The organism is Nocardia ninae NBRC 108245, from assembly GCF_007990755.1.
Classification (GTDB): Bacteria; Actinomycetota; Actinomycetes; order Mycobacteriales; family Mycobacteriaceae; genus Nocardia; species Nocardia ninae.
In genome coordinates this window covers 57170-113613 of record NZ_BJXA01000015.1, presented here as the reverse complement: position 1 = coordinate 113613, position 56444 = coordinate 57170, and the positions used below count along the sequence as shown (strand labels likewise).

The 56444-nt window shown below is 65.3% G+C and carries 59 protein-coding genes (2 of these 59 running past the window's edge); 33 read left to right on the top strand and 26 right to left on the bottom strand.

Going from position 1 to position 56444, the window contains the following annotated elements:
* The 3 genes from NN4_RS14265 to NN4_RS14255 all read right to left on the bottom strand — a co-directional run.
* On the bottom strand, positions 1–436 hold the start of the coding sequence (locus NN4_RS14265; protein ID WP_186818415.1) for a flavin-containing monooxygenase. 1022 nt of this gene lie to the left of the window's left edge; the window shows 436 of its 1458 coding nt (coding positions 1–436); its start codon is at positions 434–436; its stop codon lies off the left edge, out of view.
* A gap of 98 nt (positions 437–534) precedes the next feature.
* Positions 535–1569 carry an AraC family transcriptional regulator gene (locus NN4_RS14260; RefSeq protein WP_147130613.1) on the bottom strand — a complete coding sequence of 345 codons (1035 nt, stop codon included), beginning with the start codon at positions 1567–1569 and terminating at the stop codon, positions 535–537.
* 190 nt (positions 1570–1759) lie between these two features.
* Entirely contained in the window at positions 1760–2134 is a 375-nt protein-coding gene (locus NN4_RS14255) for a DUF1801 domain-containing protein (protein WP_147130610.1), read from the bottom strand.
* A gap of 114 nt (positions 2135–2248) precedes the next feature.
* Between NN4_RS14255 and NN4_RS14250 the strand changes: the two genes are divergently transcribed.
* From NN4_RS14250 to NN4_RS14230, 5 genes are all read left to right on the top strand, one after another.
* Positions 2249–2680: a nitroreductase family deazaflavin-dependent oxidoreductase gene (locus NN4_RS14250; protein WP_147130608.1), complete on the top strand. Its 432-nt coding sequence runs from the start codon at positions 2249–2251 to the stop codon at positions 2678–2680.
* 43 nt (positions 2681–2723) lie between these two features.
* On the top strand, positions 2724–3155 hold the full coding sequence (locus tag NN4_RS14245) for a VOC family protein (protein ID WP_147130605.1): 432 nt from the start codon (positions 2724–2726) through the stop codon (positions 3153–3155).
* A 127-nt stretch (positions 3156–3282) separates the two neighbouring features.
* Entirely contained in the window at positions 3283–3489 is a 207-nt protein-coding gene (locus NN4_RS14240; protein WP_147130604.1) for a hypothetical protein, read from the top strand.
* A 598-nt stretch (positions 3490–4087) separates the two neighbouring features.
* Positions 4088–4840 carry a HEAT repeat domain-containing protein gene (locus NN4_RS14235; protein ID WP_147130602.1) on the top strand — a complete coding sequence of 251 codons (753 nt, stop codon included), beginning with the start codon at positions 4088–4090 and terminating at the stop codon, positions 4838–4840.
* Positions 4841–5029: 189 nt separating this feature from the next.
* Positions 5030–5431 (top strand): hypothetical protein, encoded by a 402-nt coding sequence (locus tag NN4_RS14230; protein ID WP_147130600.1) that lies wholly within the window; start codon positions 5030–5032, stop codon positions 5429–5431.
* A 346-nt stretch (positions 5432–5777) separates the two neighbouring features.
* Here NN4_RS14230 and NN4_RS14225 read toward each other — a convergent pair whose 3' ends face one another.
* A complete protein-coding gene (locus NN4_RS14225; RefSeq protein WP_147130598.1) occupies positions 5778–6206 on the bottom strand; it encodes a VOC family protein in 429 nt (142 codons plus the stop codon).
* 96 nt (positions 6207–6302) lie between these two features.
* A complete protein-coding gene (locus NN4_RS14220) occupies positions 6303–6710 on the bottom strand; it encodes a DUF5958 family protein (protein WP_147130596.1) in 408 nt (135 codons plus the stop codon).
* Positions 6711–6875: 165 nt separating this feature from the next.
* Here NN4_RS14220 and NN4_RS14215 point away from each other — a divergent pair, with 165 nt between their 5' ends.
* Positions 6876–7430 (top strand): dihydrofolate reductase family protein, encoded by a 555-nt coding sequence (locus NN4_RS14215; RefSeq protein WP_147130594.1) that lies wholly within the window; start codon positions 6876–6878, stop codon positions 7428–7430.
* 480 nt (positions 7431–7910) lie between these two features.
* Here the strand turns inward: NN4_RS14215 and NN4_RS14210 are convergent, their stop codons facing one another.
* Positions 7911–9419, bottom strand: coding sequence for a glycine-rich domain-containing protein (locus NN4_RS14210; RefSeq protein WP_147130591.1), 1509 nt, complete (start codon positions 9417–9419; stop codon positions 7911–7913).
* Between the two features lie 733 nt (positions 9420–10152).
* On the opposite strand from NN4_RS14210, the gene NN4_RS14205 reads away from it, so the two are divergent.
* On the top strand, positions 10153–12507 hold the full coding sequence (locus tag NN4_RS14205; protein WP_147130588.1) for an MMPL family transporter: 2355 nt from the start codon (positions 10153–10155) through the stop codon (positions 12505–12507).
* A 227-nt stretch (positions 12508–12734) separates the two neighbouring features.
* Here the strand turns inward: NN4_RS14205 and NN4_RS14200 are convergent, their stop codons facing one another.
* The 4 genes from NN4_RS14200 to NN4_RS14185 all read right to left on the bottom strand — a co-directional run bounded on the left by NN4_RS14200 (position 12735) and on the right by NN4_RS14185 (position 15908).
* The gene (locus NN4_RS14200; RefSeq protein WP_147130586.1) at positions 12735–13322 is read right to left on the bottom strand and encodes a hypothetical protein; all 588 of its coding nucleotides are present in this window, start codon (positions 13320–13322) and stop codon (positions 12735–12737) included.
* Positions 13319–13987, bottom strand: coding sequence for a glycine-rich domain-containing protein (locus tag NN4_RS47130; protein ID WP_443093875.1), 669 nt, complete (start codon positions 13985–13987; stop codon positions 13319–13321). The genes NN4_RS14200 and NN4_RS47130 overlap by 4 nt, the downstream gene beginning before the upstream one ends.
* Positions 13988–14546: 559 nt before the next feature.
* Positions 14547–15203 (bottom strand): nucleotidyltransferase domain-containing protein, encoded by a 657-nt coding sequence (locus tag NN4_RS14190; protein ID WP_222595056.1) that lies wholly within the window; start codon positions 15201–15203, stop codon positions 14547–14549.
* A gap of 60 nt (positions 15204–15263) precedes the next feature.
* Positions 15264–15908 carry a uracil-DNA glycosylase gene (locus NN4_RS14185; protein WP_371865652.1) on the bottom strand — a complete coding sequence of 215 codons (645 nt, stop codon included), beginning with the start codon at positions 15906–15908 and terminating at the stop codon, positions 15264–15266.
* Between the two features lie 331 nt (positions 15909–16239).
* On the opposite strand from NN4_RS14185, the gene NN4_RS14180 reads away from it, so the two are divergent.
* The 4 genes from NN4_RS14180 (at position 16240) to NN4_RS14160 (ending at position 20770) form a co-directional block, all read left to right on the top strand.
* Positions 16240–17445 carry a cytochrome P450 gene (locus tag NN4_RS14180; protein ID WP_147130580.1) on the top strand — a complete coding sequence of 402 codons (1206 nt, stop codon included), beginning with the start codon at positions 16240–16242 and terminating at the stop codon, positions 17443–17445.
* Positions 17446–17560: 115 nt separating this feature from the next.
* The gene (locus NN4_RS14170) at positions 17561–17920 is read left to right on the top strand and encodes a DUF1048 domain-containing protein (protein WP_147130578.1); all 360 of its coding nucleotides are present in this window, start codon (positions 17561–17563) and stop codon (positions 17918–17920) included.
* 442 nt (positions 17921–18362) lie between these two features.
* Positions 18363–19484 carry an FAD-dependent oxidoreductase gene (locus tag NN4_RS14165; RefSeq protein ID WP_147130577.1) on the top strand — a complete coding sequence of 374 codons (1122 nt, stop codon included), beginning with the start codon at positions 18363–18365 and terminating at the stop codon, positions 19482–19484.
* 425 nt (positions 19485–19909) lie between these two features.
* Positions 19910–20770, top strand: coding sequence for a haloalkane dehalogenase (locus tag NN4_RS14160; RefSeq protein ID WP_147130575.1), 861 nt, complete (start codon positions 19910–19912; stop codon positions 20768–20770).
* A gap of 218 nt (positions 20771–20988) precedes the next feature.
* On the opposite strand, the gene NN4_RS14155 is transcribed toward NN4_RS14160, so the two are convergent.
* Positions 20989–21411, bottom strand: coding sequence for a VOC family protein (locus tag NN4_RS14155; RefSeq protein ID WP_147130573.1), 423 nt, complete (start codon positions 21409–21411; stop codon positions 20989–20991).
* A 681-nt stretch (positions 21412–22092) separates the two neighbouring features.
* Positions 22093–22485, bottom strand: a complete 393-nt coding sequence (locus NN4_RS14145) for a hypothetical protein (protein ID WP_147130569.1) — start codon at positions 22483–22485, stop codon at positions 22093–22095.
* Positions 22486–22551: 66 nt separating this feature from the next.
* Between NN4_RS14145 and NN4_RS14140 the strand changes: the two genes are divergently transcribed.
* The 4 genes from NN4_RS14140 to NN4_RS14125 all read left to right on the top strand — a co-directional run bounded on the left by NN4_RS14140 (position 22552) and on the right by NN4_RS14125 (position 24986).
* Positions 22552–23079: a helix-turn-helix domain-containing protein gene (locus NN4_RS14140; protein ID WP_147130568.1), complete on the top strand. Its 528-nt coding sequence runs from the start codon at positions 22552–22554 to the stop codon at positions 23077–23079.
* 303 nt (positions 23080–23382) lie between these two features.
* Positions 23383–23535, top strand: a complete 153-nt coding sequence (locus tag NN4_RS14135; RefSeq protein ID WP_222595055.1) for a hypothetical protein — start codon at positions 23383–23385, stop codon at positions 23533–23535.
* 399 nt (positions 23536–23934) lie between these two features.
* Entirely contained in the window at positions 23935–24231 is a 297-nt protein-coding gene (locus NN4_RS14130) for a DUF6412 domain-containing protein (RefSeq protein ID WP_147130566.1), read from the top strand.
* A 287-nt stretch (positions 24232–24518) separates the two neighbouring features.
* A complete protein-coding gene (locus NN4_RS14125) occupies positions 24519–24986 on the top strand; it encodes a hypothetical protein (RefSeq protein ID WP_147130564.1) in 468 nt (155 codons plus the stop codon).
* Between the two features lie 312 nt (positions 24987–25298).
* Here the strand turns inward: NN4_RS14125 and NN4_RS14120 are convergent, their stop codons facing one another.
* Entirely contained in the window at positions 25299–26282 is a 984-nt protein-coding gene (locus NN4_RS14120) for a hypothetical protein (protein WP_147130562.1), read from the bottom strand.
* Between the two features lie 46 nt (positions 26283–26328).
* Positions 26329–26700 carry a hypothetical protein gene (locus NN4_RS14115; RefSeq protein ID WP_147130559.1) on the bottom strand — a complete coding sequence of 124 codons (372 nt, stop codon included), beginning with the start codon at positions 26698–26700 and terminating at the stop codon, positions 26329–26331.
* Positions 26701–27663: 963 nt separating this feature from the next.
* Between NN4_RS14115 and NN4_RS14110 the strand changes: the two genes are divergently transcribed.
* The 8 genes from NN4_RS14110 (at position 27664) to NN4_RS14075 (ending at position 37100) form a co-directional block, all read left to right on the top strand.
* Positions 27664–28230, top strand: a complete 567-nt coding sequence (locus NN4_RS14110; protein WP_147130557.1) for a DUF6790 family protein — start codon at positions 27664–27666, stop codon at positions 28228–28230.
* A gap of 2 nt (positions 28231–28232) precedes the next feature.
* Positions 28233–29411 (top strand): FAD-dependent monooxygenase, encoded by a 1179-nt coding sequence (locus tag NN4_RS14105; protein ID WP_147130554.1) that lies wholly within the window; start codon positions 28233–28235, stop codon positions 29409–29411.
* Positions 29412–29540: 129 nt separating this feature from the next.
* Positions 29541–30146, top strand: coding sequence for a PadR family transcriptional regulator (locus NN4_RS14100; protein ID WP_147130552.1), 606 nt, complete (start codon positions 29541–29543; stop codon positions 30144–30146).
* Positions 30146–31942 carry a sulfatase gene (locus NN4_RS14095; protein WP_147130550.1) on the top strand — a complete coding sequence of 599 codons (1797 nt, stop codon included), beginning with the start codon at positions 30146–30148 and terminating at the stop codon, positions 31940–31942. Before NN4_RS14100 ends, NN4_RS14095 begins: the two co-directional genes overlap by 1 nt.
* Positions 31943–31950: 8 nt before the next feature.
* Positions 31951–33267: an MFS transporter gene (locus NN4_RS14090; RefSeq protein ID WP_186818414.1), complete on the top strand. Its 1317-nt coding sequence runs from the start codon at positions 31951–31953 to the stop codon at positions 33265–33267.
* Positions 33264–34199, top strand: coding sequence for a formylglycine-generating enzyme family protein (locus NN4_RS14085; protein ID WP_147130546.1), 936 nt, complete (start codon positions 33264–33266; stop codon positions 34197–34199). Before NN4_RS14090 ends, NN4_RS14085 begins: the two co-directional genes overlap by 4 nt.
* 16 nt (positions 34200–34215) lie before the next feature.
* Positions 34216–35568: a carotenoid oxygenase family protein gene (locus NN4_RS14080; protein WP_147130543.1), complete on the top strand. Its 1353-nt coding sequence runs from the start codon at positions 34216–34218 to the stop codon at positions 35566–35568.
* Between the two features lie 110 nt (positions 35569–35678).
* On the top strand, positions 35679–37100 hold the full coding sequence (locus tag NN4_RS14075) for an MFS transporter (RefSeq protein ID WP_147130541.1): 1422 nt from the start codon (positions 35679–35681) through the stop codon (positions 37098–37100).
* A gap of 202 nt (positions 37101–37302) precedes the next feature.
* Here the strand turns inward: NN4_RS14075 and NN4_RS14070 are convergent, their stop codons facing one another.
* Positions 37303–38673, bottom strand: coding sequence for a DoxX family protein (locus NN4_RS14070; protein WP_246180872.1), 1371 nt, complete (start codon positions 38671–38673; stop codon positions 37303–37305).
* 44 nt (positions 38674–38717) lie between these two features.
* Positions 38718–39935: a serine hydrolase domain-containing protein gene (locus NN4_RS14065; protein ID WP_147130539.1), complete on the bottom strand. Its 1218-nt coding sequence runs from the start codon at positions 39933–39935 to the stop codon at positions 38718–38720.
* 378 nt (positions 39936–40313) lie between these two features.
* Between NN4_RS14065 and NN4_RS14060 the strand changes: the two genes are divergently transcribed.
* The gene (locus tag NN4_RS14060) at positions 40314–41462 is read left to right on the top strand and encodes a sensor histidine kinase (RefSeq protein WP_147130704.1); all 1149 of its coding nucleotides are present in this window, start codon (positions 40314–40316) and stop codon (positions 41460–41462) included.
* Entirely contained in the window at positions 41453–42118 is a 666-nt protein-coding gene (locus NN4_RS14055) for a response regulator transcription factor (protein WP_147130537.1), read from the top strand. Before NN4_RS14060 ends, NN4_RS14055 begins: the two co-directional genes overlap by 10 nt.
* Positions 42119–42631: 513 nt before the next feature.
* Here the strand turns inward: NN4_RS14055 and NN4_RS14050 are convergent.
* On the bottom strand, positions 42632–43198 hold the full coding sequence (locus NN4_RS14050) for a hypothetical protein (protein ID WP_147130535.1): 567 nt from the start codon (positions 43196–43198) through the stop codon (positions 42632–42634).
* Between the two features lie 290 nt (positions 43199–43488).
* On the opposite strand from NN4_RS14050, the gene NN4_RS14045 reads away from it, so the two are divergent.
* Positions 43489–43965 carry a hypothetical protein gene (locus NN4_RS14045; RefSeq protein WP_147130533.1) on the top strand — a complete coding sequence of 159 codons (477 nt, stop codon included), beginning with the start codon at positions 43489–43491 and terminating at the stop codon, positions 43963–43965.
* A gap of 217 nt (positions 43966–44182) precedes the next feature.
* On the opposite strand, the gene NN4_RS14040 is transcribed toward NN4_RS14045, so the two are convergent.
* From NN4_RS14040 to NN4_RS14030, 3 genes are all read right to left on the bottom strand, one after another.
* Positions 44183–44899, bottom strand: a complete 717-nt coding sequence (locus NN4_RS14040) for a hypothetical protein (RefSeq protein WP_147130531.1) — start codon at positions 44897–44899, stop codon at positions 44183–44185.
* Between the two features lie 341 nt (positions 44900–45240).
* Positions 45241–45630 carry a hypothetical protein gene (locus tag NN4_RS14035; protein WP_147130529.1) on the bottom strand — a complete coding sequence of 130 codons (390 nt, stop codon included), beginning with the start codon at positions 45628–45630 and terminating at the stop codon, positions 45241–45243.
* Between the two features lie 286 nt (positions 45631–45916).
* Entirely contained in the window at positions 45917–46489 is a 573-nt protein-coding gene (locus NN4_RS14030) for a TetR/AcrR family transcriptional regulator (protein WP_147130527.1), read from the bottom strand.
* Between the two features lie 107 nt (positions 46490–46596).
* Between NN4_RS14030 and NN4_RS14025 the strand changes: the two genes are divergently transcribed.
* Positions 46597–47373 carry an SDR family oxidoreductase gene (locus NN4_RS14025; RefSeq protein ID WP_147130525.1) on the top strand — a complete coding sequence of 259 codons (777 nt, stop codon included), beginning with the start codon at positions 46597–46599 and terminating at the stop codon, positions 47371–47373.
* Entirely contained in the window at positions 47366–47785 is a 420-nt protein-coding gene (locus NN4_RS14020; RefSeq protein ID WP_147130522.1) for a GlcG/HbpS family heme-binding protein, read from the top strand. The genes NN4_RS14025 and NN4_RS14020 overlap by 8 nt, the downstream gene beginning before the upstream one ends.
* A gap of 271 nt (positions 47786–48056) precedes the next feature.
* Here NN4_RS14020 and NN4_RS14015 read toward each other — a convergent pair whose 3' ends face one another.
* Together NN4_RS14015 and NN4_RS14010 are read right to left on the bottom strand one after the other, a co-directional pair.
* Positions 48057–48995, bottom strand: a complete 939-nt coding sequence (locus NN4_RS14015; RefSeq protein ID WP_147130520.1) for an SDR family NAD(P)-dependent oxidoreductase — start codon at positions 48993–48995, stop codon at positions 48057–48059.
* 121 nt (positions 48996–49116) lie between these two features.
* Positions 49117–49812 carry an LmeA family phospholipid-binding protein gene (locus tag NN4_RS14010; protein ID WP_147130518.1) on the bottom strand — a complete coding sequence of 232 codons (696 nt, stop codon included), beginning with the start codon at positions 49810–49812 and terminating at the stop codon, positions 49117–49119.
* Positions 49813–49846: 34 nt separating this feature from the next.
* Here NN4_RS14010 and NN4_RS44955 point away from each other — a divergent pair, with 34 nt between their 5' ends.
* Entirely contained in the window at positions 49847–50017 is a 171-nt protein-coding gene (locus NN4_RS44955) for a hypothetical protein (protein ID WP_186818413.1), read from the top strand.
* Between the two features lie 132 nt (positions 50018–50149).
* On the opposite strand, the gene NN4_RS14005 is transcribed toward NN4_RS44955, so the two are convergent.
* A complete protein-coding gene (locus tag NN4_RS14005) occupies positions 50150–51070 on the bottom strand; it encodes an esterase/lipase family protein (RefSeq protein WP_186818412.1) in 921 nt (306 codons plus the stop codon).
* Between the two features lie 351 nt (positions 51071–51421).
* Between NN4_RS14005 and NN4_RS14000 the strand changes: the two genes are divergently transcribed.
* Entirely contained in the window at positions 51422–52024 is a 603-nt protein-coding gene (locus NN4_RS14000; RefSeq protein WP_186818411.1) for a L,D-transpeptidase family protein, read from the top strand.
* A 30-nt stretch (positions 52025–52054) separates the two neighbouring features.
* Here the strand turns inward: NN4_RS14000 and NN4_RS13995 are convergent, their stop codons facing one another.
* Positions 52055–52882 carry an LLM class F420-dependent oxidoreductase gene (locus tag NN4_RS13995; RefSeq protein ID WP_147130511.1) on the bottom strand — a complete coding sequence of 276 codons (828 nt, stop codon included), beginning with the start codon at positions 52880–52882 and terminating at the stop codon, positions 52055–52057.
* 240 nt (positions 52883–53122) lie between these two features.
* Between NN4_RS13995 and NN4_RS13990 the strand changes: the two genes are divergently transcribed.
* Positions 53123–53848: a LuxR C-terminal-related transcriptional regulator gene (locus NN4_RS13990; protein WP_147130509.1), complete on the top strand. Its 726-nt coding sequence runs from the start codon at positions 53123–53125 to the stop codon at positions 53846–53848.
* Between the two features lie 148 nt (positions 53849–53996).
* Entirely contained in the window at positions 53997–54908 is a 912-nt protein-coding gene (gene bla / locus NN4_RS13985; protein ID WP_147130507.1) for a class A beta-lactamase, read from the top strand.
* A 12-nt stretch (positions 54909–54920) separates the two neighbouring features.
* Here bla and NN4_RS13980 read toward each other — a convergent pair whose 3' ends face one another.
* Together NN4_RS13980 and NN4_RS13975 are read right to left on the bottom strand one after the other, a co-directional pair.
* On the bottom strand, positions 54921–55472 hold the full coding sequence (locus NN4_RS13980; protein ID WP_147130505.1) for a dihydrofolate reductase family protein: 552 nt from the start codon (positions 55470–55472) through the stop codon (positions 54921–54923).
* 48 nt (positions 55473–55520) lie between these two features.
* Complete coding sequence (locus NN4_RS13975) at positions 55521–56090, bottom strand: CGNR zinc finger domain-containing protein (protein ID WP_147130503.1); 570 nt, start codon at positions 56088–56090, stop codon at positions 55521–55523.
* Positions 56091–56193: 103 nt separating this feature from the next.
* Between NN4_RS13975 and NN4_RS13970 the strand changes: the two genes are divergently transcribed.
* Positions 56194–56444, top strand: the 5' portion of a protein-coding gene (locus NN4_RS13970) for an epoxide hydrolase family protein (protein WP_147130501.1). It continues 922 nt past the right edge of the window; 251 of the gene's 1173 nt are visible here — the first part of the coding sequence; its start codon is at positions 56194–56196; its stop codon lies off the right edge, out of view.

Below are 56444 nucleotides of genomic sequence, written 5' to 3'. Positions count from 1 at the left end.
GCAGCTCCGGAATCTTCGGCCTGGACAGTTGGCCGGTGGCGCAGATCAGCGCGTCGAATTCCTGACTGTCGCCGTCGGCGAAGGTCAGCCGCCAGCGCCCGTCCACGAAGGTCGCCGCCGTAACCTCGGTATCGAAGCTGATCTTGGGCGTGACCCCGTACTTGTCCGCGCAGCGCTGCAAGTATCGGTGAATCTCGGGCTGCGAGCCATAGCGCGCCGACCATTCGGTCTCGAGCTCATAGGAGAAGCAGTAGGCCGGGGACGGCACGTCGCACGCCGCGCCTGGGTAGGTGTTGGCGCGCCACACCCCACCCGCCGAGTCGCCCCGCTCGAAGACGCGGTAGCTGTGAATTCCGTTGCGGCCCAGTTCGATAGCGGCGGCAAGCCCGCCGAAGCCCGCGCCGATAATGGCTACCGTCGGTGTTGATCCGGTCATGTTCGCAACGATAGGAACGTCACCGTGCGCGCCCCAGGTCCGAGGCGGACAAGGTTGTTGTCCGTTTCGGACATTCGGCCATGCGGCGTTCGATCCGGTCAGCCAGGCAGGCGCCGGGCGCGACCCGGCGTCTCTCCAGTCCATCTGCGGTAAGCCCGGGAGAATCCGGCGGCGTCGTGAAAGCCCAGCCGGGCGGCGACGGCCGCCACGGGGAGCCCGGTACCCAGCAGTTCTGCCGCGAGCGCCGCGCGCACCTCGTCGGCGAGTTCCCGAAACGAGGTGCCCTCAGCCGCCAGGTTGCGCCGCAGCGTCCGCGGGTCGACGTGCAACCGGGCAGCGATCAGGTCCATCCCCGGCGCGGAGTCGAGGTCGGCGAGCAGCAGCGCCCGCACCCGAGCGGCCAACGCACCACGCCCGCGCCGCAGGTCGAGCAGCCGCAGGCATTCGCGCTCCAACTCGCTGGTGACCAGTGGGTCCGCGTTCGGCAGCGGCAGGTCGAGCACATCGCGGTCCAGCACGATGCGATGGCGCCGACAGCCCGACCGCAGCTCGATGTCGCCGATCCGCGACCGCACCGCGTCGGCTCGCGCGCCGGTCAACCCGGTTTCGACCCGCACACCGACGCTCGGTCCCAGCGCGATCGGAACCAGATGCGCGATCTTGACCAGCTCGCGTTCGACGAAGAACGCGCGGACATCCACGGGAATGTCCGCGTCGTCGCAGACCACCGCGACCTCGCGGTCTGCCTCCACCAGCCGTACCCGCACGAACGCGAAGGACAGTTCGACATAGCGGATGCCGAGCAGGATGGCGTCACGCAGCGTCGGGCTCGACATCATCGCGTACCCCCAGACGCCGAGGCTGCCGATGGTGTGCCTGCTGCCTGCCTCCGCACCCAGGCCGGGCCGGTCGCCCAGCTCCCGAATGAGGTTGCGTGCCACGGACAATTCCTGCGCGGCCTGCACCACTGTCGTCGGGTCGGTGAGATCTTCGGATCGAAGCCCGCTGCCGATCAGGCAGGTGGTCACCGACATCCCGTGCGCCACCCCGACCTCGACGAGCACGCGCACCGCTGCCGACCCACGTGGGTGATCCCAGGTGGGTGCCGCTTTACCGATATCGCCTGCCATCATGACCTGAGCGGACGATACCGGGCGCACCGGCTGTCACGGGACGGCGGGCACGATCACCCGGCCGCGAAGCGCCTGGTATCGGCGCTGTGGCGGTTGCGCGAAGACTGATCACCCGAATCATGCAAGGCAACAACGTCTCCGGCGTTTCATTCACGCTATGCGGTTCGAGCGGATCTCGGTCGCTGCCGACCTACTCGATCAGGTCGGTCTGGTGGGTGACAGCGCTGCGGATCAGGGCATCGACCGCTTCGGGAGACTCGAGGGCCCGCTCCACCGGGAGCTCACGCACATAGCGCGCCGACCCGTTCAGCAGCCCGGCGGGGTCGTCCAGTAGCGCGCCCTTGTGAAAGACGAGTCGTACTCCCTTTTTGGCGGCCGCGATCCCGCACAACCAGTCGTGCCAGCTGTTTTCGATGGTGAACGTGATGCGGCCCCACTTCACAGCCTGCTGAAGGCGGGGGTCCGCAGCACTGACCAGTGCTACAAGCTCCTCAGCTCGACCCCGCTGATTTTCGTCGAGTCCGGCGAGCCATGTCTGGATGTCTGATGCGTGCTCATCGGTCATGGCGGTATCTCCTTTCCGATAGCGCCATGGTCTCGTAGGGGTACGACAGGAGCGCGCATCCGCGTAGTATGTCGGCGCGGGAATAAGGCGGACGCAAGTAATGTTGGCCTGGTCATGGCCAACGAATCCGCAGAACTCAGCCCCACCGATTGGGTGCAGGACCAGACGAAGCAGATCCTCGAGACCGGGACCACCGAGGGCATCGATGTGCTCGGGTCGCCAGTGGTGTTGCTGACCTTGCGCGGCGCGAAGACCGGCAAACTGCGCTACACCCCGGTGATGCGCGTCGAGCACGACGGCAAGTACGCGGTGGTGGCGTCCAAGGGCGGCGCCCCCGAGCACCCCACCTGGTACTACAACATCAAGGCGTACCCGGAGTTCCCGTTGCAGGACGGCACCGTGACGAAGGACTACGTCGCGCGTGAGGTCGAGGGCGCTGAGCGAGCCGAGTGGTGGGAGCGAGCGGTAGCGGCCTACCCGCCCTACGCCGAGTACCAGGAGAAGACCGACCGGCTGATCCCGGTGTTCGTGCTCGAACCGAAGTAGCCGGTACGGCCCTGATCCGCGTCGCGCCGAATAAGGTTGTCGCATGACCGCTCTCGACTCTCCGATTCCGAGATTTCATTTGGCGATGCCGGTCGACGACCTCGACGCCGCGCGCCATTTCTACGGCGCGGTGCTCGGCCTGCCCCAGGGGCGCAGCGCAGAGACCTGGGTGGACTGGAATCTGCACGGCCACCAATTCGTCACCCACCTCGCACCGGACCGCCCGCAGCGGATCCACAACCCGGTCGACGGCCATGACGTACCGGTCCCTCACTTCGGCGTGATCCTGCCGATCCCGCAGTTCCATCAGCTCGCCGAGCGTCTTCGAGCCGCAGGCACCCAGTTCGTGATCGAGCCATACGTGCGGTTCGAGGGACAGCCCGGCGAGCAGTGGACGATGTTCCTGCTCGACCCCGCGGGTAATGCCTTGGAGTTCAAGGCCTTCGCCGACGACTCCCAGGTCTTCGCCACCTGACCGAGCGCCCCGGGTGTCGTCGACCAACAGTGGCCGTGGTCGAGCGCGCCCGCGCGTGCGGGAAGATAGGCACGTGAATGCTCCTGCGCCCGGGCCCATTTTCGATGTGATCGCAGTGTTGAACGGCATGGTAGATCTGCGGTCCTATCCACGCAGGCACCTCGTGCTGAGCTCCCCACAGACCGGCGGCTTCGTGTTCGGCTCGGCCGACTACCAGCGCGCGATCTTCGAACCGGTCGTCCACCTGGTCAACGGCATCGAACTGCTCGAATCGCAGGGCTGGGAGTTGGTGAGTGTGGTCGAACGGAACATCGAAACGTTTACTACACAATAGCGTTCATGCGCCGCACCTGAATTGAGCGACGCTTTCGCGAGCTGTGCTGGTCTGGTGATCGAATGGTTCGCTCGGAAGGCGAGCCGCCGGTCGGCGTCCGCAGCGATGCGGGTGAGCTCATCGTCCGAGGCCGCGAGGACACTCCGGCCAGAGTAACGCCGCAACCGAGCGGGCCACGCTTTCCGCGAAGCCCGCCCGGCACCGTTGCGGCGAACCCTAGCGGCGCGAACCCGGGCGACCGGCCTGCGGCCAACTCTGTTGCAGCACAGTCCTGCGCGGGCCGGCACTCGAATTGCGCCGCCGCTCTTTCTGGCCACGCGGATCCATTGCTCGTGCCGCCGCGCCGAGTAACAGCAGTACGAGGAGCGCGGCGCCTACGATGGTTGCCCAGAACAGCATCTGATCTCCGAATTCCTAAGCCTTGGGACGAAGCGGCGCTGCTGCCATCCGCATTCCGATAGTCAACTGGCACAGATGTTTTCATGCGACACCAAACTCCGCGAGTCGACGGCGAACAACGGGTGAACATTTGGTTGTGCCACAACGAGACCCGCCCGCCACTGGAGGTCCTCACAGCCACCGATCTATGGTTTGCGTTGTGGCCCTGCTAGTGCACCTGACACCGGAGAAGAACGCTCGGCGAATCCGCCGGACGGGCATCACCGCGCCCGGCTTCGAGCGCGGCGTCTTCTGCATGCCGGTGCTTGCCTCGTATGTGCTGTCGCATCAATGGTTACGCGAGCTACGGCGCGGCGGTCAGCGCCTGTTCATCGCAGTACATTTCCGGATACCCGACGACGAACCGGTCCTCGTCGGTCACTACTCCGACGCCGGCACGGAAATGACCGCCGCCGAAGCTGTTTCGCTGATCATGCGCGCCGAGGACGCCCGCGGCTACCAGGTCGTCGTACCCCGCTCCATCGCCCCCACCGAACTCCACCGGGTTCGGCACGTACGCCAGGTGACGGGATGGCGCTACCATCCGAACGCGCACGGCCGCCGCCCCTGCGTCTGCCCTGCCTGCCTGGGCCGCGGTGAATTCAAGTCCGCCGACCTGCGCCGCCGGTTCGCCACCGAAGGCCCGGAACCAACGAAACCTCAACTGCTGGAACAACTACGAAACGCGGACAACGAAGACGACCTGATCCTCGCCCTCTACGGTCTGGGCAGTCGCAGCCGCGGCGACGTCACCGACATCGCTCACCTCATCGACCACGCCAATTCCGAAGTCCGCTACGCCCTCGCGTACGCACTACACAACTATCGCGGCACCGAGGCCCGCCGCTTACTGGCCCGCTTGACCACCGACCCCGACCCCGAAGTACGCGAAGAGGCAACGAGGCGTAGGTAGTGCGAACGCATCGCGCGTCGGCAGCGGTACCTCGACGCGCGATGCGCTGGTTATATCCAGCCTCCGCAGTGCCGGTCGCCTGTATAGTTCGCCTCAACTCCAATCGGGGGAATCCATTGCTAGAGAGAGTAATTCAACGTGCATAGCTCCAACAGGGCAGCCGCCACCACCATGGCGACGCTCAGCATATTGGCCTCAGCCATCGCATTCACCGCGCCGCAGGCGGGAGCAACCGTCACGAGCGTCCGCGTCGAGACCGGACAGAGTTTCGGCAGCTCGGCAGATGCCCGCGGCACCGGCTGCTCCTACCCGGTCACCGTGATCACAGACCCCGGCAAGGAGGTGGTCCTGCTCGACCAGATCGGCGACGACCCGAAAACCGCGGACTACAAGCAATTCCAGCCGTATGAATTGATTGCGGATGCGTCGGGAGTGGCGCGCGCCACGTGGACCCCCGACCGGAAGGGCCCGCACAAAATCGTGGTCCTCGAACTCTTGGACGGTGACGACTTCGATGTCTACCTCCCCCGCACGGCAATGAACGTCGGAACCGGCATCAATCTCGGCCCTGCCTGCGCCGTCCTGCCCTGAGTGCTCGCCGCAGACCGGCGTGTCGCCCTCAGCTCCATGCTCGGCGACATCCAGTCTGCGGCGCCACGTGCCCTGCGTAGTGATGAACGACCCGCGCGGTCACGACGCCATCTCGCCTGGCCGCGAAGGCACTCGGCCGCCGAGTTGACTGCCTGGGCACAGCCCACTCCGTGAGGTTCCTGGCCATCGAGTTGGTCGAGTCCAGGCCGAAGCTCACCGAAAGGTGTTGGCCCAGATGGGTCTACGGCCCGATCGGCAAGATCCGCGTCGGCTACCCGCTCGCCATCTCGGAGCGCTGGCTGCGCCCGACTAAAGCACAGGCTGACACTCGCCCTGCTCGGGAGATTCAGTAAGTCGGCCAGTTACCCGGAGTCATGAGTTCGAGTAGGTGCTCGTCGGGATCCCGGAAGTAGATGCTGCGTCCGCCACGGGCCCAGTTGGTCCGGCCTTCGATCGGGATGTCGTGCGCGTTCAGGTGAGTTTCCCACTCGCTCAGTTGGTCCTCGGAGACCGCGAAGCACACATGGAGCCGGCCGCTGCCGTCGTGGGGTGGGATCTCGCCGTTCGGCAGAGCCGGTTCGGGCAGCACTTTCGGTTCGAGCGATCCGCCGCGGCGGAACAGCAGCAGCACATTGTCGCCCCCGATATCGAACGCGCACAACGGATCCGCGTCGAGAATCGGCTTCAGTTGCAGCACATCGGTATAGAACTTGCGGGCACGACCGAGGTCGTCGACATACAACGCGGACTCGATGATCCGGTCAAGTTTCGGCACAGTTCGCTTCCCTCCTCGAATACGATGTCCGAACCATCGTGCAACCTCGAGCCCACTCGAGGTCCAGCGTTGCGTGCATCACAAACACACGGAGCTTCAGGCTGTTATCCCCCGGCCCGACGGCAACTGGTGCCAAGCATGGCTGCACCCGTCGGCGCAGTAGCGTGCACGCCTGCGCTCGTCTGCGACACCCAACAGCGCGATCAGCAGGCGAAAGGCTTTGACCCGCTCGCCTTCTGGCAGGCCGATGATCTTTGTCAGCTGCACGTTCAGGTGCCCGCGCTGGATCAGCACCGCTGGGGTGTGGGTCGGTCGTATACCTGACCGGCGAATACTCTCCGCCCCGTCATCAATGGTGGCGCGCGCCTGAAGGCAGTACTCGGCAGCACGGCGCAGAACGACGAACTGTTGGTCAGCCCCGAGGCTTTCGAACCACTCCACGCCATCCGGCATAGGCCGCAACGCCTGCGCGAGCTCGTTCAGAACGATCTCGCTCTCGTGCATCTCGCCCCCACTCCCCCGACCGATCCGTCCTGCCACCCGCCACGGCCGGCGAAGCCGTGCTCGAAGTGTGACAGAACGGCGCCTACCAAGACATGTTTCTGCCACGAGTGCGGCGCTGCGCCAGACGCGATTGTGGGCGCTTCTGATCGGTGCTAGAACGGTGTCATGCGCCGACTGCTGCTCACCGAGAACATCACTGCCGATGGGCGGATCGAGATGCTCGATGAGTGGTTCGACCCATCTCCCGAGGGGGGCATCGAGGACTGGTTGGACGCGACGAAGCTCTTGGGCGCGTCCTCCGACGCGGTGTTGCTGGGTCGGCAGACCTTCGAGGACTTTCGCGGCCACTGGCCTCAACACACCGACGAGCCGGCCGGTGCGTACCTGGACCAAGTGCAGAAATACATCGTCTCTTCGTCGATGACGGATCCGCAGTGGCGCAACTCGACGATCCTCTCCGGTGACCCGGTCGAAGAGGTGCGTCGGCTTAAGGAGTCCGACGGCGGCGACATCACGTTGTGCGGCAGCCTGACCTTGGCGCACGCGGTGCTGGCAGCCGGGCTCGTCGACGAGATCCGGCTGCTCGTCTTCCCCGCCGTCCAGGGCCGCGGAAAGGGTCTGGTCGCTGAGGGCACCTCGTTCTCCGGTCTCGAGCTGCTCGAGTCACGGGCGTTGCGTTCCGGCGTGGCTCTGCTCCGATACGCCGTGACCAACGGCTGAGCTGCCCGGGGACCGGGAAAACCGGTTCCGTATCCGGATCGGCTGACTCGATGCTGCAGGACCGCAGCGAAGTACGGGTCGTGGGACCAGTTTCGTCGCGGGCGTGGTCGGCGAGCAGCGCCCCCTTCGTGTCAGAGGCGCCTGAACCCGCACCGACGGACGTCGGTTCATGGGTGGCTGAACCCTCATCACCGCGGCGACCGCGCCCGGTTCAATGGCCGGTCTGCGATCCGCGGTCTCGTCGGATCAGTGGCCGCGATGCGCGGAACAATTTGTGTCTCTAGATCATTCAGTCGGCGGATCTGTTGTGGTGGTTGCGGGGGTGTTCGCCGTTGCCCAGCGGTGTCGACAAGAAGAACTGACCACCACACCGGTGTATCCGGTGTGGTGGTCTGGTCAGGGAGGTGGGTGTTATCGGGTGCGGGTTCGAGTCGGCGGGCACGGTGTGAGCTGACCGCCGTTAGTGGGAGTTGTTCGCTGTCAGGATGCGACGATCATGATGCAACCGGGCTTTCCGGACTCGCTGTGCGAACCAGATTTGCCGTAGATGTCACTGGTGGTGCCGCCCTTGCCGCCGCTACCGCCGGTGCCACCCGTGCCGTTGGTGCCACAGGCGGTGGTCACGGCGTCTGGTGCGGCGATTGTTCCACCGGTGCCCGCGGTGAGAGCGTCGCTGGCGGTACCTGCGGCGCTCGAGTAGACCGTGGGGGTGGCTGTCAGGCCGTCGCCGGTCGCGGTGCAGGTCGGTGAGGTGCCCGGGCCGCCGCCGACGGACTCCTGGGTTGCGGTGCCACCCGTTCCGGGGGTGCCGCCCCCTTGCCCGTCAGGACTTCCGCTGGTCCCGTCCCGACCGGGGGCAATGCTTCTGCCGGTATAGCCGCCGCCGCCTCCTCCGCCGCCGGGGCTCAGCACGCTCACCTCGCCGGGACCGTAGACGGCGGTGGCCTCCTGGCCTCCAAATCCGCCTTCACCGCTACCACTGTTGGAAGAGGCGCCCCCGGCGCCGCCTTGGGGAACGGTCAGGTCGAGTACGGTCCCAGCGTGCAGACCGGTGATGGTGCAGGTGATCGCGGCTCCGGCACCGCCGCCGGCACCGCCCTGACCGTTCGCACCGTCACTCCCGTCCAGTCCGCGACTGGCGGCACCTCCGATTCCGCCCCCGCCGCCGCCGGCTCCGGCACCGATAGTCGTGATGGCGAGCGAGGTCTTTCCTGCGGGCACCGTGTACTGGGTGGGCCCGGGGGTCGCGCAAGCGGTCGTGTCACCGGTGACCTCGCAGGCCGCACCCGGGGTGATCACGACGCAGCCGTCCTGACCGGCTCTGGGATCTTTGTCAGGAAAGAGGGAATGCAGAAGGTACGGGTCAGCGCTTGCGCCGCCGAACCCGGCCAGGGGCGGGCACTGAGGGGCGAAGCCGTCCGGTGTGATCGTCCCGCCGGTGCTCTCGGTGTCGGGGGAAGCACTGTGCCCGGCCGTGCTGGTGGCGACGGCACCGAGGGTGGCCGTCAACCCGGAACCAGTCGCGGTGCAGGTGGGCGAGGTGCCCGGGCTACCGCCGGTGCCGGTTTCACCGGCAGTGCCATCCTGGTCAGCGGAGTCGTCGTCGGTGTAACTCCTTCCGCCGCCGCCTCCGGAGGCGGTGACGTCCACGCCGTCGGCGGTGGATCTCACCGAAGCGGACCCGCCACCGGAGGTCGAGGGCTCCGCGCTCTGCTTGCCTCCGGCCGGGACCGTCACATCCAGCACGGTTCCGGCCCGCAGACCACTGACGCTGCAGGTGAACGCCGCCCCGGCTCCGCCACCGAACCCATCGCTGCTTTCGGCCCCACCGGCGCCGATGACGGTGATCAGGATTTCGTTCACACCTCGAGGAACCGTGTAACCGAAATTGCCGGGGGTCTCACACACGGCCGACGTGCCTTCGGTCGGACAGTCCGCCGCGGCGGCGGCCGTGCCCGGCACACCCAACGGCAGCAACGCACCGCCCATAGCCAACACCCCCAGCCACGCCCACCCCACCCGACCGGAACTGCCTCGGTTTTCACCGAGCATCGCTGTCGACTTCCCTGTTCTGGTCACCACTGGTCTGTCTTCCTCCTGCCTGTTAATTTCACGGCCATACGCAGACATCGAGTTCTGCACTCGGCACTCGTCTCGCCCTCGCTGGTGCCGAGTAGCGCCTCGCGGATCACGTCGGTGCCAAACATTCGTCACCGCGACGGTTCCGGATGGCAAAACCACTCCACTAACGCGCCGCCCGCGCCTCGGGACCTTCATTTCGGCTGGCGTAGCAACGATGAGACGACGGCTCGCGCTGTGCCAACATCCGCAACTGCCGCAAACAGCGCGGTGTGAAGCGGCAAGAGCGGGGCTGCGGAAGATCGACGGCCAGAGATGATCTCAGCGTCGGCAACGCGCCAATATGTCGACTCCACGCACTGGACGCCGCGGTGGCATGCCAGGCACTTCCAGTCCGTTTTGGCCTCGCCGGAACGATGCCTGTGGGGCCGATGACCCTGATTCTTTCCTGAGAATGCGCGCGGTGTGGGAACTCGGCGATTGTGAGAGCCGTTGGCGGGGAGGCACATCGGGTGGGTTCAATGGTGGGAAGGATGCTGGCCACATGCGGGTAGGCACGGTCGGGCAGGTGCGTTTCGGCAGTATCACAGTGGGAGAACGCATCGAACGATTAACCGTCGCGTGCACTGTGGCGGTGGGGTGAGTGTTTGCGTGGTGGGGTGGCCTGGTTTCGCGGATCCGGTTCGTGGTCATCGGGGTGGTGGCCGCGGGCATGCTCGGTTTGGCCGGTTACGGGGCTGGGCTCGCGGATCATCTGAGTTCGGGCGGGATGTTCGACCCGACCTCGGAGTCCTCGGCAGCCGCGCGGCTGGCTGATACGGCGTTCGGGCGCAACCACGAAGGTGATGTCCTCGTCCTTTACACCGCCCCCGAGGGGAAGACGGTCGACGACCCCGAGTTCTCGGCCAGGGTCGTCGAAAGCCTCAACAATCTGCCGCGGCGATTCCCGGAGCAGATTTCGGGGATCACCGCCGCCTACTGGCGCACCGAAACGGGAAAATTCAGTGGCCCCCAAGTCGCGACCGACGATCGCAGACATGCCTTCGCGGCCATCGCCTTGCACGGCGATGACGACACGACGATGGTCCGTAACTTCCGGACTGTGAAGGGTGCCTTCGACATCGCCGGCGTTGATGTGCAGGTGGGCGGGTTACAGCCGGTGGCCGGTGCCCTCAACGACACCATTGCCGACGATATCCACCGGATGGAGTTGCTGGCCTTTCCCGTAGTCGGGCTGCTGTTGTTCTTCATCTTCGGCGGTCTTGTCGCTGCGTCACTGCCGTTGGTCGTGGGCGGGCTGACGGTCTTCGGTGCCTTCGGCATCGTCAAGTTCCTCACCGAGTTCACCGAGGTCAACTCTTTTGTCTCCGCGGTGGTTTCGATGATCGGGTTCGGCCTTGCCATCGACTACGGACTGTTCATCGTCAGCCGGTTCCGCGAAGAACTCGCCGAAGGCTATGACACTGCTACTGCCGTGCGGCGCACGGTCATGACCGCGGGCCGCACCGTCGTCTTCTCCGCGACGATGATCGTCGCCAGCGTCGGCGGGATGCTGCTGTTCCCGCAAGGGTTTCTGAAATCCTTCGCCTACGGCGCGATCGCCACGGTATCGATGGCGGCGCTGACCGCCATCACGATCCTGCCCGCGATGCTTGCGGTTCTCGGTCCACGCGTGGACATGCTGGGTATCAAGCGGTTTCGCAGGACCAGACCCGCCGAGGAGGTCGAGAACGGGTTCTGGGGCCGCAGCACCCGATGGGTCATGCGCCACCCGGTCAAAATATTGGTCCCACTGGTGCTGGGGCTCGTGCTGCTGATCCTGCCCGTCGGCAACCTGGCATTCGGCGGACTCAGCGAGAAGTACCTGCCCCCGAACAACCCGACACGTCTGGCCCAACAGGAATTCGACCAGCTCTTCCCGCTCCGCAAATCCGACCCCCTCGAATTGGTCTTCGTCTCCAACGACTCCAAGGCGGTCGGCGCACTGTGGAAACAAGCCAACACAGCACCGGGACTGGCCGCCCCCTTCGGTGTGCCGTCCCGCTCGACCACACAACCCGAGGTCTTCCGCACCACCGCCGCGCTCACCGACTCCAGCAACGCCGGGCCCTCCATCGATTACCTGCGTGACCTCCCACAGCCCGACTCCGTGCGTATGCTCGTCGGCGGTATGCCCGCCCTGCAGAAAGACAGCGTCGACACCCTGCGCTCGCGGATACCGTGGATGGTCACCCTGGTCGTGCTCGTCACGACAGTGCTGATGTTTCTGACTTTCGGGTCACTGGTACTGCCGATCAAGGCCGCCTTGATGAGCGCGCTCGGCCTCGGCTCCACCCTCGGAATCCTGACCTGGATCTTCATCGACGGCCACGGCGCAACGCTGCTGAACTTCACCCCGCAACCGATCACCTCGCCGGTACTGGTGGTCATCATGGCCATCATCTACGGTCTGTCCACCGACTACGAGGTCTTCCTGCTCTCACGCATGGTCGAAGCCCGCGCGCAAGGAGCCTCGACCACCGAGGCAGTGCGCATCGGCACCGCCCACACCGGGCGCATCATCACCGCCGCCGCGTTGATCCTGCTAGTGGTCGTCGGCGCGTTCGCGTTCTCGGATCTGGTGATGATGCAGTACATCGCTGTCGGCATGATCGCGGCCCTGGTCATCGACGCCACGGTGCTGCGCATGCTGCTGGTGCCAGCGACCATGAAACTGCTCGGCGACGACTGCTGGTGGGCACCACCATGGATGAAACGCATTCAGCAGAGAGTGGGTTTGGGCGAACCTGTCCTCGATGACGCGCACCCGCGTAACGCCAACCCCGTAGATCTGATCCGCACCACACCGGTCACCGATCCGGTCACCACACAGCTACCCGCGGTGTTCGGTCCCGACCCCGCACCGTCACCACAGCGGATATCACGACTCCGGCAACCCCGCCCGCCCCGAGCCCTCTCCACCGACCCTGAACCGCCCACCACGCCGATCCATCGATAGAAACCACACCACGCAAATGCCGCGACCCGCGCGTGGGCCAACCGTCCAGATCGGTCGGCGGACAAGGCTTCCAACGCGCGGTATCGGCTCTCCTCCCGTGTCAAGGCGCTGTTTGCAGGTCGACGGTATTGTTGTTTGTGGTGAGTCCGGATGGTTTGTCCGAAGTGCCGGCGTGCGGGGTTGAGCCGGTGGCGCTGGAGTCGAGAGTCGCCCACAGCTGGCATGACCTAGTTTTCCGATGGACGACCGGTGCCCTCTGGACAGTCGTGAAGGCGCTTCAACAGATTCTTCCTTGTCTCCACATCAGTAGCGTCCTCATTTCCGGAGCATTGGTTCGTCGAAATGCTGTCCCCATTTTCGCCAGTACCGAAGATCAGATAGACGCGGCCCGGCCGGAATATGTCGCCGCACATGGCCGTGTTTTCCCACGTTTCCACCGTGGTCACATCGGCGGTTGCGTTATCGAATGACTTGAGCGTCTGCAAAACGCTGACAGGGTACGCAACACGATCGGCCGCTTTGCCGGGTCGTGGTGCGCCTGTTATCTCGGCGAGAAAGACATACTCCGAGTTCTGGTGGGCAGTGCACAGTGAAATTTGTGCGCACTTGCATGCCGCCTTCACCAATGGGCACAGCTCCTGCGGCGCGGCGTGCACCGGCGCATTGAGCACAGCGCCTCCGAGGGCTATGGCGCAGGCTGCCGCCACACTGCCGACAATCCTGAGACATCTCATTGATCGGCTCTCCTGTCGACAAGATAAAGCATGGACGTTGAACAGCCCGCCGACGCGCTCGCGGTTGTCATACCTGGTCAAGGCTTGAACTCCAGGACCACGCAAGCCTTGTTACCGTGGCCGCCCTTTGTGCCATTCCCGGAGACCGAACGCCTGGAATCGGTTGCGCGCGTGGGTTTGCTGCCGCCGGTCCCGCCAGGACCACCGGCGCCTCCACAGGTTGCTCCCGTTCCCCCGACTGAGCTTCCCCCTCTCGCGGAATTTGGTACTCCGGCACTTCCTGTAATGACTGTCGGGGAGTCACCGGTACAGAACGACGCCTCCTTGGGGCCGCCGATTCCGGGGACTCCGTTTTCACCCGCCGCTTGGTCGGTACCGGCAGTTCCGCCGTCGCCGCCGAATCCGCCCTCGGCCGCGGCCACCTCTTCCCCTCCGACAGCGACAGCCGAGCGTTCCCCGTCACCACCCGCGCCACCTCGGGTAGCCGTTCCACTGGCGCTACCCTTGCCGGCCTTCCCTTCGGGGCCACCCTTGCCCACAGTCATCGTCACGACCTGCCCCGCAGTGACAGCCACCGTGCATTTAGCCCCGGACCCCGCACCGCCACCGCCACCACCCCCGCCGGGGTTGGAATTCCATCCACCGCCGCCACCCCCGCCGCCACCGCCGCCTCCTACGACGACATCCATATGCGTCATGCCTTCTGGCACTACACAGGTGGTCGTGCCCGAGGGAGCGCTGAACATTTCCGATTCACAGGGCTTGTCAGCGGCAAACGCCGACGGTGAGAACCAGACGGGTACCGCAGCCACGGCAACCAGCACCGTCATCGGCCTGACGACCCTGACCATGACATGTGACCAACATGAATCAGCGGGCCAAGCACCAGCAGTGAGAATAACCAACCTCCTATAGTCGAGAATCGATGTGGAGAGCTCACACACATTTGGGACGAAATAACGGAAATGGACGCCAACGAGAGAAGGCCGAACACTGCTATAGCGCTACCGGTCCCAACGATGTATTCGTAGCTGTGAACGTTCTGGATGATGTCGATTCCCAGCTGCCGCCCAGATTGCGTCCGCACATGCCGCGGAGCGCGCGGCTGGCCAACGCACGATAGTGCCGATTGCAGGCATCAGTTGCGGATTCGCACGGGGCTGGATGTCTCCGGTCGCTGTGCTCTGGCGGACGGTTGGCGTCAGGCGGTGGAAGGGGTTTGGTTTGGGGAGCGTCCAGACCCTGACGTCGACACCCTTGGTGAGGTGGCTCCTCAGAGTTGTGCGGATCCGAACAGGGGCGTTGTCATGGCATGCAGGCGCTGAGTAGGTTGTCGAGGATTCCCGCGGGGTCGTGTAGCGGGCGGGCACCGTCGGTGATGACGCGGAGTGTGCCGGGTTCGACGGGGTCGGTGACCGCCCAGTCGGGCGTTCCGACGTTGATCTCGACTTCCAAACCAGCGGCCGTGGCGAAGCGTTGTTCGTTAATGGGCCCCCATGAACGGGTTCTGATCAAGGTGCCGAGTTCAAGTTCGCCAGCCCAGGCAGTGTCGGTATATCGGGACTCGGCTGTGGTGAGTACGACAACGTCGATGTCGGAGTCGGGTCGGGCGGCGTTGCGAGCGCACGACCCTACGAGAAGCAGGCCCACGACATCGTCGCGGCCAGCGGCCCACCGGGTGACACGGTCGATGAACTCGTTGATGGCGGCGATCCGTTCAGGCGAGATCGCTGTCGGCTCGGTGTCGGGCTGGTCGTTGTGGTGCATGTGCACTCCCGGGTGGCTCGGCAGCTGATCAACGAATTCATCAAGCCGCGCCGGATCGGATACCGGCCTCGGCCGACGAACGCACTCTATGCCGCATACCGCGCTGAGCGAAGAGGCCACAGAGGTGTTGCGTTGACCTCCTGAGCCCACACCGAAGTGCGTGCGTGATGCGATCTCCCGGCAGGCATTCGTCAAAGCCGAGCTTTACGGCGCGGAGTCGTTCCGCATCGCGTTTGGACCGAGCACTGAGTCCCTTCAGCGACGGACGGTATCGCTGGACGACTTCAGCATGAGGGCCAGTTGCGCAATTGCGCTCTCGAAACGTTCCCGAGCCGGGGGCGAGGCAAGGCCACGGCGTGAGCAATGTGGCACCCCTCGCGGAAATATGTACAGGCTCCTTCGTACTGCGGCTCGTTTCCATCCATCCTCGGCTGCCCGCCCCAGACAAAGCACGATCTCGAGTTCGGGCAGGAGATCGACCATCTCTCGTGTCCAACGCGCTCCACGGCTGCGCTCGGCGGCGGTCGATCCGCCGTTGTCCCGGCTGATCGGGAAGGGGCAGACATTCCAGTGAACGACCTGTGACCAGTCAATCCCGTTGGCGGCGTACGCTTCTCGGCAGTTCTTAGCCGTCCAGTCGTCGTTGTCCAGGCTGAGCAATCCAGAACCGCCGTCCCGGGCGGCCTGGGCCTTTGTCGAAGGGTTGTCCAACAGCACGAGAACACGAGCGTGGACGCCGCCCTGATCCGGATCGACGTACGGAACGAAACCACGCGGGAGGCCTTCAGCATCGGCGATGTGATCGGCCAGGTGATTGAGCGGTGCGACATGAGACTGCCTGATGCGAGACTTCTTCTCATCCCGAACAGTTCGGTCAGCGTTGCGACCCAGCGTCGTCACGAGGTGCAGCATGACAGAAGCCGCCAGTGCGCGATAGCCATTGGCAGTCGATCGACTTATTTGAGCATCCGCTATGCCGCTGGTCGGGCGGTGGGCGCAGTGAGATCGATTGCGCCGCAGGGAGCCCGGACATGCCGATTATGCAGCGGTAGCAGCGGATCCGGGTACCGCGTCGGGCGATCCACTGCAGTGCGTTCGCGAGACTCCAGCCGGGCGTGACCGCCAGGCAGATCATGACAGCGAGCCTTGCGTCTACGTATACATATGCTTATAGTGGGTCTATAGCGCTTTCCGAGATCCCCAAACACCTGCTGCCGCAAGGGAACTGAGCATGAGCGAAGCTCTCCACACGATCACCACGCTACCGACAGCGCGTCAGCCTGGCTGCCCGTTCGACCCCCCGGCCGAGCTGATCGAGGCCCGCCGACAAGGCCCGATCAGCCACTACACCTTCCCCGGCGGAAAACCCGGCTGGCTGGTCACCGGATACGACCTGGTCCGGTCGATCCTGTCCGACTCGCGATTCAGTTCACGCAAGGAGCTCATGCTCCACCCGACCATCGACTACTCGGGCTTCGAGATCCCACCGGCACCGCCCGGCGAGTTCCTGCTCATGGACGAACCGCAGCACGGGCGTTATCGGAAACCGCTGGCGAGCAAGTTCACCGCACGGCGCATGCGACTGCTCACCGAACGCGTCGAGCAAATCACCGCCGACCGGCTCGACGCCATGGAGAAGGCCGGGCCGCCGACAGACCTGTTGGCGGCGTTCGCCAGACCCATCCCCGCCATCATGATCTGCGAACTGCTGGGGGTGCCCTACGCGGACCGGGGCTCCTTCCAGGACAACGTGGAGTCGTTCATGGGCGGGGAGATCAGCGACGAGGACCTGATGGCGGCGGTTACCGCGACCTACGAGTACCTCACGGCACTGGTGGCCGCCAAGCGCGCGAACCCTACTGACGACGTGCTCAGCGAGCTCACCGACACCGATCTGACCGATGAGGAACTGCGGGGCATGGCCCTGGTTCTGTTGGCGGCAGGCTTGGACACCACCGCGAACATGCTGGCACTGGGCACCTTCGCGCTCCTGCGCCACCCGGACCAACTCGCCGCGCTGCGCGCCGATCCCGCGCTCACCGGCCAGGCAGTGGAGGAATTGCTGCGGTATCTGAGCGTCGCCAAGACCTCCATGCGAACAGCGCTGGAAAACGTCGAGCTGGCCGGCCAGACGATCAAGGCCGGACAGGTAGTCATCGCGTCGTACCACACCGCCAATCACGACCCCGAGCGCTTCGCCGATCCCCACGCGTTCGATATCCACAGGCCAGCCGGCGGACACCTCGCCTTCGGCTACGGCGCCCACCACTGTCTGGGAGCGCAGCTCGCCCGCGTCGAAATGCGCGTCGCTTTCCCGGCCCTGATCAACAGATTCCCCGCACTGCGCCTGGCCGTACCGGCCGACGAGGTCGCCCTGCGCCCGGAAACCGCGGACATCTTCGGGGTGAAGAGCCTCCCGGTCACCTGGGACGTGTGACCGCAGGATCCCTGCTGCCGAAAAGGGCAGGGCAGGAATATCTCTACGAGTTCTGGAGGACCTGGAGCTTCCTTGCAGGACAGCTCGAACAGCTCCCCAAAGGAGGAAAATAACCATGCCCGATACCGAAAAGGGCGGCTTCATCTCCAAGGTGGTCGGCCCCAAACTGCGCTGGCGCAAATACAAGTCGCGTGTGAGTCAGCTGCCGCCGAACTACCGCACGGCCGTGGAAGCGATAGAGCGATACATGATGCACTTCGTGCCGACCGACGGCGAGGCCAGCATCTCGATGTTCGACGATCTCGCCGACCGGTTCGAGCAGGCCGCGGCCCAGGGCACCCCGATCCGCGAGATCGTAGGGCCGGACCCGGGCGAATTCGTCGGGACACTTGTCCATAACTACACAGACGGCGGCTACGTCTCCGCCCGGGTACGCAAGAAACTGATCGAGGCCATCGCGCACGCCGAAAAATAAAGCGCCGGCTGACGGCGTTGACCGCCTGAGCCCGCACCGATTACGTGGCGTTCGCTCTGGGCTGGCGGGCGGTCCGTCGTCAGTAGCGGCTGCCTCGGACTGTTGCCAGCGGCGCCGACAGCAGATACCACGGCGAGTGAGTGTCACCTCTTTCCGGTAGCACCCCAACGGCACCCCGAAGGACTGTCGAGCCGTCGAGGCTGAACCTGGCGGGCGCGGTGCGTCGCAGCGTAAGCGGCCCCGGCTGCCGCGAGGCGGATGCCGAGATATAGTCACTGGGTCGCGAAAAGCGATGTTCCGCGCAATCTCTCCGCAGGACATCGTTCGTACATCGATCCAGATGGTTCTGATCGTTGAGCGTCTCCTTGCTGAGACCGGGCATCCCGCCCGCTCCAGCACTGACCCGTCGCCGACGCGTGTCGGCGCAACAGAGGAGCGCAGCATGCAGAAGACCATCGCCATTGTCGGAGCAGGACTGGGCGGGCTGACGCTCGCCCGGGTGCTTCAGACTCACGGCATCACCGCGACGATCTACGAGGGGGAAGCTTCGGCGAAGAACCGTGCGCAAGGCGGCCTGCTCGACATCGATGAAGCGATCGGGCAGGTCGCGCTTCACGCAGCCGGTCTGTACGACGAGTTCCTCACTCTGGTCCGCCCAGGCGAGGATGCCAAGCGGGTGGTCGACCACCACGGCACGATTCTGCTCGACATCCCCGCAGACCCTGGTTCGGCTCGTCCCGAGGTGGACCGTGGCGAACTCAGGCGCCTGCTCATCGACTCACTGGCGCCCGGGACGATCAGGTGGGGTCACAAGCTCGACTCGGTCCGGCACCGTCCGGAGGGCGGCTACGACCTCACCTTCGCGAAAGGTCCCGCCACACACGCCGACATCGTCATCGGCGCGGACGGTGCCTGGTCGAAGGTGCGTCCGCTGCTCACCCCCGCCAAGCCTCTCTACAGCGGAACCTGCTTTATCGAGATCGCCCTCACCTCAGGCGGTCAGAACTGTCGGGCGAGCGTGGCCGCGATCGGCAGTGGCACGCTGATGGCGGTCGCGCCGGGCAAAGGCATCATCACCCATCGCTACGCCGACGGGCAGGTGCGCGGATACGTGGCGCTGAACAAGTCCGAGGAGTGGATGAGGTCGATCGACTTCGGCGACCCGTCCGCCGGCCTGCGTCAAGTCGCCGACGAGTTCGATGGCTGGTCGCCGCTGCTCACCGCCTTCGTGACAGAGAGCGAGGTGGAGCCGTGGCTCCGACCCATCTATGCCCTTCCGGTCGGGCTCCAGTGGGACAGGGTGCCCGGCGTGACGCTCGTCGGCGACGCCGCGCATCTGATGTCTCCCTTCGCAGGCGAGGGCGCGAACCTCGCCATGTACGACGGCGCGGACTTGGCGAGCAAGCTGGTTGAGCTAGCCGACATCGAGGTCGCGCTCACCGCCTACGAAGAGCGGCTATTCCTGCGTAGTAGCGACGCCGCCGGCCGCTCGGCGCATAACCTGGCGGCCTTCTTCGGCCCGGAAGCACCGCAGAGCGTAGTCACTCTCTTCGATCACTCCTGACACTTAAACCCGGTTTCGCGATCTTGGTTGTTCCAGAACGCCGTGACCGCCACGACGGCTACGAGGGCGCGCCGGGCCAAGGCCAGTTGGACCGGTGCTGGCTGTCCGGATGCGGCTGCCTCGCGTAGCGCGCTACCTGCCCGTGCAATACGTGGTCGTGTCGATCAGGCCGCGAGCAGTTTATGCAGGCGTGGGCGGCCATCGAGTTCGGCGGCAACGGCGTCAAGATGCGCACCGCCAGGCGGTATGCGGTGGCAACGAAACAATGTCTCAGCAATGTAGAAGATCGGCGGGCCATCAGATAGTTGCACTATGGAACTCGTCGGAACCGCGTCCGGAACTGCCGGCTTGTTCAATGGTGTTGTTGGTGGGTCTACCGCGCCCGGGTGGACCACATGTAGCCTCGCCCGAGAGGGAGGGGCCTGATGTTGATCGACTTTGTTCCCGACGGGGATCTGTACCCATTCGAGTCGCGTTGGTTCGACTCGCCTGCCGGCCGGGTTCACTACATCGATGAGGGCACCGGACCGGCCATACTGTTCTGTCACGGTGCTCCGGCGTGGAGTTTCCTCTACCGCAACATCGTGAAGGACCTGCGCGATCAGTACCGGTGCATCGCCGTCGACTACCTGGGTTTCGGATTGTCCGAACGCCCTGCGCGTTTCGGCTACACCATCGCGGAGCACACCACGGTCCTCGGCGAGCTGATCGATCACCTGCAACTCGACGACTTCGTTGTGATGGGACACGATTGGGGCGGACCCATCGGTCTGGGCGCGGTCACCGCCCGCGCGGACCGGGTGCGGGGAATCGTGCTGGGCAACACCGTGTTCTGGCCGATCGAAGCGATGTTTAATCGGGCTTTCAGCGCGATCATGAGCAGCCGTCCGATGCAGCGGCGGATACTGGAACAGAATTTCCTCGTCGAGCGCGTCCTGCTCGCAGAGCTGGGTCGCACACTCACCGCGGCCGAGGCCGAGCACTACCGCGCGGTGCAACCCACTGTCGAAGCCCGGCGCGGACTTGCCATGATGCCCAAACAAATTCGTGCCGCGCGCCCGCTGCTGGAGCAACTCGCCCGAGACGTGCCCGTCCTGCTCGGCGACAAGCCAACGCTGCTGGTGTGGGGCATGCGGGACATGGTGTTCCGTCCGAACGACTGCGTCCCGCGGATGCGGGCCGCCTTCACCGATCTCGACATGGTCGAGCTGCCACACGCCCGGCACTTCATTCAGGAACATGCACCGGACGCGATCACAGCGGCGATCGCAAAGCGATTCCCGTAACCCGCTGGGGCGGTGCCGACGCACTGCATTGCCGCATGTCGCGCGTTGGTCAGTGGTCCAGAATGGTTGGCTGGCACACCTTCTCAACGGTCGCTCTTGCCGATGAGCGCGCGCGTACCCTCGCTCCGCCGTCTCCCGGAAAGCCAGACGGATGCTGCCCGACCCGGTGCAGCCGGGCGTTCGAGTCGTCGTGTTCAGCGCAGCTACTCGGTTCTTGATCAGTGCTGCTGAGCCGCGATGTTGAACATCCAGCTGATTCCGAATTTGTCCACGAGCGAGCCCGCCTCGTCGCCCCACACCTGCTGTTCGAGTGACAGCGTTACAGTGCCGCCGACCGATAGCTTCTCGAAGTAGCCGCGAAGTTCGTCGTCGTCGCCACCGATGAAGACCGCCACGTTGTTACCTGGCTGATAGGGCGGGTGGCCGAGCCGGTCTTCCGGGAAGTCCCATCCCATCAGCGTGTAACCCGCCTGCGTGTCGAGTCGGGCGTGCATGACGTTGTCGGCGTTGGGCGATTCCGGTGAGCCGAAGTCCGCGGCCGTTCCGACCACCAACTCACCGCCGAAGACCTCCCGATAGAACTCCATCGCTTGCCGTGCATTGCCGTTGAACACGATGCACGGATTGACTCCAGAACTCACGTGACGCTCCTTCGCGACGTGACCGATCGGGCTCTCCGACGGTCGCCGAGACAGCCTTTCAAATAATCACGACACCTCCTGTCGTGATTATTCGCAGAACCTGCGGGCACGTGCAGTGATCGACTGGTCCATGCTGCGTCAGCGTGGAACGCACTCTCTGTTGTGGCACGCGGTGACGCACGAAGCCGCCCGGCTGCCTGCGGCCGGGCATGAGCCGTTACCTGCTCGCGGTCAGGGTGGGAGCGGGAATCTCGGCGACGTGGTAGCAGCAACGACCTGGCCAGGATCAGCAGACCCGCGGTGGCGAGAGCTGTACGTGGGCTGGTGGTGGCGGCGTGCACTCCACTTAGTCGGCGGCGGGGCCCGTGGCGCCGATTTCCGTCGCCGCTTGCTGGAAAGCATCGGCCTTCCGCGCGAAGTAGTCGAGGAGCCCGCTGCCGGGGTGTGTAACCGCCGATGGTGTCGCCGATCTTGCGGCGGGCGGGGGCGGGCACCTAGTCGAAATCGACGGGCTGGGCGATCGGCTCGACCATGACCGTGCGGCGATCGAAGCGTGCCTGCCCGAGGTGCGGACCAGTTCGGAATTCGCTACCGCACCGGACAGCCTGCACTTGTCCTGATGTGCGGGTACGGGTGCGACGTGGCCTACCCCCGCCGACCGACACTCGCACCCGCTCGTGACTATCCGCGGACCGCGCCGGTCACGGAACCGTTGGTGAGCGAGCCGACGAGTCGGTCGACCTCCGGGGTACTGACGAGGATGACGTCGAACCCCAACTGCTCGGCAGTCGGCTTGTCGATAGCCAACCGGAGCGCGGGAACCGACCGGCGCACGCTCACGAACAACGACGTGCCTGTCCCGATCCCCCAGCGTCCGACCTTCACGACGCCGGTAACCACCAGACCGGAGCGAGCGCCCGGTGTAGCGGAAAATTTGGTCGGTCGATCGACACGCTCAGCCTCGACTATTGATGCGACCGGAACGACCAGCCGCTTGCGCTGACCGGCGAAAAGGCGCTCCCACCACCCCAGCTCGATCCGTACTGCCTCTTGGTCCACATACACTGCAGCCACTTTTCCTCCAGCCGACCTAGAATGTTTCCGATACCAGTATTATTACCACATTTGGGAGTAATGGCAATGCCTTCGTCTCGCCCTTCGCTGGCCGAACTGCTGCATCAACCGGTGCGGTGGCGGATCGTGCAGGCGCTGATCGGGCGCACGCTCACCACGGCTCAGCTGGCCGAGCAGCTACCCGACGTCGCGGCGACAACCCTGTATCGCCATGTCGGCGTGCTGGTAGAGGCCGGTGTACTCACCGTCGTGGGCGAACGTCGCATTCGCGGCACGGTGGAACGCACGTACGCGATCGGCTCCGGCGCAAGCGATGCGGGCGAAGGGGGTGTGGATCCCGACCAGCTTCGAACGATGTTCACCGTGTTCGTCGCGGGATTGGCCGGCGACCTGGACCGCTATCTGTCCCGCGAAGAGATCGCGCCCGAGCGCGACGGCATCGCGTTCCGTCAAACCGCGGTGTTGCTCTCCGATGAGGGATTCACCGAGTTCGTCACCGCGCTGGGCGAACTGCTGACCCGGTTCGCCGCCAACGAAGCTGCGCCAGGGCGGACCCGGCGGATCGTATCCACCGTGTTGATGCCGGACGGATGAGCGCGCAAAGGTCGGTGCCGTGCAACGCCGGTCACCGACCCTCGCAACTGATGATGGCATCAGCGCAAGGGACACCGAGGCATAGCTTCGCCGGCGCAATCGGGACCTGCAGGAAGACCTCGACCTCGCGGTCGCCGCCATCCAACGCCCAACTCTGGACAATCATCAGCCGCGGCAGAGACTCGAGGCGGCACAATCGATCGCGCCGCTGCGACCCCGACCTCCATCCGGTGACCCTCGAGTCGGACAGGCGAGGTGCCGCGCTGGTGCTGTGTTCAGTTGCGCAGCATCGCGGTGGGGGTGATGCGTAGTCCGTTGCCGGTTCGGGTGGTCCCGATCCTGATCAACAAATTCCGCACACTGTGCCTGGCCGTACCCGCCGAGCAGGTCGCCCTACGCCCGGAAAACGCGGACATCTACGGCGTGAAGAGCCTCCCGGTCACCTGGGACGTGTGACCGCACTCGCGTCCACGTACCACGAACGTCCGATAATGCGCGTGGCGCGCGTTCCTGTCGGCGTCCAGACGATCTCGTGAACGCACGATATTGCCGACGAGCGAGCGTTCGACCGAACATGACCAAGCGGTCGGCCGAAGACTCAGGGAACGTCCGGATCTGCCGATGCGCGTGCTTCGGCTGCGTCCAATCGGTTGAGGTGACGACGACAACGGCCGCCCGTGATGTCCGACGTGAGCACGGCATGTCTCTATCCCGCGTGGGATAGAGACACATATCGGGCAGCGAGAATGTATCTGAAAGCTAAGTAAGAGAACACTTTCCGGCTCCCTTCATCTTCGACGCCCGGCAAGGTGTCCTAGGCTCAGGCCTGCCTGAGTGGCGCGGTAGGCTCATGGCATGTTCACTCGGGCCCAGTTGCTGGCTTTTGCGGTTTTCGCAGCTGTCCTGCCCGCGTTGGCCCTGTTCGCGCTGCCCGATCGGCCGCTGTCCTTCGCGCTGGTCGGAGTCGTCGCCACCTCGCTGTTCATGGCGCTGGCGTCCATCCAGACGACCCGCCGGATACCGTTACCGCTCACCCGCACCGGCTCGCCGTCCTCGGCGCAGCAGCGGCGGCGCGGGTCTTTCCTGCGCCAGAGCAATCCTGACACCGCGGGCCGCCCACGCCCCCGAGCACCGGGTATCGCCGACGCCTGACGATCGTCTCGGCTACCACCGCGTGGGCGCCGAAGCCGCCGAGTCAAATCGACTCGCCTGATCCCGCGTCAGCTCCCGCCCCTGGATCAGGCACCAAACCAAGCCGCGGCCTCTGACGCATCGTAAAACAAAACTCCGTCGTCCCGGCGAACGCCAGGACTCAGGAGGCGGGCCGCCTCGAGAGCTCCTCAACGTCAAATGTGGCCTTGGACTCCGGCGTTCGCCGCAGAGACGGCAGCGAGATTACCCGTCGACATTCTTAAGACCAGACCGGTAAGGACATTCTGTTGGACAGAACCTCACAGCACCCAGCACAACCACAATCGCAGCCACCCTCAAGCAGTGTCGCCGCGATCATCGCCGGCATCCTCGCGGTGCTCGGTGCCCTGCGCGAAGCGTTCGGATTGTTCGGACTCATCGTATTTTTCGCGATCCCGATCTTCACTCCCCCATTCGAGTACGGCTGGTCCTTCGCCATACTCCAACTGCGGCTTATCGTGGTGGCGGCGTCCGCGATACTGCTGCTGATCGGCGGTATCCTGATGCTCATCCGCAAGAAGATCGCCCGTGTCCTGCTCGGGGTGGGTGGCGTGGGTACCGTTGTCCAGTCGATGATCATCACCAGTGCCGAGAGCAACACGATCACGGTGAATACGGATCTCGACGCGGTATCGGCCGTCGGCATCGTATTGAACATCGTGATGCTCATGTTGACGTTCCTGCCCAGCACAGCACGCTGGTTGACTTATCGGTAGATCCACCGCTGACGCCAGATCGCTGCCATCGCCGCGACGCTCGAGAAAACCGGTCCCGCATCTGCCGCGACCCGCGCGGTCGGAGCGGTCAGCGCAGGTCCGTGAAAGAGCAACGGGCCGAGATCAATCCCAGCATCGGCAACGCGCGCACATGGCCGAATTGAGGATGGACCTTCTGGCTGGGGTTGGTGACGACCAGCTGAGCCACGCCTTACGACATCTCGAGTTCGGGGGTGTGCTGTTCGTACTCGCGTTGTCCTGGCGATGCGTCAATAGACCGAAGTTCGACGCCGTGCTGTTGTTCGGGGGTGGTCAGCGCGGGAGCTGGTTGAAGAGCCGGACAATCTCTTCGCCGACGGCGCGCCCGGCGGCACATTCGTCGGTGGAGATGGTGATGGATTCGGAATGTCCGATGCGCTCGTCGACCGGGGTCCAGATCGCGATCCGGCATCTGCTCCGCTTCAGCGGCGAGGCTTCTGCGGAGAGGTAGTACTCGCGGGCTCGAAGACCTCCGATCGTGGTGCCGGTGACCGTAGCGTCTGCCACCTCACCGGGCTCGGCGAAGTGGAGGTCGATGTGCTGGAGGATCCCATCGTCGTTGTTGTCGAGTTCGAAGCTGCAATTCCATGGCGAAGTATCGTTGACCCGATACGGGTGGTGTCCTTGCCCGAGCGTGTCGAGCACCTTGCATGGGTCGAGGGCGGCGAGTCGCGAGTTCCGGTGAGTGTGTGGGGAATTCACGCGTAAAGGACGATCGAGCCGACGTGGGACGATCGCGGTGGCGAGCTCCAGCGCTGCAGCGCACTGGTCCCGTGGTCGGCCTTCGCGCCCAGCGGCGGCGAGCGCGCCGATCGCGATGCTCCAGTAATCATTGACAGGGACAATTGCGTTGCAAGACAACCGGTCTACGGAGAAGGTCCGCACCGTGGTGTCACCGATCTGGTGTTGTGGCGTGTGCAGCAGAGGCCCCTGCCCTAGATCGGCCTCGGTGAGTCCACCTATGCTGACTGAGATCGAGGCCAGATCGTGCGGGGGCCGGAAGGTCACCATGCAGGTGTCGAACGAATTATCGATCTCGATGGCGTCGGGCGTCCCGATCCGGTGTATCGCCGCGTCGTCGAAATAGCCGCACGGATCCAGCGAGCGCAGGCTCTCACGTTCGGCGAGGATCGCATCGACCCCCTCGAGTGGGACCTCCTTGGCTGGGGTCCGCTCGGATAGGTCCGCAGACGAGCACGACGACACGGTGACTACACACGACAGCCCGATCACGATGGCAGCGACGATGTTCCTCACCGGGGGGACCCTACGACCTCGTTGACCTACATACGAGGCTGGAAGATCATGAAAAGATCAGGATTTCGTAGCTGTAATAGGCCGCCAATGCACCCGCATAGCGGGCAAGGCGATGCCGATCGTCGAAGCCCGGCCGGCCGAGCCATACCCGAATCAGCAGCACACTGCCCGCGAGCAGGAGCAGGTACCAAAGCAACACCACGGCAGTCGGCACAGCACCGTCGACGAAATAGCCGGTACCCAACCATGTCGCGGTACCGGCCCGCCGGAGCATGACGATCGACGTGGTCGCGGCGGCTTCGATAATGCCGCCGAGCACGCCCGGGTTGAACGACCATGGTGGTGGCCCAGATCCAGCCGACGGCAGCCAGACGATCGTTTTTGCAAACCCGCCAAAACTGCGACCCAACAGAAGCATTCGGCCAACCACCCACAACGCCAACGACCTCCGCTGCGGCTTGACAGTTAGCGGAATCGGAGGTCTTTAGTGTCAAGTAGCAGTTGATAGTTCGATAAGCTGGTGGATGGCGGGTCCGGGTTGTGGCTTGTCCGAAGGATCGGCATACGGGGTCGAGCCGGTCGCGCAGGAGTCAAAATGCGCCCCCGATTGCCCTCCCGGACTTGCCTTCTCGTTGCGGTGTGCATCGGCGAGCATCCGGCTGTAGACGACGTTGGACAGGCGTCGTTTCAGGGAGCGCAGTGAGCCGTCCCCGCGCGTCCGGGGACGGACGACTCAGCGCTGGCGACCCCCTACCCCAGTGGCCTGCGAGCGGCTCTACGACATGACGGTCAGTCCCCGAAAGTCGAAAAGTCCCGCATCCCTAGGAAAAAAAGCCACAGAACGGCTACTGAGAAAAGGGAGATGAATAGGACAACACCCGCGATGAAGCGTGCGGCGAATGCGGGCCAGGATCTGCTTTCCGTGCGCCCGGTACGAACCTTTCCCTTACTGCCGAGCACGAGCGCTATGCAGGCCGGGATCACGGGCAGCGCCAACCAGATCAGCAGCCCTGCGAGGGTTTCCATGCGCGGGTCCCATGGGCAGGGAAAGCGACGCGTTGCGAAGGCCGCTGCCCCCGCGATGCATGCGAGACCGAGAGCAACATACGCCATCCAACTCGACCGTTGGGATGATCGTGGTGCCGGACGGGACAGCGACACAGGTGGATTCACCGGTCGATGACAGCAGCGTCGAAGGGGCGCTGCCCAGCCACCATTTCCGTTGAGCTGAGCGCACGCAAGAACCCGTACGAACGCTACCTACGCGACACTGCCACGCTGGCCAAACTCCTCGAGCCACGCCGATAGCCCGGTCCGACACCCCGTAACCGATAACCCCGAGTCTTGACTGGTTAATATTAACCATGCAACACTCAACTTTATGAACGAGATGTCCTACCTCGCCCAGTCGGCCTTCCCCCTGATCTGGATAGTGATCGCGGTGGTCGGCGCACTGATCCGAACCCGGCACAGCCCCTCCCGTGCCGCCGCCCTGGAAACCTGGCAGCGATGGTGGGCCGTGGCCGCACTCGGCTGCGGCAGCCTGTGGATGACGATCGCCTTCCTGACCGTCCCGGACGCGATGGCCACCGCAATCGGCTTCAACCAGAGCCCGTTCCAATTCGAGATCGCCTTCGCCAACCTCGGACTCGCCGTCATGGGATTCCGCGCCGCCTCGGCCACTGCCCGCGAGCGCATCACCATCGGCCTCGGCGCCGGAATGTTCCTGTGGGGCGCGGCGATCGGCCACCTCTACCAGTGGTTCGCCAACGGCGACCACGCTCCCGGCAACACCGGCGGAGTACTGGTCTACGACCTGCTCCTCCCCGCGGTCATGATCGTCCTCGCCCGCTACTCACACCGACTGTCCGCTACCGAGCAGCCCGTGACTGCGGCCCTGTTGTCTAGCGGCGCGGGTGTTTCCTCGCGCGAGACCGGGAGCAGGTAGGCATGAGCACGGCAGTGGTGGTCGGTGGCGGAATCGGCGGGTTGAGCGCGGCGCTCGGCCTGGAGCGCGCCGGCTGGAAGGTGACGGTGCTGGAACGCGCGCAGGAGTTCCGGCCGGTCGGCGCGGGACTGATGCTGGCACCCAACGCGGTGCGCGCGCTGAACTGGCTGGGACTTGCGGACCGGCTCCGGGAGTTGGATACCGCGCAGGGCGCCACGGGAATTCGGACCGCATCCGGACGGTGGCTGTTGCAGGGGGACGTCACCGAGGTCCGGCGCCGGTTCGGCGTCTCCGGGTACATGCTGCACCGGGCCGACGCACACGCCATGCTTATCGGGGCGCTGGTGCACACCCACCTGCAAACCGGCCACCGGGTGACCGGTGTCGATCCCGAAACGGGCACCGTGACGTTCCAGCGTCCATCCGGCGAATCCGCAACTCTCAGAGCGGACCTCGTCGTCGCCGCGGACGGCCTCGACAGTCCGACAAGAGCGCAACTGTTCCCCGGGCACCCGAGGCCGATCTACGCCGGGTACCTCACCTGGCGCGGCGTGGTACCAGCCGAGGCCGCCGCCGACATCGAGGTGGGCCGCTCGTTGATCGAAAGCTGGGGGCGGGGCAAGCGGTTCGGCATTATGCCGCTGACCGATGGGCGGGTGTACTGGTACGCGACGCTGCCGGCCCCGCCGAACTCCCACCCGCACGACAGCATCGAGGCGGTCGCGCGACGTTTCCGCGACTGGCACGACCCGATCCCGCGGCTGCTCGCCGCCACCCCGCCGAAATCACTACTACGCCACGACATCTATTCCCTGGAGACAGCGCTGCCCACCTATACCCGCGGCCGGGTGGTCCTGCTCGGTGACGCCGCGCACGCGAGCACACCCGATCTCGGGCAGGGAGCGGCACAGGCACTGGAGGACGCCGCGACATTGGGTGGGCTCGCCGCGAAAGCGTCGACCGCGGAATCCCTGGCAGGCGACTACGACCTGGCGCGGCGTCCGCGGACCCAGGAACTGGCGCGGGTCGCGGCCTCGTCAGGACGGATTGCGCAGTGGCGCAATCCGCTGAAGGTCGCGTTCCGCAACGGCCTCGTGTGGCTGACGCCGCGTTCGATGTACCTCAGCGCGATGGACAACGCACTGTCCTGGACTCCCGAAACCGCCTTCGCGGCGAGGTGACAAACCAGGGCTCGAGTATGGCTGATGCTTTGGGCGGTAAAGGATTTCGCACCGAATAGCCGACGAAACGGCGCTCAAGCTATATGCTTTTGCACCTAGTGCTTTTGCACCTACCTCAGGAAGGGCCCGATGAAGCTCGAATACCCTCTGCTAGGGCTGCTGGCGGCCCGCGCGATGAGCGGCTACGACATCAAGCGGTGGTGCTATGTCGAAGGCAAGTTCGTCGGCCTGGACCGCCATGCCAGCCAGATCTACCGCGAGCTGAACCGCATGCAGGTCGAGGGCTCCGTGGTGTGGCGGACCGATCCCCGCGACGGCGGGCCGGACGCGAAGATCTACACCGTCACCGCGGCTGGGATGGCGCGGCTGCGGCGCTGGGTGCGCTCCTCGTACCTGCCGCCGCGCCGGTTCCAGGATCCGGAGTTCGCGTTCCGGCTCCGCGTGAGCATGATGCTCGGCGAGCCCGGCACGCTCGATCTCGTGCGGGAAGAACTGACGGCGCGGCGCGAACAGGTGCGACTCAACCGAAACCGCCCGTACGACACCGAGACCGACGACGATCGCGCCGAAATCGATGCGGAGGCCTTGGATTTCATCGCACAACAGATCCGGCGCCAGGGCGAGCGGCAGATCGACGGCTGGATCGCGTGGCTCGAGGAGTTGCTGGAGACATTGGAGGCCCGCACGGCCACCGTCGAGCCCGGGCCGGCTGGGCGTCGCAAGGCGGGCAGCTGATGCGCGCGGTCTTGATGTTGTTCGACAGTCTCAACCGCCGGTTACTGCCACCGTACGGCGCCGAGTGGGTGCACGCGCCGAACTTCATCCGGCTCGCCGCGCACACTGTGCGGTTCGACAACTGCTACGGCGGCTCGATGCCGTGCATGCCCGCCCGCCGCGAGATGCACACCGGCCGCTACAACTTCCTGCACCGTTCCTGGGGCCCCTTGGAGCCTTTCGACGATTCGGTGCCGGAAATGTTGTCCGCGGCGGGGATATATCCGCACCTGGTCACCGACCATCCGCACTACTGGGAGGACGGCGGAGCGACGTACCACAGCCGATTCCGTACCTTCGAGTTCTTCCGCGGTCAGGAGGGCGACGCGTGGAAGGGGCAGGTCGCCGATCCGCCGCAGCCACAGAGCCCGCGCCGGGTGCGCCACCAGCTGTGGCGGCAAGATCTGGTGAACCGGCAGCACCTGACCCGAGAGGCCGATCATCCACAGATCCGGACCGTGAACGCCGGCCTCGAGTTCATCAGGACCAATCACGCCGAGGACGCGTGGTTCGTGCAGATCGAGTGCTTCGACCCGCACGAACCGTTCTTCTCCCACCGCGACTACCACCGTCACTATCCCGCACTGGACGCGACGAGCGAGTCTCCGGCGTGGCCCGACTACAAACGGGTGGAAGAAGATTCGGAAACCGTGCACCGTACGCGCGCCGAGTACGCCGCGCTGCTGACCATGTGCGACGCGTCGCTCGGTCGCGTCCTGGATGTCTTCGACGAGCTGGGCCTGTGGGACGACACGTTGCTGATCGTGTGCACCGACCACGGGTTCCTGCTCGGCGAGCACGGCTGGTGGGGCAAGAACGTGCAGCCCTGGTACGACGAAAACATCCACACGCCGCTGTTCCTGTGGGATCCGATAGCCCGGACGAAAGCAGGCACCTGCCGAGAACTGGTTCAGACCATCGACTTCGGCCCCACCCTGCTGGATTTCTTCGGCCTCCAGCCCACCGCGGATATGCAGGGACGGTCCCTGCTGCCGCTGCTGCGCGATCCAGCACCGGACAGGCACCGGGTCGGCGCGCTGTTCGGAGTCTTCGGCGGGCACGTCAACGTCACCGACGGGCGGTACGTGTACCTGCGAGCCCCCGCCGCGCCAGGCAATGCGCCGCTATTCGAGCACACCCTGATGCCCACGCACATGGCCACCCGTTTCACCCCAGGCGAACTGGAGACCGCGCAGCTGGTCGGCCCCCTGTCGTTCACCAAGAACGTCCCCGTGCTGCGCGTACCCGGCTTTGCCGTCGGTGACCCGTTCGCCTTCGGCACGGTTCTGTTCGACCTGGACAGCGACCCCCACCAGGAGAACCCGATCGTCGACGACGACCTCGAACTGCGGATGATCGACCTGCTGCTCGACCTCATGCGTGCCAACGACGCGCCGGACTCCCAGTTCCTCCGCCTCGGCCTGCCGCTGGCAGGAAAGGCAGCCGGCCGGCACCTGCTGGCCAGAACCCAACTGCCGATCTATCAGGAAGCTGTCGAGCCGCTCCCGGTTCCGGAAGACTTCCCGACCGGGCGGCCCGGGGTGAACACGCCGATCACCGAGCTGCTCGCCACGGCCGATACCCGCACGGTCGTCGAGGCGGCGCTCGGGCCCGCGATCGCCCGCATAGCCGAGCAGACCGCCTCGGCCACCCTCCTCGAATTGGCCCCCTTCAGCCCGGTTCTGACCAGGCGAACCCTGTACAGCCTCGATCGGGCACTGGCCGAGAGCCGCCCGATCTCCCGCCACCCTCAGTGAGACCTGCCTTGATAGACAAAGTCGTGCCGGTGCCCCCGGCACTCACCGATGCCACGCCGGTGATCATTCCCGGCCGCTGGCGCAAACTCACCCTCGTCGTCGCTCCGCTGTGGGCCGACAACAACGAATCCAGCGTGCTCAGCACGCTCGCCCCGGTCATCGTCCAAGCGCTCGCGGCGCCCGCGGCCGCGGTCGGCTACCTGACCTCCCTCGCGAAGTTCATCAGCATCGTCTTCGGGCCACTATGGGCGTGGGTGGCGCACCGGACGAACCGCAAGATCACCTTCGCCGTTGCCACCGGCTGCACCGGAATCGCCACCGCCGCAACCGGACTCGCACAGAACTACGTCCAGCTCATCATCCTCTACGGACTATCGGCCGTGTTCATCGCCGCGGCACTGCCGATCGCCAGCGAAATCACCGCCGACCTGTTCGACGACACAGCCCGCGGACGCGCCAACGGCTACACCTGGGGCGCGATCTCGCTGCTCGGCTCGGTACTCGGACCGCTCATCGGGCAGTTGTCCCGCGTGCCAGACGGCTGGCGGTACGGATTCTTCGCCTGGGGTGCCATCACCGTGCTCACCGCCGTCCTGCTGGCCGTGTTCTTCACCGACCCTGGCGTCGGAGCCAGCGAAACCGCCCGGCCGCAGCATGCCGAGAACGACCGGATCACTTGGGCCGCAGTGCAACAGATGCTCCGGATCCCCACGTTCGTACTCATGCTGATCCAGCGACTCATCTCCGGCCATCTGCTGATCATGAGCTTCGGCATCATCTTCCTCGTACACACCTACGGCTTCACCACCGCGGTCGCCTCGATCGTCACCCTGCCGTTCGGCATCGGCTACCTGTTGGGCACCTTCGGCGGCAGTCTGGCCACCGACTTCCTCCAGACCCGATTCCCGCAGACCGGACGCATCATCATCCTGCAGTTCGCCCAACTCGGTTTCGGCGTCGTCGCCATCCTCGGCACCCAGCACGACTGGGGCGGCATCGAGATCTTCGCCGGCTTCTGGGCGGTGCTGGGATTCATGCAAGGTCTCAACCCCGGAGTGAACCGGCCCATCGTCGCCGCCGTAGTACCGCCCGAAATGCGTGGCGCCGCCTTCGCACTGCTGCTCTCGGTGTTCGAAGCCCTCGCCTACGCGCTGTTCAACCTCGCCGCCGGACTGCTCACCGACGTGATCGGCCTGCGCGGCGTCATGCTCTGGATCCCCGGCATACTCATGCTCGCCAACGCCGCCTTCTGCACCATTCTTTATCGCACCTATCCCCGCGACGTCGAACGGCAACGCACCTGCCTAGCCGAGCGAATTCGATGAGCTCCGATCGCCACCCGATCGAACAGGCACACCTGCGCGGCGGGACATTCGCGATGGGCGATCCGCACCGCAACGGATTTCACGCCGACGGGGAGACGCCGGTGCACGCGGTGGAACTGTCGCCGTTCACCATCGACGCGACCACCGTCACCAATGCCGCCTTCGCGGCGTTCGTCGAGCAGACCGGATACGAAACCGAGGCGGAAAAGCTCGGGTTCACCGCCGTATTCCACCTCGTGCTGGCCGCCGACGAGCACGACCTCGTCGGACGCGCTCCACAGAGCCCCTGGTGGGTGGGGGTGAAGGGGGCAAGCTGGCGGCATCCCGAAGGACGGCATTCCAGCATCGACGACCGCGCCGACCACCCGGTCGTACAGGTTTCCTGGCACGACGCCACCGCCTACTGCGACTGGGCAGGTCGGCGTCTCCCGACCGAAGCGCAATGGGAATTCGCCGCGCGTGGTGGCCTGTCTGGAGCCCGCTATCCGTGGGGTGACGGCGCCCCGGGTGCAGGCGGCCAGTGGCGGGCCAACATCTGGCAGGGCACCTTCCCGACCGTCAATACCCGGGAGGACGGATTCCTGACCACCGCACCGGTGCGCTCCTACCGGCCCAACGGGTACGGACTCTGGCAGACGGCAGGCAACGTCTGGGAGTGGTGCTATGACCGATTCTCCCCGAACACCTACAGCCACGATGCCCGAGCAGGGCATGTGCGCGATCCGCAAGGCGCCGCCACCGGGGAGTCGCGGGTACTGCGCGGCGGCTCGTACCTGTGCCACGACAGCTACTGCACCAGATACCGCACAGCCGCCCGATCCTCGAACACCCCCGATGCCACCATGGGCAACGCCGGCTTCCGCACCGTCTCAGCACTACCCGCCGATGGCTCGAAACACTCATTCACCCAACAGGTTTCGACACTCGATTGAATCACGAGGTAACCCGATGAACAGCGACACCACGCTTGCCAAGCCCTACCTGACCGGCCACTACCGGCCCGTGCCGGACGAGGTGACCGCGCACAACCTGCCGGTGCGCGGGACCATCCCCACCGAGCTGAACGGCCGCTACTTCCGCAACGGTCACAACCCGAAACCCGGCGACACACCGACACATTGGTTCAAAGGCGCGGGCATGCTCCACGGCCTGCGGCTGCGTAACGGTCAGGCCGAGTGGTATCGCAACCGGTGGGTGAAGACGCCCGCTCTCGACGGCGCACCCTATAACCGCGAGGACGGCAGCATCGATTTGACCGCCAGTGTGGCGGGCACCCACATCATCGAGCACGCCGGCCGCATCTTGGCGCTGCAGGAGGCGAACCTGCCGTTCGAGGTGACTCCGGAGCTGGATACGGTCGGCGCCTACGACTTCGGCGGCAAGCTGAAAACCGCGATGACCGCACACCCGAAGGTGGACCCGGTCACCGGTGAACTGCATTTCTTCGCCTACTCCCCGGTCGCGCCGCACCTGATCTACTACATCGCCTCCGCCGACGGCGACCTCCGCCACCAGCAGGTCGTCGAGGGGGCGGGCCCGTCGCTGATGCACGACTTCGCGATCACCGAGCACTACGCGGTGTGGCTGGACCTGTCGGTGACCTTCAACCCCGCCGAAACCTCCGGCATCCCCTACCGGTGGGACGACGCCTACCAGGCGCGCATGGGCATCCTGCCCCGTACCGGCACCGGTCCGGTGCGCTGGTTCGACGTGGAACCCGGTGCGATGCTGCATGTTTCGAATGCCTACGAGGACGCGGCCGGGCGGGTCGTCGTGGAAGGCCCCCGGCTGGACCGGTCGAGCTGGGAGACGTCGTGGAAGTGGTGGATCGGCGTACCCGGATACCCGACCGACCCGGTCGCCGGTGCCCTGCAGTACCGCTGGGTCCTCGAACCCGGGCAGACCACGGCACGCGAGGAAATGATGGACTCGCTGGTCACCGAATTCCCGACCATCAACGACGACTACGTCGGTCGCCGCAACCGCTACAGCTACGCGGTCGCCTACCCCGGCTCCGGATACGGCGGTGTGGGAATCGTCAAGTACGACAACGACACCGGCGCACGCCTGCTGGCCCCGACCGGTGCGGGCCGCATCCCCGGTGAAGCCGTTTTCGTCCCCGCCACCGACGCCACGGGCGAAGACGACGGCTACCTGCTCACCCTCGTCGGCGACCGCGCCGGCAAGGCGTCGGAGCTGCTCGTCCTCGACGCCCGCGACTTCACCGCGCCGCCGGTCGCGGCCGTCGAACTGCCCCGGCACGTGCCCGGCGGTATCCACGGATCCTGGATCGCGGACTGATCGGCGTTCTACCTGCGGCACAACCGAATTCGTCAAGACAATCGCATGTGGCCGTCCGATGGCCACCGAGCCGTCGGCCGGCCACATGTGCATGGACCTGGAGACAGATCATGAACGCCCGACTAGAGCCCGTCCCCGTAAACCGAACCCCCACCCCGTCGGCCCGGGCATGGATCGGGCTCACCGTCCTGGCCACCGCACAGTTCCTGGTCGTGCTGACCACCTCGATCGTCAATGTCGCCTTGCCCGACATCGGGCGCGGGCTCGAACTGTCACCCATCGGGCTCTCCTGGATCGTCAACGGCTACGTACTCGCCTTCGGGGCCCTGCTGCTCCTGGGCGGCCGACTCGGCGACGTATTCGGACGGCGGCGGGTATTTCTCACCGGCACAGTGATTTTCATGGCCAGCTCGATCGCGGCGGGCCTCGCCCCCACCGCAGTGGTCCTCCTCGCCGCCAGAGTCGGACAGGGGGTGGGCGCGGCACTGCTCGCCCCGACCGCACTCGCACTGGTGCTGACATTGTTTCCCGCCGGCGCGGGCCGCGCGCGGGCAATCGGGGTATGGGGCGCGGTATCGGGAATCGGCGGCGTCGCCGGTGTGCTGTCGGGCGGTATCCTGACTGGCGTATTCGGCTGGCGCGCAGTATTTTTCATCGGCGCACCGATAACGTTCGCGGTGCTGGCCGCCACGATATCGCTGGTACCCGCCGACCGTCCGGCGGGCGGCCGGGTCGACCTATGGGGCGCGGCCACCGTGACCGGTGGACTCGCCGCACTCACCTACGCGCTGTCGATAGGCGGACAATACGGCTGGACCACGCCTCGCGTCATCGCCCCACTGATCGCGGCGGTAGTACTGCTCATCCTCTTCGCCGTATCACAGCGGCGGCTAGCGCAGCCGCTCGTCGCGCCCGCGATTCTGCGCATCGGCGGGGTACTTGCCGCGAACATCGTCATGACGCTGCTCGGCGCGGTATGGCTGGGACTGTTCTTCTTCCTCCCGCTCTACCAGCAGAAGGTGCTCGGTTACACACCGATCCGAGCCGGCCTCACCCAACTGCCACTGGCGATCATGATCACAACCGCCTCCACGATCACACCGAAACTGGCTCGATACCTCAACACGCGCGCCCTGCTGGCCACCGCACTGGCACTGCTCGCAGCCGGGCTGGCCTGGCTCGCACGCACCCCCGTCGACGGGCGATTCCTCATCGACATCGCCGCTCCCTCACTACTCATCGGCACCGGCCAAGGCATCGCATTCGTTCTGCTCACCGCACGAGCCACCGCCGGTGTTCCCACCGAACACACCGGACTGGCCGGCGGACTGATCAACACCACCCGCCAAATCGGCGGCGCACTCGGACTCGCCGGACTACTCGCCATCACCACCGCGGCCGGCGACTCCGGCAACCAACCCACACCATCCCACCTCGCCCACGCCTACGGCACCGCGTTCACCGCCACCGCGGCCATCGCCGCATCCGCGGCCCTACTGACCGCCATCCTCCGCGACAGACCTGCACGGTGAACGGCTCTGGCGCGCTTTTGGTGGTGGCGACCTCCGCTTTACCCCAAGGCAGCTCGGCGACACCAACGCACGCTCATGGCGCGGAGCCGCGTTGGTCGAGCGTCCAGATTTGTTGGTCGGCAAGGCTTCCCAACGCACGCAAATGCCGATGAGCGGCTGCGCGGATGGCTGCTCGAGCGGTGCGGCGCAGGCGAGGGCGAAGCTAGCGTGCGGGTCGATCCTGGATCCAGCGGAATGTGGTGCTGCGCAACGGAAACGTGTCCGGATCGACGCGCTGCAGGGTGATGGCCACCGGGTGGGGCCCGAGGTTACCGGTCAGCGTGGTCCGGTCGGTGGCGGATTGTTCGAAGGTCAGCGTTGCCGAGGGGGTGTCGCCGCTAGGCGCGCCGGCGATCGCGATGCGGTGTGTGGTGGCGTCTACGGTGCCGGGTGCTGTGATGAGTGTGCCGTCGGTCAGCTGGTATGAGATCTGTCCGACGTGGTCGAATATGACGGTGCGCCAGCGGATGTCGTCCGCCGTGAGTAGGGGTGGTACCGAGTGTCCGTCGCGGAGGAATTCGGTTACCGTCCAGATGCCGTACAGGGCGGGTTTCGGGCGGTCCGGCCCGACCATCTGCCAAATGTCCCAGGTCAGGTATGTCATCGACACTGTCACCCAGAGTGCGAGTGCGGCCTGGGCCCCCGCTGCGATTCGTCGCACGCGTGGGGTGTGGAACGGGTACGGCGTGGTGGAGGGCTCGGTCGATCGGTTCCAGACCAGTACCGCGGTCAGCCGCCTTGCTTCGGGAGCCAAGAGCACCAAGCCGATCAGCAGCAGGTGGCCGGAGAAGAGCTTCACGGGCACGCCGAAGGTCATGTTCAGGATAAACACCTGCGCCATGCTGACCACGGCCAAGATCGTTCCCAGCAGTGCGGTCCGGGGGATGAACAGCAGCAGCCCGGCCACCAATTCCGCTGTGCCGAGCAGGGTCTGGTACTCCGGTGAAACGCCGACCTGATTCCACAGCAGTGTGAACGGCGTGAGGTCGCCGACCGGTGTCAGCAAGGTTGTGAGGTCGGGCTCGGGCATTTGTACCGGAATGACCTTGGCCAGGCCGTAGTGCACCATTTGCGCGGCGACGCACAGTCGCAGCCCGAGCAGCAGCCAGCCGGCCAACCGCCGATACTCGGTACGCCGAGTATCGAGTGTGGTCCATGCCAGGGTGCCGACCAGCGCGACGATCAGCAGGCAGAACTGCAATATCCAGTAAATGCTCTGGTCACCACTGCCATTGAGGATCACCACCACATCGACGTCGAATATTGTGTGGCCCACCCAGGACAGTGCTGGTTCCAGTAGCCGGATCAACCAGATCAGTGCGTCGTCGGGCAACCAGGAGCGGAACAGTCCGGTGAACTCATACAGCATCACCGGTGCGGCAAGGCAGTACAGCCCGAAGTACAGGAAGCAGAACCGGAACAGTATGCGAGTGAACGGATTCCAGCGCCGCGGAGAGAGATCGGAGGGCCCGTGGGGCGCGGTCGCGGCTGCCGGGCGGGCGGTCGTAGTGCCGGTGACATCAATGGTTGCCACGGGTCATCCTTTCGTCAAAGGGAGCAGGATCGCCAGCAGTGACCTCAACTGCCGGAGGTGTCGCACAGCGCGCGGTCGACCAGGTCGCTGGCGAGCTGCTGTTGCCGGAGCGTTCGGTCGGGGTCGTTGAAGCTGGTGGTCATGGAGAGGGTGACGGTGCGCGTGCCCTCGTCGGTGGCGCCGTTGAGGGTGATGTAGCCCGCTTCGCCCCCCTGGTGACTCCAATAGGTGCCGCCGCAGGTCAGCGGGCGGTTGACCAAGCCGAGGCCGTAGCGTCCACCGGGCCAGATCGCCTCGAGTTGCCGGTCGATCGCGACGGTGTCTCGCATCTCGGCCAGGCCCGCCGCGGATACCAGCTCGCCGCCCAGCAGTCCCTGGAAGAAGCGGTTGATGTCCCGCGTGGTGGAGACATAGCCGCCGAGGTCGGGGACGATCTGTTCGGTGACGTCGGTCTGTTCGCCGGAGGCGAAGACCTGATAGCCCCTGGCGTGCGGGTTGCGCAGAGCGGGGGTGGAACCCGAAAGGTAGGTGTGGTTCAGGTCGAGCGGTTTCAGGATCTGGCTGGCGATCGTCTTTTGCCACGGGCGAGCAGAGGCCTTTTCCGCGATCATGCCGGCGACGACGTAACCGGTATTGGAATAGCTCCAACCGGTGCCGGGCTGGAAGTCCGGGCGGTGCTTCATCGACCGTTGGACTATCTGTTCCGCGGTATAGGTGTCGTATCGATGCTCGTAATACTCTGCGGCGGAATCGAAGCCGGGGAGGTCGTCGTGCAGGCCGCTGGTGTTTTGCAAGAGCTGGCGCACGGTGATTTCGCGTCCGTCGTTGCCGTTGCCGTCGATCAGCCCGGGCAGCCAGCGGTCCACCGTGTCGTCCAGCGCCAGCTTGCCCTGGTCTACCAGCTGCAGGATGACCGTGGCCATGAGTGCCTTGCCGGTACTGGCTATCCGGAAATAGCCGTCGGCGGCCACAGGGCTGTTCGTGCCTGTCTCGGCGACGCCGGTGGTCGCGACCAGATCACGCCCGGAAGCTGTGGTCACCCGGGCCTGGATGCCGGTAATCCCCAGTGCCCGAAGGGCATCGATGTCCCGGCGCAGGTCGACCTCCCGGTAGCCGGACGCGGCGGGCTCGTCGTCTGATTGCTGGACAGCCTCGGCCACCCCGGCGGTGACGAGCGCGGCGACCGCGAGAGTCAGCCAACCCCGGCGGATCCGGCGGTTCCGCCGCCGGGACGAGCCGTGCTGTGGCGCTGTGGATTTCATGAATTCCACGCTAGGTAAGGGCGAGCCGACAGTCGCTACCGCAGGCTGGCGATTGAAACCTACAGGTAGCTGTAGCGCCACGGGCTCGCCGGACACGTACGGTGGGTCGTCCCAGGGCAGTTTGCCCGGCCCGTACGACCATCGGCGCCCGGCAGGACCTGGCCCCGGGAGCTGTTCGGTCAGGGGCCGATCGATACTGCAGCGGGGACTTCAACCACGGAGCGCATAAGTTTTTGGGAAATGTTGCGTAATGCACACAGGCTGCCGATTGCAACCTACAGATAGCTGTAGCGCCACGGGCTCGCCCGGCACGTACGGTGGGTCCTCCGAGGGCCGTTGCCGGCCCGTACGACAGGCGAAGGCGAACCATTGCGCAGTGTGCTCGACGAGGCCCGTGTCCGGTGGGTCCGGGCGGGTCGCAGTGGACGCTACCTACTTGGCACCCTGTTCACCGCGACGGTGACGCTCGTGGCGGCGCCGCTGCTGTGCGTGCCGTCGCTGGCGGCCGCGTGGGCGGACAATCACCGCCGCCGCGCCGGGGCACTGCTGGGCCGGCAGGGGCAACCGCGGCCGCGCTCACGGCGACGTGATCTTGCGTGGCTGGCGGTTCAGGTCGCCACCGGTCTGCCCGCAGGTCTGCTCGCCCTGGTCTGCCTGAGCGATCTGCTCCAGACTCTCGCTATCACCTTGGGGTGGTGGGCTTTTCCCGTCTCGGAGCTGCCACGGCTGCCGTGGCTCGGAGTGTATATCGACAGCTGGACCGCCGCGCTGACTATCAGTCTGGTGCAGTTCCTGCTCCTCGCGGTGCTGACGACCATCGCGCTGCCACCGCTCGCCCGGGCGCATGCGCGGTGCTGCCTGGCAGTCCTGGCACTGTCTCCCGCCGAACAACTAGCCGTGCGCGTCACCGAACTCACCCAGACGCGCACCGGCGTGCTGCAGGCGCACAGCGCGGAACTTCGCCGGATCGAACGCGATCTGCACGACGGAACCCAAGCCCGGCTGGTAGCCATCGCCATGCGACTTGCCGTCGCCGGGGAAAGCTTTTCCCGCCACCCGGAAGCGGCCGCTGCGCTCGTACGAGACGCCCACGCCGAGACCGAGGCGGCCATGACCGAACTACGTTCGGTCATCCGCACCATCTACCCCCCGGTTCTGGCCGATCAGGGCCTCGCCGGCGCGCTCGGCACATTGGTTACCCGGGCCGGCGTACCGACCCGCATCGACATCGGCGAGCTCGGTGCGGTCCCTGCCGCGGTCGAAGTGATCGCGTACTTCGCCGTGACGGAGGCGCTGTCGAACATTGCCCGGCACAGCCGTGCCACCAGCGCCGCCGTCCGGGTCACCCGCGCGGGTGCGACGCTGTCCGTCGAGGTCACCGACGATGGGTCCGGCGGTGCGGACCCCTCTCGGGGCAGCGGCCTGGACGGAATACGGCGCCGTGCTGCCGCGCTGGACGGAAATATGCGAATCCTCAGTCCGCCGGGCGGACCGACCACCGTCACCGTGGAGCTGCCATGCGTGTAGTCATCGCCGAGGACAATGTCCTGCTGTCCTCCGGACTCGAAATGCTTTTGAGCTCACAGGGTTTCGAAGTTTCTGCCATCACGGTCGACGCCCCCGGCTTCCTCGCCGCCGTTGCGGCCCACCGCCCGGACGTCACCATCGTCGACGTGCGCCTGCCCCCGGACTTTCGGGACGAGGGCATCCGTGCCGCCCTCCAAGCTCGCCGCGACCACCCCGGACTTCCGGTCCTGGTCCTGTCCCAGTACGTCGAGCAGGAATACGCCGGCCGCCTCCTCGCCGACACCGGCGGCGGCATCGGCTATCTCCTCAAGGACCGAGTGAGCCGAATCGGGGAATTCACCGACGCAGTGCGCCGCGTGGCCGCCGGCGGCACCGCCATGGACCCGGAGGTCATCGCCCAACTCCTCGCCGTCCGCAGCGATCCCGTCGACGTGCTCACTCCCCGCGAACGTGAGGTCCTGGCGCTGATGGCCGAAGGTCACGACAACGCCACCATCGCCGAGCGGCTGTTCATCACCGACAACGCCGTCCATAAACACATCGGCAGCGTCTTTCTCAAACTCGGCCTGTCCGTCGGCGACAGCGGCCACCGCCGCGTCCGCGCCGTCCTGGCCTACCTTCGCCGGCACGGCCGGGGCACCGAACCCAACCCCTAGCAGTGCGGCGTCGGCAACCGCGATGGACTTTGTAAGCGAGTCGGATCTGCTGAAACAAGAGCAGCGGATGCGTGTGGTGTTGAAGACGAACGCGGTGCCCAGTGCGCGCGATCGGCGAGCGCGGATGGCGACCGAGTTCGCTTTCGCGAGCGATGGTTTCGGGTCAGGAATGGGGTGGTCGATATCCTTCGCCGGTTGCAGCGTTCGCCCGCGCTGAGAGAAGCGGCCGAGCCGATAGCCTGGCGGAACGCGCGCTTCTGCCGAATTGAGTGCGTTCGGCTGGCTCGTCATCCGAGACGAGCCAGCCGGTTACAAACATCCGGATCTGCCGAGAAGCGCGCATCGACGGGAACGTGCGGCTTCTGCGAAATATCGTGTGCCTACCACCTGCTCGTCCAACAGTCAGATAATGAGGAAGCAGGGGCATGGATCGCCGCAGCAACGCCAACACGCGACCGTTGATGCCTTTAGAACAATCGAAATTATATCCCGAGCGCCGTCACGCTTCCTCGATCACTTGACCAAGGTCACCGTTGCCGTGTCGTCCACTCCTCCAGTCCACTGTCCTACTGCGACAAAAGCAGAGAGCTCAGCATCGCCTTTCTTGAAATCCACTTCGTCGCCGTCGGGCGTTTTACCTACTTCTGCCTTCCATGCGTGGTCCTTACCGTCGCACACGATCGTCGTTTTGCCTCGGACCAGCGACGTTTGCTGCTCAATATCGACGAGAACCTCGCCGGTGTTTTTTGGATCATCGATGTCGAGGTAAGGGTTCGAACAGGAGGCGGTGCCGGTTACCTCCGCCGCCTCGTTACGGATGTCAGCGATGGACAAGGTTTTCACCTTGTCGAGCTTGGCGGTGGACGAGCGCTTGTCGTCATCGGCGTGTGCCGCTGGCGAGACGCCAATCCAGCTCCCTGTCGCAGCGACGCACACGACGGCCAGAGCAGCGAAGCAGGTTCGATTCAGCAGCATTCTCAACTTCCAATCCCCAGAGGTGGACCAGCTGTCCGGTTCACCGTACGACCCGTATTCGAACCTGCGACGGTTCCGGATGGGAGTGTCGATGGAGTCGCTCATGCGAACGTACGCACATCAACGTAAGGCGTTCTGTGTCCAACCCGCCCGAGCTGACTTCAGTCGGGACGAGTGCGCGCACATGCCGCGAGGCGCGCTGATCGAACCGGCCATCCGTATCCGACGAGTTGCGCAATGCGACAAATGTTGCGTCCGCCCTGTCAGCATCGCTGGGTCCGTCGCACCCACGCGACCGTGGACGTCGGGCCACGGTCGCGCTCGATCTGCTCATCCGGCCGTCTTCTCGCGTAACCTCGTCGCAGCCAACTTCGCAGGTGGCATAGGCTCGGCATGTGGACAAGCCGCCGCTGTATCGGAAGGACAACACCACCGCTCGGGGGTCGCGTCCACGCGGTGGTGAGTACCGGCATCGGCGCAACACCAAGCGGACTGCGGAATCCGATGTGACGCAGGAGGGTATGGGGCGGGCAACGGACCGGGGCCGTGATTACACGCCGCTTTTCCGATTTCTGCTCTCGCGGGTCGGCTCGGGCTGGGCGGCGACATTAGCGGAGGCCAAGTCCCGGCTCGATCAGAGTGAACCGATTTATTGGCTAGTGGCAGTACAGGAATCCGACCGCCGGGATTACGTGCGGATCGGTGAGTCGACCTATTACAGCGGGTTGTACGTCGCCTCCGATGGAACGCTGCAAATTGTGAATCCGGACATCAATGAATCGAGTCTGGACCCTCAGTGTGCGTGCTGCACCTACACGTTCAACGGCATCCGATTCACAAGGCCCGCTCCGTCGGGTACGTTACCGAGCTAGCCTAACCGCCATCAGCGAGAACCGTATGGGCTGGAGTCATCTCATCATCGGCAACGCACTGTAATGCCGCGACCCGGGCGTTCGGGAACGTCCGCATCTGCCGCGTGGTGCGCGGCCTAGTCCGGTCACGCGGCACGCCCCAAAGATCAACGGGCTTGCCTGTCACAGCGTCAGCAACGCACTGAACTGCCGAATATCAAGTGGTCACCGGTGTCGCTCAGATGGGCCATTTCCGGCCCTTCCCTTCTGCTCGCTCGCGCGGCTCGGACGCGATCCTGTCCGGCCATCGAGCCCGATCATGTGCGAGCCAATCGGCGACGTGCGCCTTCAGCAGCAGCATGTCGTTGGTCTGAATCTTCTTCGGATTCAGCGGTGGCGCCCCACCAAACGTCAGGTCGAACCATCGCTTCACATCGTCATCGGTAGGGGCTTGCATCATCAGCGGCAGTAGCGACGGACGCGGGATAGCGGGGATGTCAGCACGACCGCCGAGACAGGCGTATAGCTCACGACGAACTTCGACCCATCGATAAAGCGCGAATGCTTGGGGCAGAAAAAAGAATGGAGGCACATAGGCTCCGAGGAGGAAGGGGAGTCCTAGCCAAGGGTAACGTTCGCCGATCGTGACAACGCCGACGATCATCCCCATCGACGACAACATCGCGCCGAGCAGCAGCCATTTGACGGCGGACCTGTCTTGCCGTGTGTAGCGGACCGAGCGGTAGGCAGCTACCCAATACGATTCTCGAACAAGGCTCTCTCGCAAGACTTTTGGGCACTCCGCGCCGGTAGCCGAGATGACAGCTGCTAGATCCTTCACGCGATGCAAGTGGATGCGAGATCTTGTCAGCGGCACCACCGACCACAGCGAGATCAGTGCGACCGCCGCGCCCGGTATCCCAACCAAAACCGTCAATCCCGACGGAGTACCCATCGAACAAGGGTAAGCCTCAGACCATACGAGACGGTCCGAACTGGCAACCGTTTTTGCACCAACCACGACCGGCACCCCCGCTTAACGACTGCCGACCCGATTGGGACACAAGCCAAGTCAGTGCACGCCCATGGCCAACAGCCAGCGCGTCGGCCGACCATGATCAGCATTCGGCCGAACCGCCGACGAACGTCCGGAACTGCCGATGTGCGAGCGTCGTCGGGAAGCCTGACCGGGCCACGGTCTCCGAAGATCTCGGGGCGCCGCCTGTGGCCCGTATGCCTATATCTGCCTAGCTGAGTGTGTGAACGCTGGCACTACGATGTTCGATGCGATGCGTCTCAGCGGTACTCAGGTTCGATGTCGTTAAGTCCCCACGTGTCTCCCCGGCTGGTAATCGGAGGGACTGGCGCGGTTCCACCTGCGGACGGTATGGGGATCGTTGTCGGCGAGGAAGCGACGATCGCGAAGGCGCGGGCGAGTTCTTCGAGCGCTTCGGAAGCCTTGCCTGCTCGGTTCTCCGCGAGGTAGTCGGCTTCACGTCCGATAGCCACCAGGAGTTTCTCGCGGGTGACAGCGGCGCTGGGGTCATGCTCCGCCTCAATCGTTGTGGCCGGAATTTGCTGAACACCACGGGTGATGCCGCTAGAGATGGTGTCGGTGGTTGCGGGAGCCTCTTGCGTGTCGTCGCTGGTCGTGCTTCTGCTGGACTCGGTCTCGCTGGTGCTCACGGAGCGCTCCTCGGGTCGGGCCAATAGTCTCGGAGTCATGGTAGGGCTCAACGACGTTGCAGTGCAGAAGCATTCGGCGTGGGCGAGTGTTCGGGAGGATTGTCGATCAGGGTGGGCGCGGTCGTCCCAGCATTGAAGGCCGAGGACCGCATCCGGATGCCCGGTAACGCCGCGGAGCGCGCGGTGGTCGAGCGTCCAGATTTGTTGGTCGGCAAGGCTTCCCAACGCACGCAAATGCCGATGCGGGAGCATTCGCACGGCAGCCGATGGACGGCGGGCGATCGTTCTATCGGTCGCGGGGCCGGCCGATTTCGGCGCACAGCGCAGCGATCGCGGCGACCATCGCGTCGCGATGGGATTCGAGTCGCTCGCGCGACCATGGATCTTCGGCGGCGAGGGACTGCAGGGACGGCGATGCGTTGAACCAGGCAGTCACGAGCCCGAGGGTCAGCGCGAGCAGATCGATTGCGTTTCCGTCGAAGTGGTCGCGCAGTGCCGCGATCTTCGGTCGGTAAGCGCCGATCTCGCCGGAATTCGCCTCGGGCCGTTCGAGATTCGCCCAGGTCGACAGCCGCAGGACGGCCGGGTCGGCCAAGAGGTGATCGAACAGTCTGCCGCCGTATCCCGGTAGGTCATCCGGAGTGAACGGGACCGCAGCCGACAGTTCGGTCAGCGCCCGCTCGACGACGAGGTCGAACAGGTGCTCCTTGGGCCCGAAGTGCACGTAGATCGACCGCTTATTGGCGTGGGCTTCGGCGGCGATGCGATCAATGCGGGCACCGGCCAAGCCGAACTGGGCGAATTCCGCGCGCGCCGCCGCCAGGATGCGTCGTTTGGTCTCTGAAGCATCTGGTGGCACGGGGACACACTACTGCTTCCGAACGTAACTATCCAGTTATTGACACTACTGACGGCGACTGGCACAGTGGCGAAGGTAAATATCCGGCTAGTTACATTGGAGGGTTCATGCCGCAGAAGATTCTGATCACGGGTGCCAGCTCCGGGTTCGGCCGCGGAGCCGCGCTCGAGCTAGCTCGCCAGGGCCACCAGGTCGTTGCCGCCGCCGAGACGTGGCCGCAGGTTCGCAGTCTGCGCGCTGACGCCGCTGGCGCGGGCGTCGCGCTGGAAGTGATCAAGCTGAACCTGCTCGACGACATCGACATCGCACACGCCGGGTCCTTCGACCCGGACGTGTTGGTGCTCAACGCCGGGGTGATGGAGGGCGGTTCCATCGTCGACATCCCGTTGCAGCGGGTACGCGAGTCCTTCGACATCAACGTGTTCGGGCACTTGCAGCTGGTTCAGGCCATCGCACCGAAGATGGTTGCCCGCAAGTCCGGCAAGATCGTGTGGACCTCATCGATGGGCGGCATCCTCGTCGTCCCGTTCCTCGGCGCGTACTGCGCGACCAAACACGCCATCGAGGCCATCGCGGGGTCGATGAAAGCCGAACTCGAACCGCACGGGGTCAAGGTGGCGACGGTCAACCCGGGCGTCTTCGGGACCGGCTTCAACGACACCGGTGCCGAGAGCTACGTGCAGTGGTACAACCCCGACACCGCCGTCGTGCCGATGCCCGACTTCTCCGGCAGCCTCGCAGACCAGGCCGACCCGCAGGAAATGATCGACGCGATGGTCGAGATCATCCCCGCTGCCGAACACCCGTACCGCACCATGCGGCCACTGGAAACCATCGCGGCGGCCAAGCAGTGGCAGGAAACGGAATGGACCCAAAATGCCTGAACCACAGGATGTCCCGACCACCCAGATCGGTCTCGACCACGCACACCAACTCATCACCTGCGGCCGGACCGCCGCCGAAGAGCTCGGCCTATGTGCGGTGTTCGCCGTACTCGACACCGGAGCGAACCTGGTGGCATTCGCACGCATGGACCGCGCGTGGCTGGCGTCCAACGACCTCGCTGTCGCCAAGGCCCGCACCTCGGTCACATTCCAAGCTCCCAGCGAAGCATTGAACACCCCGCTACAGCTGAACCAGCCCGTCCCACACTTCGACCACCTCAACGGTGGGCTACTGCTCATGGCTGGCGGCTTGCCGATCCTCGACGACGCAGGTCAACTGATCGGCGCCATCGGAGTCTCCGGGGGCACACCCGAACAAGACGCCGAAATCGCGCGAGCAGCCCTGAGCTGACATGACTGCGATAGCGCTGCCGTCGCCCCACCGTTGCCGGGGCGGCGGCATCGTCGATCCGAGCCGTCACCGAGCGGCCGGTATCTGCTGCTGGTGGCCGATTTTCTGGTAGCCGACCACGACCGCATCCGTTGCCCGTCAGACGATTTCGCGAAGATGGCAGTGTCGAACGTCGCGCGGTGATGTGTCCCTTCCGAAGCGGACGTGACCGGCGTCGGCCGCCTCCCCCACCGCAACCTCGCGGAGCTAGCGGCGAGACGGCCGACACGGATCATGGTCGGGCCGGTGCGACTGGGCGCTCGAGCGGATCCAGTCCGGTGAGTGCCGAACTGGCGGCCCACAGTTCGGCGGCGGTGTCGGGGTCGGCCAGGTGGGGGTGGGGTGTTTCCCGATGGGGTCGGCCGCGGAGACCGAAAACCCGTGGCCCCCAGAGTTGTCCGCCGGTGATCTCCGGATCCAGGACGGTTCGGACAATGGTTTCGGCAGCTGTGTGCTTGCCGTGCAGCACTAGTCCTGCGGGTAACCCGCGCAGGTGCTGGGCGGTGGTGCGGACGAAAAGTGGTGGGCGCGATGGGGTCAGGGAGTCCAGTGCGCCGCCGGGATGGGCGACGATGCCGGCGGTATCGGAACCGTGGGAGCGTAGGCGGCGGTCCAGTTCGAAGCCGAAAAGCATTTGGGCCAGTTTCGATCGTCCGTAGGTGCGCTTGGCTTGATAGTCGTGCTCGGAGTGCAGATCGGCGAGGTCCAACCGTTCCGACCGCGCGGCGAAACTGCCCACGGTGATCACCCGGCTGTGCGCGGTGGCGGTCAGGATCGGCGCGAGATGAGCGACCAGCGCGAAGTGCCCCAGATAATTGGTCGCAAACATCAATTCGTGCCCCTGCGCATTCACCCGCCGATCGGGACCCGACAACAGAATCCCGGCATTGAGGACGACCGCGTCCAGACGATCGGCTTCGAGAGCGTCCACGGCGGCGGGCAGCGAAGACAGATCCGACAGATCCAAGCGCACCCCTCGCAGTCGGGCGTCCGGCACCCGAACCTTGATGGCGCGCATCGCGAGGTCTGCCTTGGCGGTATCACGGCAGCCCAGCACCACGTCGGCGCCGCTGGCCGCGAGTTGCTCGGCCACGAAATATCCGATGCCTGCGTTGGCACCGGTAACCAGAATCGTCTTCCCCTCGGCCTGTCGGCCGGTATGCCACGTCATGCCAACAACCTTGACAGCCAGCTCTTGCACCGCCCTCACACGCCACTGGCATACAGCCCAACACCGGTCGAGAGACCGGACACAGCAGGCCGACAAGATCACTTCGCGAGGCAGATACGGCTCACTCCAGGTTGGAGAAGCGCACGTCGTGGGCGGTGGCGGTCACCTGGAGTCCCTCGGCGCTCGGTTGGATGGCCGTCAGCCGCGCACCCAGCGGCAGCTTCTGTAGCGGCACGGTGAAGGTGAGGGCTCGGCGCAGCATTGCCAGGGAAATCGTCGGTCCACCTGCCGCGTGCTGCACCGAGACCGGGGTGACCTCGATGCCGTTGTCGGTTGGTGCGACCGTGACGATGACCGTGGCGGGCACCCTGATGCCCTCCACCGAGAATGTGCCCGTGACGCGCAGACCGTCCGGGCTGTAGGAGATCGACTCCACTCCGGAAGGCGCGAAGCCCTGCACAGTGTCGTAGGGAACCACGGCCGTCGCGGTAGCCACCGCCGCGACAAGATTCGACGTGCGTTTCTGCAGCAGATCACTCAGCGGCGCGGCGACGTTCGTCAGCGTGACATCGAGGTTGTGGACCGTGAGACCCTGGCCGCTCCAGTCGCCGACCCGGATGTCGATGTCGCGATAGTTGCCGTCGACGGCCTGCGTCAGGAACGGGAAGCCGCCGATATCGACGCTCGGCTGCTGCGCAAGGTTGTAGTCGGCGGCGACCTTGCGGCCGATCTCGTTCTGCGCCATCGCGACTGCGACCCGGTCGCCGACGATCAGTGCGATCGCCAGCACGACGATCAATATCAGAAATGCGCGCATGCGCTCACCCGCTCGGACATCCCACCATCATCCTGTGATCGTCGCCGGGCTGCCGCCGTTGACCCCCGGCGTGCCTCAGATCACCGGCGGGCCGAGCGCACTGGACGCGGTCGCCATCGCCGATTTCGACGGAGGCAGTAGCGATTGCGCTACCGATTCCAGGGTCGGCGTAGTAGTCGCGCTGCCGATACCACGGTGGGCGTAGCGATCGCGCTACCGATGCCACGGCGACCGTAGCGGCCGCGCTGCCGATACCACGGGCCGTAGCAGTCGCGCTGCCGATACCACGGGCCGTCGCAGCCGCACTGCCGATTTCCACGGTGCCGGTAGCGACGGACTACCCACCCAGGTAAGGCAAGGTGGGCACCGCACAGTCCGGTGGGACAGCAGATCGCGGATCCAGCGCGTTGAGTACTTCGCGTAATGCGTTGCGGTCGTATGCGAGCGCGAGATGATCCGTGTAGTCGTTGGCGCAGACATCCTGGATCACAATGTTGCGGGCATCTGGACCGTGCCGGAATTGGGCGTGCATCGGTGTGGCGACGATGTCGTAGCGGGAAACGATTGTGGTGTAACGCAATCCGGGCTGAGTGTCGGGTAGCGCGTCGAGTTCGGTGATGAACTGCGAGCTGTGGAACTGTTGCATCGCGGCGGCGTCGAGCGCGTCGAGTTGCGCCGCCAATTCCGGTGCGGCCGAGCGCATCTGCGCGATCCAGGGGTCCAGCCCCAAGGCGGAGGAACCACGGTAAGTGGGCGCGAGAGCGACTACATCGTGGACCTTGCCGGCACCGTCGAGGATGCCGGTGTAGTAGCGGATCAGTGGCCCGCCCTGGGAATGGCCGACCAGATCGACCTTTTCGGCGCCGGTGGCAGCCAGGACCCGGTCGACGAAGTCGCCGAGTTCGGCGGCGGAGGCGCGCACGTCGGCGGTGCCGCCGATCTGCCCGAACCGCAGTCCGCCGTAGTTGAGGGCGAATACGCAGTAGCCGTTGTTTTTCAGCAAGGGCGACAACGCATTCCAGTTGACCATCATGTTCGCGTGGGTGCCGTGTACCAGCACCACCGGATCGGGATGACGCTCGCTGCGGCACGACCAGTCGTTGGCTCCCGCAGGCGCGGCACCGGGCTGCTGCACCGAGGCGGCCACCGCGGCCAGGGTGCTGTACACGACCGGCAGTTCAGCCACCGGCTGCGCACCGGCGGGCACCGACACTCCCCCGAGCACACCGATGAGCCCAGCCACGAGAACGGTGGACATTCTGCGAAAGCCGCGCGGCCTCGAGGATGACGACATAACCCCTACACTCCACTTCTGATACCAACTAGTGTCAGATTCTGACCCAGACACTGTCGATTGCGCGGCGGAATGGCCGAACTCCGCTGAGCCGTCCGACTTCGGCCGGGTCGCGAGGCTTGGGCGAGTCGCCGGGGTGGGCAGACATCGGTCACTAGGCTGCTGATTCGGCGTTCGCTAGAGACACCAGCGTTCAGGGAGGTCGAGGACATTACGGCGCGCCTGCGAAATGCGGTTCTCGCGACCTGCCTTCTGTGCGCGGCGCTGACCGTCGTCGCTCCCCCGGCCGCCGCCGCAGGCAATCCTTGCCAGGCATTGAGTAACGGCCAGTCGAGATACCCGGCCGGGTCAGCGAGGACCGTCCTCTTCGCCATCGCCACCGACTACGGCACCGCCGACGTGAACGTTGTCGCCTGTGCCCGGCGTGGCGCCACCTGGCAACAGACCCTGTCCACCGCCGGTCATGTCGGCAGCAACGGCTTCGCCGAACCGAATGCCAAACGCGAGGGCGACGGCAAGTCGCCCACCGGTTCCTACCCGCTGACCGAGGCGTTCGGCGAGGCGAATCCCGGCACCGAGTTGCCCTATCGCACACTGCGCCACGGTGCCTGCTGGGGTTCCACCAGCGGCGACCACCGCTACAACACCTACTACCGAGGCAAGTGCCTGCCCACCGACGAGGACCTCACCGAGCTGATGAACGACGGCCCTTACCAACAGGTCGTAGTCATCGACTACAACCGGCTTCCGCACTCGCCGATCGTCCATGGCAAAGGTTCGGCGATCTTTCTGCACGCAGGCTCGGGCCCCACTGCCGGATGCGTCGCGCTAGCGCGTCCGGAACTGGAAACCATCATCAAGACCCTGCGCCCGCACGATCGGATCATCATGGGGCCCACGCGGGTCCTGTTCCGCTAGCGCGGCCGCCACAGCCAGGATGGGCCGATCTCACCGCAGAGTCAGGTACCGATCGACGAGCTTCGCGAATTCGTCCAACTGGTGCAGACTTTCGGATTCCGGACGGGTCGGCAGCGAGAGCGTGACGCGCCGCACCCCGGCCTCGGCATACGCGTCGAGGACTGCGGGGTCGGGCGCCGCACCCAGGACAGAGACAGGCAGACCATTACCGTTGAACTCCGCCAACTGCGCCGGAATCGCGGCGGGATCGGACAGCGCGATGGGGATCCAACCGACACCGTGCCGCACCGCACGCTTGGCCGCAGCCTCGCCACCACCGATGAAGATCGGCGGATGCGGTTGCCGGACAGGCTTCGGCCAGGCATACATCGGGTCGAAATCTATGAAACGGCCGTGATATTCGGCGAGGTCCTCGGTCCAGATCTCGCGGATAGCTGCCAATTGCTCATCGAGCAGTTCGCCGCGGGTACGGGGATCGGTGCCGTGATCGGCCATCTCCTCCCGATTCCAGCCGACGCCGACGCCGAATACGAAGCGGCCGTTGGAGATTCGGTCGAGTGTGGCGACCTCTTTGGCAGTGTGGATGACGTCGCGTTGGATCAGCAGGGTCACCCCGGAGCCGAGGATCAACTTCTCGGTCACTGCCGCGACAGCACCGAGGGTGACGAACGGATCCAGCACGCGGTAGTACATCCGGGGCAGATCGCCGCCGCCCGGGTACGGAGATTCCCGGCTCGCGGGGATGTGCGAGTGCTCGGCCAAGAAGAGCGATTCGAACCCCCGTTCTTCCAGCGCCTGGCCGAGCTTCGGACCGCTTATCCCCTCGTCGGTGACGAAGGTGTTGATACCGATCTGCATGCGGCAGTTCAACCGTCGCCCCACCGCCGAATATTCCACGCCGACGCATCCGAGGCCCTCGGCACGTCATAGCGCAGCACAACGTGATCGATGACGAATTGCCGTGGCCCTCCCCGGACGGCGATCGCGTCCAGGGTTCGGTCAGCGGTCCGAGATCTTCCGCGCCGCCGCAGGTCAAGCCATCCTCAGGCGGCAGAGCCGGATGCGTCCGGCCACACGTAGGACTGTGCCAGGGGGTTGATGACAGTGCAGCCCGCTCCCCAGCGGCGAACCTTCGGACCCGAGCTTTCGGTCATCGACGGAACCGGCTCGACGCTGTCCGGAACGCGCCGGTTGACCGTGGTGCTCGCCGACGATCACGCCGTGGTGCGGGCCGGATTGCGGTCGCTGCTCGGCACCGCCGACTGGATCACCGTTGTCGCCGAGACCACGACCGACGGCGCGTTGCGTGAGGCGGTGTTGAACCGGCCGGACGTGCTGATCCTCGGTCAGTGGCGGCAACCCGAAAGTGGTGCTGTCATCGGTGAATTGGCGCGCTCCGCACCGGATGTCGCGGTGCTCGTGTTCAGCGTCGCCGAGGACGACGAGTCGGTGTTCGCCGCCTTGCGCGCCGGTGCGGGCGGCTATCTGCGCAACGCCGCGGAGCGCGACGACATCCTGCGCGCGATCTGCGCGGTCTCCGCCGGTTGGGTGGTGCTGAGCCCGCACATCGGGGCAAGGCTCGCCACGTTGCTGGCCGACTCCAACCAGCGCACCCGGCCCTTTCCGGAGCTGACCACCAGGGAGTTCGACGTGCTCAGCCTGGTGGCCGCGGGATCGTCGAACGCTTCGATCGCGGCTGAACTCGAGCTGGCGCCGAAAACGATCAGCAACTACCTTTCCCGCATCTTCATCAAACTGGGCGTGGCCGATCGGGCCAACGCGATCGTCCGCGCCAGGGATGCAGGACTCGGTCTGAAGTCCTGAAACACTCTGCACAGCAGCGTTTTACGGCTCGTCATCAGAGCCGCCGGAGAGCCGCACCGACTCGTCCCCCATGGACCTGCTATGACTACTTGTGCCGTAGTCTTTTCGCCACATCGCGTACGGCCCGGAGTCGACGAGCGAGGTGACCATGCCCGAAAACATCCCGCGCCGAACCCTTCTCACGGCAGCGGCCCTGCTGCCTTTGGCGGCCTGCGCGAGAACACCCGACTCCGTCGAGACCAGCACTACTGTCGAGACCAGCACAACTACCGTGCAAGCCCCCAACCCCCGCTTCGTCGAGCTGGAACAACAATTCGGCGCCCGCCTCGGCATCTACGCCCTGTCGACCGGAACGAACCGCACGCTCACCCATCGCGCCGATGAGCGTTTCGCCTTCTGCTCGACCTTCAAAGCCCTCGCCGCAGCCGCCGTGCTGCACCACAATCCGCTCACCCACCTCGACAAACCCGTCACCGTCACCAAAGCCGATATCCGCTCGATCTCACCGGTCACCGAGAAACGCGTCGATACCGCGATGACCATCGGTGAACTGTGCGACGCCGCCGTCCGCTTCAGCGACGGCACCGCGGGCAATCTGCTGCTAGACGATATCGGCGGACCCGCCGGACTGACCGGCTACCTGCGCGGACTCGGTGACCCCGTCAGCCGCATGGACCAGTACGAGCCCGAATTGAACCGAGACCCGCCCGGCGACGACCGCGACACCACCACACCCCGCGCTATCGCCGCCGACTATCAGCAGTTGATCCTCGGCTCCGCCCTGCCCGAGGACAAACGTGCCATCCTCACCGATTGGCTCGTCCGAAACATGACCGGCGCCAAGCGAATCGCCGCCGCGGCACCCGCAGGCTGGACCATCGCGGACAAAACCGGCACCGGCGACTACGGCCGAGCCAACGACATCGCCATCGTCTGGCCGACCTCCCACCCGCCCCTCGTCCTCGCGATCATGTCCGACCGCACCGGCGGCTACGATGCCGAACCCAGCAGCGAACTGATCGCCGAAGCCGCACGGCACATCTTCAGCGCTCTGGTCTGAGGCGAACGGACCTCAGGCGGCGAGGAAGCGCAGCAGCACCACGGTAGCGAAGTGCCTGGTCTCCGCCAATCGGAGCTGGATACGCTTGTCCAGCGACGGGAAGAACGGTGTGCCGCCGCCGAGCACCAAGGGCGACACGAACATCTGGTACTCGTCGATGAGCCCGTGCGGCATCAGCGAGGCGGCGAGGTCTGCGCCACCGACCTCCATGACGCCGTCGCCGCCGGCCTTGAGCCTGCGGACCTCCTCGACCGCGTTCTCGCTGACCAGCGTGCTGTTCCACTGAACCTCGGTGAGCGTGCGAGAGAAGACGACCTTCGGCTTCGCCGTCCACAGCTCGCCGAACTCACGCTCGATGCGCGGCGCGTCCGCGGGCACGTGCGGCCAGTACTCGCCCATCAGCTCATACATCCGGCGGCCATGCAGCGAGATCTCGAGGTCGCGGAACCGGTCGTTGTGGAACTGGTGCAGCTCGTCGTCCGGATCGGTCCAGTCGATGTTGCCGTCGCGATCGTTGACGTAGCCGTCCAGGGACACACCGAACCCGTAAATCAGTTTCCTCATAATGGAGTAGACCTCCCGCGAGCTCGAAACTCGTCGGTGCGAATGTGGTCAATCTTTGGTTTTTTTGCGCTGGTTGGCATTGAAGCGCGCCTTCTTCTGACGATTTCCGCACGTGTTCATGTCACACCACTTGCGGGTGCGACTCTGGCTGGTGTCGAAGAAGGCGGCTCGGCAGGTCGGCGATGCGCACAAGGCCAATTTTCCGTCGCGTTCGCCTGCGATGATGCTGATCGCGTCGGCGGCGATTACGCCCAGGGCATCTGCTACGCGGGAAGCCGAGCTGAGTCGCCATCGACGATTGCCCTCGGGCGTCAGGACAGCCGCGGCCCGACCATGGATGCTGCGGTCATTGATGACTCGAACAGCAGACGCGGGAAGAGCTTCTCGGTTCGCGGCCGCTGTGGCCGCGGCGTGAATTGCTTCCCTCAGTTCCCGGGCGAGTTCGAGCTGGGCGGTGCTGCAGGACTCCACGGCGAGGCCGCTCACCGCGAGCCAGTCGATGAGTCGCTGCGGCGTGGGAATGCGCTCCACACGGTCGCCCTGACGCTCCGTCAGCGTCGCCGTGAAGCTGGTCGCCAGCACGCTACCGAGGCGGAAGTCAGGAAACTCAGCAGGCATGGAACCACCTTAGCCGGTTGCACGAGCACACGAAGAGATGTTAGAACCGTCTTAGCCGGTTCACCGAAGGCCATAACCGGTTCCCCGACGGCCAGGAGGTCTCATGCCCCGTCCGACCAGCGACGTGCACGCATTCGAAGCCCACGCAACCGACGCCGACCTCGATGATCTGCGCGCGCGATTGGCCGCGGCGCGATTACCGGAGACCGAGACCGTCTACCGTGCCGCGCCCGACCCGCGCCGATGGGACCAGGGCGTTCCGCTCGCCGACCTCATCGATGTCGTGAATTACTGGCGCACCGAATACAACTGGCGGTCGTTCGAAGAGCGCCTCAACCGCATCGGCCAATTCCG

Excerpts from the sequence above, each read along its gene's own strand:
- NN4_RS14180 (WP_147130580.1), top strand. The coding sequence starts at position 16,240 with ATGAGCGAAGCTCTCCACACGATCACCACGCTACCGACAGCGCGTCAG.
- NN4_RS14255 (WP_147130610.1), bottom strand. The coding sequence starts at position 2,134 with ATGACCGATGAGCACGCATCAGACATCCAGACATGGCTCGCCGGACTC.
- NN4_RS14110 (WP_147130557.1), top strand. The coding sequence starts at position 27,664 with ATGAACGAGATGTCCTACCTCGCCCAGTCGGCCTTCCCCCTGATCTGG.
- NN4_RS14005 (WP_186818412.1), bottom strand. The coding sequence starts at position 51,070 with ATGTCCACCGTTCTCGTGGCTGGGCTCATCGGTGTGCTCGGGGGAGTG.
- NN4_RS14140 (WP_147130568.1), top strand. The coding sequence starts at position 22,552 with ATGCCTTCGTCTCGCCCTTCGCTGGCCGAACTGCTGCATCAACCGGTG.
- NN4_RS14025 (WP_147130525.1), top strand. The coding sequence starts at position 46,597 with ATGCCGCAGAAGATTCTGATCACGGGTGCCAGCTCCGGGTTCGGCCGC.
- NN4_RS13990 (WP_147130509.1), top strand. The coding sequence starts at position 53,123 with ATGACAGTGCAGCCCGCTCCCCAGCGGCGAACCTTCGGACCCGAGCTT.
- NN4_RS14250 (WP_147130608.1), top strand. The coding sequence starts at position 2,249 with ATGGCCAACGAATCCGCAGAACTCAGCCCCACCGATTGGGTGCAGGAC.
- NN4_RS14240 (WP_147130604.1), top strand. The coding sequence starts at position 3,283 with ATGGTAGATCTGCGGTCCTATCCACGCAGGCACCTCGTGCTGAGCTCC.
- NN4_RS14020 (WP_147130522.1), top strand. The coding sequence starts at position 47,366 with ATGCCTGAACCACAGGATGTCCCGACCACCCAGATCGGTCTCGACCAC.
- NN4_RS14245 (WP_147130605.1), top strand. The coding sequence starts at position 2,724 with ATGACCGCTCTCGACTCTCCGATTCCGAGATTTCATTTGGCGATGCCG.
- NN4_RS14010 (WP_147130518.1), bottom strand. The coding sequence starts at position 49,812 with ATGCGCGCATTTCTGATATTGATCGTCGTGCTGGCGATCGCACTGATC.
- NN4_RS13995 (WP_147130511.1), bottom strand. The coding sequence starts at position 52,882 with ATGCAGATCGGTATCAACACCTTCGTCACCGACGAGGGGATAAGCGGT.
- NN4_RS14085 (WP_147130546.1), top strand. The coding sequence starts at position 33,264 with ATGAGCTCCGATCGCCACCCGATCGAACAGGCACACCTGCGCGGCGGG.
- NN4_RS14015 (WP_147130520.1), bottom strand. The coding sequence starts at position 48,995 with ATGACGTGGCATACCGGCCGACAGGCCGAGGGGAAGACGATTCTGGTT.
- NN4_RS14220 (WP_147130596.1), bottom strand. The coding sequence starts at position 6,710 with ATGCACGAGAGCGAGATCGTTCTGAACGAGCTCGCGCAGGCGTTGCGG.
- NN4_RS14080 (WP_147130543.1), top strand. The coding sequence starts at position 34,216 with ATGAACAGCGACACCACGCTTGCCAAGCCCTACCTGACCGGCCACTAC.
- NN4_RS14210 (WP_147130591.1), bottom strand. The coding sequence starts at position 9,419 with ATGGGCGGTGCGTTGCTGCCGTTGGGTGTGCCGGGCACGGCCGCCGCC.
- NN4_RS13980 (WP_147130505.1), bottom strand. The coding sequence starts at position 55,472 with ATGAGGAAACTGATTTACGGGTTCGGTGTGTCCCTGGACGGCTACGTC.
- NN4_RS14065 (WP_147130539.1), bottom strand. The coding sequence starts at position 39,935 with ATGAAATCCACAGCGCCACAGCACGGCTCGTCCCGGCGGCGGAACCGC.
- NN4_RS14075 (WP_147130541.1), top strand. The coding sequence starts at position 35,679 with ATGAACGCCCGACTAGAGCCCGTCCCCGTAAACCGAACCCCCACCCCG.
- NN4_RS14100 (WP_147130552.1), top strand. The coding sequence starts at position 29,541 with ATGAAGCTCGAATACCCTCTGCTAGGGCTGCTGGCGGCCCGCGCGATG.
- NN4_RS14130 (WP_147130566.1), top strand. The coding sequence starts at position 23,935 with ATGTTCACTCGGGCCCAGTTGCTGGCTTTTGCGGTTTTCGCAGCTGTC.
- bla (WP_147130507.1), top strand. The coding sequence starts at position 53,997 with ATGCCCGAAAACATCCCGCGCCGAACCCTTCTCACGGCAGCGGCCCTG.
- NN4_RS14105 (WP_147130554.1), top strand. The coding sequence starts at position 28,233 with ATGAGCACGGCAGTGGTGGTCGGTGGCGGAATCGGCGGGTTGAGCGCG.
- NN4_RS14055 (WP_147130537.1), top strand. The coding sequence starts at position 41,453 with ATGCGTGTAGTCATCGCCGAGGACAATGTCCTGCTGTCCTCCGGACTC.
- NN4_RS47130 (WP_443093875.1), bottom strand. The coding sequence starts at position 13,987 with ATGTTCAGCGCTCCCTCGGGCACGACCACCTGTGTAGTGCCAGAAGGC.
- NN4_RS14215 (WP_147130594.1), top strand. The coding sequence starts at position 6,876 with ATGCGCCGACTGCTGCTCACCGAGAACATCACTGCCGATGGGCGGATC.
- NN4_RS14040 (WP_147130531.1), bottom strand. The coding sequence starts at position 44,899 with ATGGGTACTCCGTCGGGATTGACGGTTTTGGTTGGGATACCGGGCGCG.
- NN4_RS14095 (WP_147130550.1), top strand. The coding sequence starts at position 30,146 with ATGCGCGCGGTCTTGATGTTGTTCGACAGTCTCAACCGCCGGTTACTG.
- NN4_RS14050 (WP_147130535.1), bottom strand. The coding sequence starts at position 43,198 with ATGAGCGACTCCATCGACACTCCCATCCGGAACCGTCGCAGGTTCGAA.
- NN4_RS13975 (WP_147130503.1), bottom strand. The coding sequence starts at position 56,090 with ATGCCTGCTGAGTTTCCTGACTTCCGCCTCGGTAGCGTGCTGGCGACC.
- NN4_RS14165 (WP_147130577.1), top strand. The coding sequence starts at position 18,363 with ATGCAGAAGACCATCGCCATTGTCGGAGCAGGACTGGGCGGGCTGACG.
- NN4_RS14260 (WP_147130613.1), bottom strand. The coding sequence starts at position 1,569 with ATGATGGCAGGCGATATCGGTAAAGCGGCACCCACCTGGGATCACCCA.
- NN4_RS14135 (WP_222595055.1), top strand. The coding sequence starts at position 23,383 with ATGCGTAGTCCGTTGCCGGTTCGGGTGGTCCCGATCCTGATCAACAAA.
- NN4_RS14160 (WP_147130575.1), top strand. The coding sequence starts at position 19,910 with ATGTTGATCGACTTTGTTCCCGACGGGGATCTGTACCCATTCGAGTCG.
- NN4_RS14170 (WP_147130578.1), top strand. The coding sequence starts at position 17,561 with ATGCCCGATACCGAAAAGGGCGGCTTCATCTCCAAGGTGGTCGGCCCC.
- NN4_RS14115 (WP_147130559.1), bottom strand. The coding sequence starts at position 26,700 with ATGCTTCTGTTGGGTCGCAGTTTTGGCGGGTTTGCAAAAACGATCGTC.